This window comes from Sphaerotilus sp. FB-3 (assembly GCF_023706025.1).
Classification (GTDB): Bacteria; Pseudomonadota; Gammaproteobacteria; order Burkholderiales; family Burkholderiaceae_C; genus Sphaerotilus; species Sphaerotilus sulfidivorans.
The window spans coordinates 1-50,652 of the sequence record NZ_BQWE01000016.1 but is presented as its reverse complement, the minus strand read 5'-3'; the positions used below and the strand labels follow the sequence as shown (position 1 = coordinate 50,652).

Annotated in this window: 46 protein-coding genes and 1 pseudogene; 27 read left to right on the top strand and 20 right to left on the bottom strand. The window is 70.4% G+C overall.

All coding sequences use genetic code 11. The features are described from left to right. Window positions 1-105, bottom strand: a pseudogene (locus NFT33_RS08490) (IS5/IS1182 family transposase); the annotation flags it as partial. A gap of 94 nt (window positions 106-199) precedes the next feature. Beyond that, entirely contained in the window at window positions 200-1,261 is a 1,062-nt protein-coding gene (locus tag NFT33_RS08485) for a 6-phosphofructokinase (protein WP_251674604.1), read from the bottom strand. A gap of 125 nt (window positions 1,262-1,386) precedes the next feature. On the opposite strand from NFT33_RS08485, the gene mpl reads away from it, so the two are divergent. From mpl to fabG, 3 genes are read left to right on the top strand one after another with little or no spacing between them, the layout of a single operon-like run. Beyond that, the gene (mpl, locus tag NFT33_RS08480) at window positions 1,387-2,769 is read left to right on the top strand and encodes a UDP-N-acetylmuramate:L-alanyl-gamma-D-glutamyl-meso-diaminopimelate ligase (protein WP_251674602.1); all 1,383 of its coding nucleotides are present in this window, start codon (window positions 1,387-1,389) and stop codon (window positions 2,767-2,769) included. Between the two features lie 5 nt (window positions 2,770-2,774). After that, window positions 2,775-3,413 (top strand): YqiA/YcfP family alpha/beta fold hydrolase, encoded by a 639-nt coding sequence (locus NFT33_RS08475; RefSeq protein WP_251674600.1) that lies wholly within the window; start codon window positions 2,775-2,777, stop codon window positions 3,411-3,413. Beyond that, the gene (fabG, locus tag NFT33_RS08470) at window positions 3,404-4,144 is read left to right on the top strand and encodes a 3-oxoacyl-ACP reductase FabG (protein ID WP_251674598.1); all 741 of its coding nucleotides are present in this window, start codon (window positions 3,404-3,406) and stop codon (window positions 4,142-4,144) included. Before NFT33_RS08475 ends, fabG begins: the two co-directional genes overlap by 10 nt. Before the next feature lie 20 nt (window positions 4,145-4,164). Here fabG and NFT33_RS08465 read toward each other — a convergent pair whose 3' ends face one another. Then, window positions 4,165-6,060, bottom strand: coding sequence for a bifunctional metallophosphatase/5'-nucleotidase (locus NFT33_RS08465; RefSeq protein ID WP_251674595.1), 1,896 nt, complete (start codon window positions 6,058-6,060; stop codon window positions 4,165-4,167). Between the two features lie 159 nt (window positions 6,061-6,219). On the opposite strand from NFT33_RS08465, the gene NFT33_RS08460 reads away from it, so the two are divergent. From NFT33_RS08460 to NFT33_RS08415, 10 genes are all read left to right on the top strand, one after another. Beyond that, window positions 6,220-8,289 (top strand): RNB domain-containing ribonuclease, encoded by a 2,070-nt coding sequence (locus tag NFT33_RS08460; protein WP_251674593.1) that lies wholly within the window; start codon window positions 6,220-6,222, stop codon window positions 8,287-8,289. Window positions 8,290-8,328: 39 nt separating this feature from the next. After that, window positions 8,329-9,213 (top strand): energy transducer TonB, encoded by an 885-nt coding sequence (locus tag NFT33_RS08455; protein WP_149502334.1) that lies wholly within the window; start codon window positions 8,329-8,331, stop codon window positions 9,211-9,213. A gap of 64 nt (window positions 9,214-9,277) precedes the next feature. Further along, on the top strand, window positions 9,278-10,123 hold the full coding sequence (aroE, locus tag NFT33_RS08450; RefSeq protein WP_251674591.1) for a shikimate dehydrogenase: 846 nt from the start codon (window positions 9,278-9,280) through the stop codon (window positions 10,121-10,123). A gap of 24 nt (window positions 10,124-10,147) precedes the next feature. After that, complete coding sequence (locus NFT33_RS08445) at window positions 10,148-10,963, top strand: transglycosylase domain-containing protein (RefSeq protein ID WP_251674589.1); 816 nt, start codon at window positions 10,148-10,150, stop codon at window positions 10,961-10,963. Between the two features lie 28 nt (window positions 10,964-10,991). After that, on the top strand, window positions 10,992-11,597 hold the full coding sequence (locus NFT33_RS08440; protein ID WP_220786889.1) for a hypothetical protein: 606 nt from the start codon (window positions 10,992-10,994) through the stop codon (window positions 11,595-11,597). Further along, window positions 11,597-12,160: a TlpA family protein disulfide reductase gene (locus NFT33_RS08435; RefSeq protein ID WP_246607612.1), complete on the top strand. Its 564-nt coding sequence runs from the start codon at window positions 11,597-11,599 to the stop codon at window positions 12,158-12,160. Before NFT33_RS08440 ends, NFT33_RS08435 begins: the two co-directional genes overlap by 1 nt. A 396-nt stretch (window positions 12,161-12,556) precedes the next feature. Further along, window positions 12,557-13,021: an acetyl-CoA carboxylase biotin carboxyl carrier protein gene (accB, locus tag NFT33_RS08430; protein WP_220786891.1), complete on the top strand. Its 465-nt coding sequence runs from the start codon at window positions 12,557-12,559 to the stop codon at window positions 13,019-13,021. A gap of 13 nt (window positions 13,022-13,034) precedes the next feature. Then, on the top strand, window positions 13,035-14,390 hold the full coding sequence (accC, locus tag NFT33_RS08425) for an acetyl-CoA carboxylase biotin carboxylase subunit (protein WP_149502328.1): 1,356 nt from the start codon (window positions 13,035-13,037) through the stop codon (window positions 14,388-14,390). Beyond that, a complete protein-coding gene (prmA, locus tag NFT33_RS08420) occupies window positions 14,390-15,319 on the top strand; it encodes a 50S ribosomal protein L11 methyltransferase (RefSeq protein ID WP_037480923.1) in 930 nt (309 codons plus the stop codon). The genes accC and prmA overlap by 1 nt, the downstream gene beginning before the upstream one ends. A gap of 27 nt (window positions 15,320-15,346) precedes the next feature. Next, a complete protein-coding gene (locus NFT33_RS08415; protein ID WP_251674587.1) occupies window positions 15,347-16,888 on the top strand; it encodes a zinc-ribbon and DUF3426 domain-containing protein in 1,542 nt (513 codons plus the stop codon). A gap of 6 nt (window positions 16,889-16,894) precedes the next feature. On the opposite strand, the gene NFT33_RS08410 is transcribed toward NFT33_RS08415, so the two are convergent. From NFT33_RS08410 to rplC, 11 genes are all read right to left on the bottom strand, one after another. Continuing rightward, window positions 16,895-17,401, bottom strand: coding sequence for a peroxiredoxin (locus NFT33_RS08410; protein ID WP_220786893.1), 507 nt, complete (start codon window positions 17,399-17,401; stop codon window positions 16,895-16,897). A 124-nt stretch (window positions 17,402-17,525) separates the two neighbouring features. Then, window positions 17,526-17,798, bottom strand: coding sequence for a 30S ribosomal protein S17 (gene rpsQ, locus NFT33_RS08405; RefSeq protein WP_037480918.1), 273 nt, complete (start codon window positions 17,796-17,798; stop codon window positions 17,526-17,528). Further along, the gene (rpmC, locus tag NFT33_RS08400; protein ID WP_037480916.1) at window positions 17,795-17,995 is read right to left on the bottom strand and encodes a 50S ribosomal protein L29; all 201 of its coding nucleotides are present in this window, start codon (window positions 17,993-17,995) and stop codon (window positions 17,795-17,797) included. Before rpmC ends, rpsQ begins: the two co-directional genes overlap by 4 nt. Before the next feature lie 15 nt (window positions 17,996-18,010). Further along, window positions 18,011-18,427 (bottom strand): 50S ribosomal protein L16, encoded by a 417-nt coding sequence (gene rplP, locus NFT33_RS08395; protein WP_149502325.1) that lies wholly within the window; start codon window positions 18,425-18,427, stop codon window positions 18,011-18,013. A 12-nt stretch (window positions 18,428-18,439) separates the two neighbouring features. Continuing rightward, window positions 18,440-19,264: a 30S ribosomal protein S3 gene (rpsC, locus tag NFT33_RS08390; RefSeq protein WP_037480912.1), complete on the bottom strand. Its 825-nt coding sequence runs from the start codon at window positions 19,262-19,264 to the stop codon at window positions 18,440-18,442. A 16-nt stretch (window positions 19,265-19,280) separates the two neighbouring features. Then, window positions 19,281-19,610 carry a 50S ribosomal protein L22 gene (gene rplV / locus NFT33_RS08385; RefSeq protein ID WP_037480910.1) on the bottom strand — a complete coding sequence of 110 codons (330 nt, stop codon included), beginning with the start codon at window positions 19,608-19,610 and terminating at the stop codon, window positions 19,281-19,283. 12 nt (window positions 19,611-19,622) lie between these two features. Beyond that, entirely contained in the window at window positions 19,623-19,898 is a 276-nt protein-coding gene (rpsS, locus tag NFT33_RS08380; RefSeq protein WP_037480908.1) for a 30S ribosomal protein S19, read from the bottom strand. Between the two features lie 13 nt (window positions 19,899-19,911). After that, entirely contained in the window at window positions 19,912-20,736 is an 825-nt protein-coding gene (gene rplB / locus NFT33_RS08375) for a 50S ribosomal protein L2 (RefSeq protein WP_037480907.1), read from the bottom strand. Beyond that, window positions 20,736-21,050: a 50S ribosomal protein L23 gene (gene rplW, locus NFT33_RS08370; RefSeq protein WP_037480905.1), complete on the bottom strand. Its 315-nt coding sequence runs from the start codon at window positions 21,048-21,050 to the stop codon at window positions 20,736-20,738. Before rplW ends, rplB begins: the two co-directional genes overlap by 1 nt. After that, window positions 21,047-21,670, bottom strand: a complete 624-nt coding sequence (gene rplD / locus NFT33_RS08365; protein ID WP_037480903.1) for a 50S ribosomal protein L4 — start codon at window positions 21,668-21,670, stop codon at window positions 21,047-21,049. Before rplD ends, rplW begins: the two co-directional genes overlap by 4 nt. Further along, window positions 21,670-22,341, bottom strand: a complete 672-nt coding sequence (gene rplC / locus NFT33_RS08360; protein ID WP_149502324.1) for a 50S ribosomal protein L3 — start codon at window positions 22,339-22,341, stop codon at window positions 21,670-21,672. Before rplC ends, rplD begins: the two co-directional genes overlap by 1 nt. 200 nt (window positions 22,342-22,541) lie before the next feature. On the opposite strand from rplC, the gene speD reads away from it, so the two are divergent. Further along, window positions 22,542-22,937 carry an adenosylmethionine decarboxylase gene (gene speD / locus NFT33_RS08355; RefSeq protein ID WP_251674584.1) on the top strand — a complete coding sequence of 132 codons (396 nt, stop codon included), beginning with the start codon at window positions 22,542-22,544 and terminating at the stop codon, window positions 22,935-22,937. Here the strand turns inward: speD and NFT33_RS08350 are convergent. From NFT33_RS08350 to NFT33_RS08330, 5 genes are read right to left on the bottom strand one after another with little or no spacing between them, the layout of a single operon-like run. Then, window positions 22,882-24,489: an FAD-dependent oxidoreductase gene (locus NFT33_RS08350; protein WP_309296133.1), complete on the bottom strand. Its 1,608-nt coding sequence runs from the start codon at window positions 24,487-24,489 to the stop codon at window positions 22,882-22,884. The two genes, speD and NFT33_RS08350, sit on opposite strands and share 56 nt — an antisense overlap. Next, window positions 24,486-26,072 carry a polyamine aminopropyltransferase gene (locus NFT33_RS08345; RefSeq protein WP_376744138.1) on the bottom strand — a complete coding sequence of 529 codons (1,587 nt, stop codon included), beginning with the start codon at window positions 26,070-26,072 and terminating at the stop codon, window positions 24,486-24,488. The genes NFT33_RS08350 and NFT33_RS08345 overlap by 4 nt, the downstream gene beginning before the upstream one ends. Beyond that, window positions 26,069-26,284: a DUF350 domain-containing protein gene (locus NFT33_RS08340; protein ID WP_149502321.1), complete on the bottom strand. Its 216-nt coding sequence runs from the start codon at window positions 26,282-26,284 to the stop codon at window positions 26,069-26,071. Before NFT33_RS08340 ends, NFT33_RS08345 begins: the two co-directional genes overlap by 4 nt. Before the next feature lie 19 nt (window positions 26,285-26,303). After that, window positions 26,304-27,932: a DUF4178 domain-containing protein gene (locus NFT33_RS08335; protein ID WP_251674580.1), complete on the bottom strand. Its 1,629-nt coding sequence runs from the start codon at window positions 27,930-27,932 to the stop codon at window positions 26,304-26,306. Between the two features lies 1 nt (window position 27,933). Then, the gene (locus NFT33_RS08330) at window positions 27,934-28,980 is read right to left on the bottom strand and encodes an SPFH domain-containing protein (protein ID WP_251674578.1); all 1,047 of its coding nucleotides are present in this window, start codon (window positions 28,978-28,980) and stop codon (window positions 27,934-27,936) included. 133 nt (window positions 28,981-29,113) lie between these two features. On the opposite strand from NFT33_RS08330, the gene NFT33_RS08325 reads away from it, so the two are divergent. From NFT33_RS08325 to NFT33_RS08270, 12 genes are all read left to right on the top strand, one after another. Next, window positions 29,114-30,247 (top strand): YjgN family protein, encoded by a 1,134-nt coding sequence (locus NFT33_RS08325; protein WP_251674576.1) that lies wholly within the window; start codon window positions 29,114-29,116, stop codon window positions 30,245-30,247. Further along, window positions 30,234-31,316, top strand: a complete 1,083-nt coding sequence (locus tag NFT33_RS08320; RefSeq protein WP_251674574.1) for a M48 family metallopeptidase — start codon at window positions 30,234-30,236, stop codon at window positions 31,314-31,316. The genes NFT33_RS08325 and NFT33_RS08320 overlap by 14 nt, the downstream gene beginning before the upstream one ends. 117 nt (window positions 31,317-31,433) lie before the next feature. Then, entirely contained in the window at window positions 31,434-32,543 is a 1,110-nt protein-coding gene (locus NFT33_RS08315; protein WP_220786904.1) for a DUF898 family protein, read from the top strand. A 96-nt stretch (window positions 32,544-32,639) separates the two neighbouring features. Beyond that, a complete protein-coding gene (locus tag NFT33_RS08310) occupies window positions 32,640-33,536 on the top strand; it encodes a DUF7092 domain-containing protein (protein ID WP_251674572.1) in 897 nt (298 codons plus the stop codon). Between the two features lie 133 nt (window positions 33,537-33,669). Then, entirely contained in the window at window positions 33,670-35,046 is a 1,377-nt protein-coding gene (gene purB / locus NFT33_RS08305) for an adenylosuccinate lyase (RefSeq protein WP_251674570.1), read from the top strand. A 38-nt stretch (window positions 35,047-35,084) separates the two neighbouring features. Next, window positions 35,085-36,287, top strand: coding sequence for an AAA family ATPase (locus NFT33_RS08300; protein ID WP_251674568.1), 1,203 nt, complete (start codon window positions 35,085-35,087; stop codon window positions 36,285-36,287). Next, complete coding sequence (locus NFT33_RS08295) at window positions 36,284-36,895, top strand: DUF4276 family protein (RefSeq protein WP_251674566.1); 612 nt, start codon at window positions 36,284-36,286, stop codon at window positions 36,893-36,895. Before NFT33_RS08300 ends, NFT33_RS08295 begins: the two co-directional genes overlap by 4 nt. Window positions 36,896-36,916: 21 nt before the next feature. Beyond that, window positions 36,917-37,741 (top strand): orotidine-5'-phosphate decarboxylase, encoded by an 825-nt coding sequence (pyrF, locus tag NFT33_RS08290; RefSeq protein ID WP_251674564.1) that lies wholly within the window; start codon window positions 36,917-36,919, stop codon window positions 37,739-37,741. A 62-nt stretch (window positions 37,742-37,803) separates the two neighbouring features. Further along, on the top strand, window positions 37,804-39,618 hold the full coding sequence (locus tag NFT33_RS08285; protein ID WP_251674562.1) for an ABC transporter substrate-binding protein: 1,815 nt from the start codon (window positions 37,804-37,806) through the stop codon (window positions 39,616-39,618). Between the two features lie 94 nt (window positions 39,619-39,712). Then, on the top strand, window positions 39,713-41,788 hold the full coding sequence (locus tag NFT33_RS08280; protein WP_251674560.1) for an acetoacetate--CoA ligase: 2,076 nt from the start codon (window positions 39,713-39,715) through the stop codon (window positions 41,786-41,788). 201 nt (window positions 41,789-41,989) lie between these two features. Continuing rightward, entirely contained in the window at window positions 41,990-42,541 is a 552-nt protein-coding gene (locus NFT33_RS08275; RefSeq protein ID WP_251674558.1) for a hypothetical protein, read from the top strand. A 244-nt stretch (window positions 42,542-42,785) separates the two neighbouring features. Next, on the top strand, window positions 42,786-43,277 hold the full coding sequence (locus NFT33_RS08270; RefSeq protein ID WP_219340837.1) for a SixA phosphatase family protein: 492 nt from the start codon (window positions 42,786-42,788) through the stop codon (window positions 43,275-43,277). 21 nt (window positions 43,278-43,298) lie between these two features. On the opposite strand, the gene NFT33_RS08265 is transcribed toward NFT33_RS08270, so the two are convergent. Beyond that, a complete protein-coding gene (locus tag NFT33_RS08265; RefSeq protein WP_251674555.1) occupies window positions 43,299-45,473 on the bottom strand; it encodes a glycoside hydrolase family 9 protein in 2,175 nt (724 codons plus the stop codon). A gap of 196 nt (window positions 45,474-45,669) precedes the next feature. Between NFT33_RS08265 and uvrA the strand changes: the two genes are divergently transcribed. Beyond that, the coding region (gene uvrA, locus NFT33_RS08260; protein WP_251674553.1) for an excinuclease ABC subunit UvrA at window positions 45,670-50,652 on the top strand (4,983 nt) is incomplete at its 3' end.

The following is a 50,652-nucleotide window of genomic DNA, read 5'->3' as shown; positions in this document are numbered from 1 at the left end:
CCGGTCCAGCCACATCGTCAACGCTCCCCGCGCCTTCAGCGCCGCGTTGTAGGCCTTCCAGTTCGTCGTGCGGTACTTCGTCCGCTTCTTCTTGGCTTCGCTCACCGCGTCAGTCTACGAGCGCTCGGACGATCGCTTTGTGCAACAGAGCCACCCTGAATGCCTACCTGAGCAGTCTCTGAGGGGTCGGGCTGGCGCGTCAGCCGACCTCCCCCAGACACACCCCGATCTCCCGCGCGCACACCAGCAGCGGATGATCCAGCGGCACGCACCGGTTCTGGCCGGCGACCGCGGCCAGCGGCACGCTGGCGAGCTGACCGCCCTGGAGCGTGACCATCCGCCCGAACTGGCCGCGGCGCAGCAGGTGCGCGGCCTCGTTGCCGTACTGCGTCGCCAGCACGCGGTCAAACGGCGTCGGGCTGCCGCCGCGCTGCACATGGCCGAGCACGGTGGCGCGCACCTCGGCCTCGACCCGCGGCTGCAGCTGCTCGCGCAGCAGGTGCGCCACGCCCCCGAGGCGGATCGGATCGGGGCTGCCGGCGACCGTGCGCTCGACCGTCAGCGTGCCGCCGACCGGCCTGGCGCCCTCGGCGATGCAGATCAGCGTGGCGCGGCGGCGCGCGTGGCGCTCGCGGCAGACGGCGGCGACGCGCTCGAGGTCGAAGTCGATCTCCGGCAGCAGGATCACGTCGGCCGCGCCGGCCAGCCCCGCCTCCAGCGCGATCCAGCCGGCGTAGCGCCCCATCGTCTCGACGATCATCACGCGGCCGTGGCTCTGGCCGGTGGTCTCGACCCGCTCGAGCGCCTCGGTCACGGTCGCCACCGCGGTGTCAAAGCCGAAGCTGCGCTCGCAGCCGGCGATGTCGTTGTCGATGGTCTTGGGCACGCCCACCATCGGCACGCCGCCGACCTCGCCGAGCCGCGCGGCCATCGTCATCGTGCCGTCGCCGCCGATGGTCACCAGCGCGTCCAGCCCCAGCTCGCGCTGGTAGGCCACGACCTCGGCCGAGACGTCGCGGCCGCGCCAGGCAAACGGGCTGGCGGTGTTGCTGGTGCCCAGGATGGTGCCGCCGGTGGCGAGAATGCCGCTGACCTCGTCCCAGCCCAGCGGGCGCACCCGGCGCTCGATCAGGCCGAGAAAGCCGTCCTCGATGCCGATCACCTCGGCGCCGCACTGGCGGATCAGCGACTTGGTGACGGCGCGGATGACCGCGTTCAAGCCGGGGCAGTCGCCGCCGCCGGTGAGCATGCCGATGCGCATCAGAGGTACCTCTCGGTTTTCATTTCTGTCGAGCTGCGGCCCCGGCAGATGCGGGGCCCGGAAGGTGGCCAGTCTAGGGGGACTCCGCTCGGCGGACCTTGAGCCGGATCCTAGAATCGCTGTCCATGCACATCCACATCCTCGGCATCTGCGGCACGTTCATGGGCGGCGTCGCGGCGCTGGCCCGCGAGGCCGGTCATCGCGTCACCGGCTGTGACGCCAATGTCTACCCGCCGATGAGCGACCAGCTGCGCGCGCTCGGCATCGACCTGATCGAGGGCTTTGCGCCCGAGCAGCTCGCGCTCAAGCCCGACCTGTTCGTGGTCGGCAATGTCGTCAGCCGGGGCAACCCGCTGATGGAGGCCGTCCTCGACGCCGGCCTGCCCTACGTCAGCGGCCCGCAGTGGCTGGCCGAGAACGTGCTGGCCGGGCGCCATGTGCTGGCGGTGGCCGGCACGCACGGCAAGACGACCACCACCTCGATGCTGGCGTGGATCCTGGAGGCGGCCGGGCTGCAGCCGGGCTTCCTGGTCGGCGGCGTGCCGCAGAACTTCGGCGTGTCGGCGCGGCTGGGGCGCCTCGGGGCGGCGGGCGAGCGCACGCCCTTCGTCATCGAGGCCGACGAGTACGACACCGCCTTCTTCGACAAGCGCAGCAAGTTCGTGCACTACCGCCCGCGCACCGCGATCCTGAACAACCTCGAGCACGACCACGCCGACATCTTCCCGGACCTGGCCGCCATCGAGACGCAGTTCCACCACCTGGTGCGCACCGTGCCGTCGCAGGGCCGGCTGGTGGTCAACATCCGCGAGGAGGCGCTGAAGCGGGTGCTGGCGCGCGGCTGCTGGAGCCCGGTGCAGCATTTCGGCGCCCGCAAGGAAGAGCCCGGCGCGCTGCGCGCCCGCGGCGAGCCGCATGCCTTCGACGTGCTGCGCGGCAGCCTGAAGGTCGGTCGCGTCGAATGGAGCCTGCTGGGCGAGCACAACCAGCTCAACGCGCTGGCCGCCATCGCCGCGGCCGAGCATGTCGGGGTGACGCCGGCGGTGGCCGCCGAGGCGCTCGGCCGCTTCGAGAACGTGCGCCGGCGCATGGAGCTGCGCGGCGAGGCCGGCGGCATCAAGGTCTACGACGACTTCGCCCACCATCCGACGGCGATCCGCACCACCGTCGACGGCCTGCGCCGGCGCATCGGCGACCAGGCACGCATCCTGGCCGTCTTCGAGCCGCGCTCCAACACGATGAAGCTCGGCACGATGAAGTCGCAGCTGCCGTGGGCGCTGGAGGAGGCCGACCTGTCCTTCTGCCACAGCGGCGGCCTGGGCTGGGACGCGGCCGAGGCGCTGTCGCCGATGGGCAAGCAGGCGCGGGTCTACGGCAGCATTCCCGAGCTGGTCGACGCGGTGGTGCGGCTGTCGCGCCCCGGCGACCATGTGCTGTGCATGAGCAACGGCGGCTTCGGCGGCATCCACGCCAAGCTGCTCGACGCCCTGGCGGCGAAGAAGGCCTGACGCGCATGAGCGGCGCCGCGCCCCCCTCGACCACCCACCTGCTCTACCTGCACGGCTTCCGCTCGTCGCCGCAGTCGATGAAGGCGGCCAAGATGGCGGCCTGGGCGGCGGCGCAGCCGGGGCTCACCTGGTGGTGCCCGCAGCTGCCGCCCTCGCCGGCCGAGGCGATGGCGCTGGTGCGCGAGGGCACCCGCCACTGGCCGGCCGGCCGGCGCGCGGTGATGGGCAGCTCGCTGGGCGGCTTCTACGCCACCGCGCTGGCGGGCGACGGCGGCTGGCGCGCGGTGCTGATCAACCCGGCGGTGCATCCGGCGCGCGACCTGGCGAAGTACATCGGCGAGCAGACCGCCTGGCACGATCCGCAGACGCGCTTCTTCTTCCGCCCGGAATTCATCGCCGAGCTGGAGACGATCGACCCCGGCGCGCCGCGCGAGCCCGCCGCCGTCCAGACCTGGGTCGCGCAGGGCGACGAGGTGCTGGACTGGCGCGAGATGGCCGCGCGCCATGCGGCCACCGAGCTGCATGTGCTCGAAGGCGGCGACCACGCGCTCAGCAGCTTCGACGCGCACCGCGACGCGATGCTGCGCTTCCTGCGCCTGCCCCACGATTCCCACCCCCCTGCCGAAAGACACGCATGCGACTGAAGGACAAGGTCTCGATCATCACCGGCGCCGCCCAGGGCATCGGCCTGGCCACCGCGCTGAAGTTCGCCGCCGAGGGCGCGATCGTCATCGTCTGCGACATGAAGCCCGAGGCGGTGGACGCCGCGGTCGCGCAGTGCCGCGAGGCCGGCGCGCAGGCGACGGGATTCGCGGTCGACGTCACCGACCGCGGAGCGGTCGACGCGATGGTCGCCGCCGTCAAGGCGCAGTTCGGCCGCATCGACGTGCTGGTCAACAACGCCGGCATCACCCGCGACGCGCGGCTGCAGAAGATGACCATCGAGCAGTTCGACGCGGTGATCGACGTCAACCTGCGCGCCGTCTTCCACTGCGCGCAGGCGGTGGCCGACACGATGGTCGCGCAGGGCGCGGGCGTGATCCTGAACGCCAGCTCGGTGGTCGGCCTCTACGGCAACTTCGGCCAGACCAACTATGCCGCGGCCAAGTTCGGCGTCATCGGCTTCACCAAGACCTGGAGCCGCGAGCTCGGCCCCAAGGGCGTGCGCGTCAACGCGGTGGCACCCGGCTTCATCGAGACGCCGATCCTGTCGACCATTCCCGACAAGGTGATGGACCAGATGCGCGCCGAGGTGCCGCTGCGCCGCCTGGGCCGGCCGGAGGAGATCGCCAATGTCTACGCCTTCCTCGCCAGCGACGAGGCCAGCTATGTCAACGGCGCGGTGCTGGAGGTGGCGGGCGGGCTGACGGTCTGAGGCCCCCGCCCGCTCCGGGATCAGGGCAGCACCACGCCCGCCTTCGTCGTCACCTTCTGGTGCGAGTAGTCCGCCGCCGCCGGCCGGGCGACCGTGCCCAGCGCGGTGACATGGTCGGCGAAGGTCTGGGTGTAGAGCAGATAGGTGTTGACGAACTGGCCCGCCGCGTGGATCGGCGCGAAGGTCGCATAGCCGTCCTTGCCGCTGGCGACGAAGTCGTTGGTGACCAGCACATAGCTGCGGGCCGGATCGATCGCCGACCAGCGGCCGGTGCTGCGATTCTTCACCTCGACCCGGCTGAAGCGGCGGCCCTTGGGCTGGCTCAGGTCGAGCGCCCAGCGCAGGCCGGCCGCATACGGATGCGAGCCGTTCGACTGCGCGCTGTCGAGGTGGTTGGCCACCCCGTCCTCCAGCGCCGCGACGATCTGCGCGCCGGTGACCTCCAGCTCGACCAGCACATTGGTGAAGGGCAGCACGGTGAAGGCGGTGTTCATCGTGATCGTGCCGGCGGCGATCGCGGTGCGCACGCCCCCGGCGTTCTGCAGCGCCACGTCGGCGCGCTTGCTGGCGCGCAGGAAGGCCTCCGCCACCACCTGTGCCGCATCGCTGCCGCGTGCCAGCGTGTTGGCGCTCTCGCAGCCGGCGACGCCGCCGGAGCGGTTGGTGGTCTCGCCCGGCACCCGCACCAGGCACAACGCCTGGCTGGCCGTGCCGATGGCGCGGGCCTTCTGCGCATCGACCTGCGCGGTGTAGCCGGCCAGCACGCCGGCGGCCACCGGATCGGGCGCAGCCACCTTGATGCCGGCGTCGGCGGCCAGCCGGGCGTTCAGCGCGGTCCGGGTCGCCTCGTCGACCGTGACGAAGGTGCCGGCCTCGTTCTTGCGCTTGAAGCTGTCGCCGATGACCAGCGAGGCCTGGCCGCCGCAGCTCGCCACCGCGCCGCGGGTGTCGAACCGGACATTCATCAGACCGAAGGCCTTGCTGTACTCCCAGGCCTGGCCGATGCAGACCGTCTCGCCGCTGCGGTTCTTCTCGACCGTCGGATAGGGGCCCGAGCTGCTCAGGCCGAAGCGGCTGAAGTCGCCCAGCAGCGTGTGCGAATCGGCGCCGATGATGACGTCGACATCGCTCAATGCCGCCGCCATCCTGCGATCGGCCTCGTAGCCCTGGTGGGTCAGCAGCACGATGTGGCGCACGCCCTGGGCCTTGAGCTCGTCGATGGCCTTCTGCGCGGTGGCGGTCTCGTCGAGGAACTGCGTCGTCGCCAGCGGACGCGAGGAGTTGGTGGTCTTGCCGGCGATGTCGATGCCGATGATGCCGACCTTGACGCCGTCATAGGTCTTGATCAGGTAGGGCTTGTGCACCGGCGTGCCGGCCGGCGCCAGCGGCGAGCCGGCCGCCGGCACCACATTGGCCGAGACCACGGTGGTGTCGCAGCCGCCGCCCAGCAGCTGGTCGACGAAGGTCCTGAGCACGCCGTCGCCGTCGTCGAACTCGTGGTTGCCGTAGCCGACCGCGTCGAAGCAGACGGTGTTCATCATCTTCGCATCGGCCTCGCCCTTGAAGAAGGTGTAGTACAGCGAGCCGGTCAGCGCATCGCCCGCATGCAGCTTCAGCAGGTTCTTCGTGCCGGCCTGCTGCTGCGCCTTGAACAGCGTCGTCAGCCGGGCAAAGCCGCCCAGCTCGACCTGCGTGGCCACGCCGTCGAGCGTCAGCTCGGTGCCGGGAAAGGCCTCCAGCTGCGAGTGATGGTCGTTGATGTGGGCGATGTTGAGCTCGAGCGCGGCATAGGTGGGCGCCGGCGCCGGGCTGCTGCCGCTGTCGTCGGTGGCGCAGGCGCCCAGCACGGCGGCGGCCATCAGCGCCAGCAGGGTCGGCCGGAAACGGCGGGCAGGGGCGGGACGCAGGCAGGACATGGCGCGGCTCCAATCAGGCGGAAGGCATCGAACGTGAACAAATGTCGCTGATGCTGCGCAACAACGGTGAACCGGCGATGACATGCAGCTTCCGGGCCGGCGCAGCCGGGGCGTGCACACAGCCCGCGGGCCTTCGCCATCGGCGACAATCCGGCCCCTATGAATGCCCTCTTCGAAGACGCCGGGAAGTTCCTCGCCGGCCGCGTGTTGTCGGAAGCCGAGAGCTCGATGCAGGTCGAGCTGGACTCGGGCAAGCGCGTCAAGGTCAAGGCGGCCCATGTGCTGCTGAAGTTCGACAAGCCCGCGCCGGCCGTGCTGATCGCCGAGGGCCAGCGCCTGGCCGAGGAGATCGACCTGGATCTGGCCTGGGAATTCGCACCCGAGGGCGAGTTCGGCTTCGCCGACCTGGCGCGCGACTACTTCGATGCCGGCGCCGGCACGAGCCACCAGGCCGCGGCGCTGTTCCGCCTGTTCGGCGCGCCGCACTATTTCCGCCGCATGGGCCGCGGCCAGTTCCGCAAGGCGCCCGAGGAGATCGTGAAGGCCGCCCTGCTCGCGATCGAGAAGAAGGCGCAGCTCGCCGCGCAGATCGAGGGCTGGGCGGCCGAGCTGGTCGCCGGCCAGTGCCCGCAGCCGGTGCGCGAGCAGCTCTACAAGATCCTGTTCAAGCCGGACAAGAACGCGCCGGAATACAAGGCGGTGGTCGACGCCGCGAAGAAGGCCCAGCGCGCGCCGCTGGACCTGCTGGTGGCCGCGGGCGCCATCGACAGCCCCTACCAGTTCCACTGGCGCCGCTTCCTGTTCGAGCAGTTCCCGAAGGGCGCGGGCTTCCCGGCCTCGCTGGTGGCGCCGGAGATCCGCGACGAGCTGCCTCTGGCCGAGGGCGTGCGCGCCTTCTCGATCGACGACTCGGCCACCACCGAGATCGACGACGCGCTCTCGGTGCAGGGCCTGGGCAGCGGCACCATCGTCTTCGGCGTGCACATCGCCGCACCGGCGCTGGCGATCCAGCCGGACTCGGCCATCGACAAGGTCGCGCGCGACCGCTTCTCCACCGTCTACATGCCGGGCTGGAAGCTGACCATGCTGCCCGACGAGGTGGTGCAGAGCTACACGCTGCAGGAGGGCCGCGACTGCCCGGCCGTGTCGCTCTACGTCACGATGGACGAGGCCACGCTGGAGCTGAAGTCCACCGAGACGAAGCTCGAGCGCGTGCCCATCGTCGCCAACCTGCGCCATGACAAGCTGGATGCGGTCGTGACCGAGGCGGCGCTGAGCGGCGAGGCGCCCGCCGACTTCGACTTCGCGCCCGAGCTGGCCTTCGGCTGGCGGCTGGCCCGGCACCTGAAGGCGCAGCGCGAGGTGGTGCGCGGCAAGCCGGAGAACTTCAACCGGCCCGACTACAACTTCCGCCTGCAGGATGCCGACGGCCAGTCGCCGAGCGCGCCGCCCGACGGCCGCGAGACGGTGATCATCAGCGAGCGTCGCCGCGGTGCGCCGCTCGACACCATCGTCGCCGAGGCGATGATCCTGGCCAACAACACCTGGGGCGGCTGGCTGGCCGAGCTGGGCGTGCCGGGCATCTACCGCAGCCAGGCCAGCATGGCGCCGGGCGTGAAGGTGCGCATGTCGACCAAGGCGCTGCCGCACGCCGGCATGGGCGTGGCGCACTACACCTGGGCGACCTCGCCGCTGCGCCGCTATGTCGACCTGGTCAACCAGTGGCAGATCATCGCCTGCGCGCGCCACGGCCGCACCGCGGCGCTGGCGGCGCACTTCAAGCCCAAGGACACCGCGCTGTTCGCGATCATCTCGGGCTTCGACGCCGCCTACTCGGCCTACAACGGCTTCCAGAACGGCATCGAGCGCTACTGGACGCTGCGCTGGCTGCAGCAGAACGGCGTGACCGAACTCGACTGCGCCGCGATGAAGGACGGCCTGGTGCGCGCCGACACGCTGCCGCTGGTGCTGCGTGCGGTCGGTGCCGACGGCCTGCCGCGCGGCGCGCGGGTGCGGGTGCGCCTGGGCGAGCCGGACCTGCTGACGCTGGAGATCGGCGGCAGCGTGATCGCCCGCCTGGATGATCCGACCCGCGCGGACGACGACGCGGTGATCGAGGACGAGGCCGAGGAAGGCGCCGAGGCCGCCGCCACCGGCCTGGCGCTGGCCATCGACGTGGCCGATGCCGACACGCCGGCCGCGACCGACGGCGCCGCGCCGGCCGCCTGAGCCCGGCCCTTTCGCCTCCCCCGCCTCCACGCCCCGCCGATGCAGCGCCTCAAGCAACTCTCGAATCTCCAGATCGCCCTGCTGCTGTCGCTGGGCGTGCATGCCGCCCTGCTGACGCTGCGGGTGGTCGATCCGGAAGCCTTCGACCGCATCCTGCAGGACACCTCGCTCGAGGTGGTGCTGGTCAACGCCAGCTCCGCCGAGGCGCCGACCCAGGCGCAGGTGATCGCGCAGCGCAACCTGGCCGGCGGGGGCGATGCCGAGCAGGGCCGGGCGACCTCGCCGCTGCCGCCCGCCCCCGCCAACCAGGCCGGCGACTCGCTCGACGAGGCGCAGCGTCAGATCGAGCAGATGCAGCTGCAGCAGATGCAGCTGCTGGCGCAGATGAAGCGCGAACTCGCCCGTCTGGCCACCACCGATCAGGCCCGGCCCTCGGCGCAGGACCAGCCGGCCGCGCGTGCCGAGGAGGAGCGCCGTCGCCAGCTGCTCGACCAGCTCGCGCAGATCGAGAAGCGCATCAACGACGAGAACGCCCGCCCGCGCCGGCGCTATGTCAGCCCCTCGGCGCGCGAGGGCGTGCACGCGATCTACTACGACACGCTGCGCAGCCGCATCGAGGACATCGGCACCCGCAACTTTCCCGAGGACAAGGGCGTCAAGCTCTACGGCGAGCTGAGCATGCTGCTGGAGATCGACAGCCTGGGCCGCGTCGTCGAGGCCGAGATCATCCAGACCTCCGGCAACCGGCTGCTCGACCGCAAGGCGCAGTCGATCGTGCGCGGCGCCGGCCCCTATGGCCACTTCACGCCGCAGATGCGCGCGCAGTTCGACCGGCTGGTCTTCGTCTCGCGCTTCCGCTTCACCCGCGAGCAGGGCCTGCAGGCCACGGTCGAGGAAAACCAGAACGCGCCGCAGGGCCGCTGACGCGTCGCCCCGCGCCCGCGCCCCCCCCCTTTTCATCCAGTCACTCTCACGCCCGCCTGCTGCCATGGACCGCTATGTCGTGATCGGCCACCCGGTGGAGCACAGCCGCTCCCCCGCCATCCACGCCCGCTTCGCTGCCCTGACCGGCCAGACGCTGGTCTACGAGCGCCTGCTCGCGCCGCTGGACGGCTTCACCGGAACGGTGCGCGACTTCGCTGCGGCCGGCGGACGCGGCTGCAATGTCACCGTGCCGTTCAAGTTCGAGGCCTGGCAGCTGGCGGCGCGCCGCACGCCGCGCGCCGAGCTGGCGCAGGCCGCCAACACCCTGCGATTCGACGCCGAGGCCGACGGCGGCTGGTGGTGCGACAACACCGACGGCGCCGGCCTGGTGCGCGACATCACGGTGAACGCCGGTGTCGCGCTGGCCGGCCGGCGCGTGCTGCTGATCGGTGCCGGCGGCGCGGCCGCAGGCGTGCTGGGACCGCTGATCGAGGCGCGACCGGCCGGCATCGTCATCGCCAACCGCACCGCGCAGAAGGCCGAGGCGCTGGCGCTGCACCATGCCGCGCTGGCGCGCGAGCACGGCGTGGCGCTGCAGATCGCGCCGCTGGAGGCGCCGGGCGAAGCCTTCGACGTGGTCATCAACGGCACCGCCTCCAGCCTGTCGGGCGCCGGCGTGCCGGTGCAGGCCGAGGTGCTGCGCCCGGGCGCGCTGGCGCTGGACATGATGTACGGCGCCGGCGCACGCGGCTTCCTGGCCTGGGCTGCCGAGCACGGCGCCACCGGCCGCGACGGCCTGGGCATGCTGGTCGAGCAGGCGGCGGAAGCCTTCCTGGCCTGGCGCGGCGTGCGGCCCGACACCGCGCCGGTGCTGGCCGAGCTGCGCGCGCTGGTCGACGCGCCGCGCTGAACATCCCGCCCGGAGAGACGCGCGATGTCGGACACCCCTGTCGCGACGCTGTCCTGGCCGGCCCGGCTGGGCCGGCTGCTGGTGCTGGTGCTGCTCGCCGGCGTGGCGCTGCAGCTGTATTTCCTGCTGCGCATCGCGCTGATGACGGTGATCGATCCGGCCTCGACCACCTTCCAGCGCAGCGAGATCTGGCGCCTGGCCACCACGCAGGGCCGCGTCGACTGGGCGCAGGAATGGCGCGACTACGAGGAGCTGGGCCAGCCGATCGCGCGTGCGGTCATCGCCAGCGAGGATGCCGGCTTCGTCGAGCACAGCGGCGTCGAGTGGGACGCGATCGAGAAGGCCTGGGAACGCAACCAGCGCGCCGAGGCGGTGGCCGAGCGCCGCAACGAGCAGCTCGAGCGGCGCCAGCAGCAGGCGCTGGCGCGCGGCCGTGCGCCGGCCGAGCCGCCGCCGCGGGTCGAGCCCAAGGTGGTCGGCGGCTCGACCATCACCCAGCAGCTGGCCAAGAACCTCTTCCTGTCGGGCGAGCGCACCGCGGCGCGCAAGGCGCAGGAATTCGTCATCACCTTCATGCTCGAGGCGCTGCTGAGCAAGCGGCGCATCCTCGAGATCTACCTGAACCATGTCGAGTGGGGCGAAGGCCTGTTCGGCGCGCAGGCCGCCGCACGCCACTACTTCCGCACCGACGCGCGCCGGCTCGGTGCGATGCAGGCCGCGCGGCTGGCGGTGATGCTGCCCGCACCCAAGCGCTTCGAGCGCCGGCCCGGCTCGGGCTATCTGACCGGCCGCGCCGGCACCATCGCCGCGCGCATGGGCGCGGTGCAGCCGCCGCGCTGAATTGCCAACCCCTGCGAGGATCGCCAGGATGTCCACGCCACTGACTGCGGAGATCGCCGCCGCCGCCGCCCGCCTCGTCGTCGAGGAGGGGCTGGAGTACGGACCGGCCAAGCGCCGCGCCGCCCGCGACCTGGGCCGCGGCGCGCGCCAGGTCGAGCTGCCCGGCAACGACGAGGTCGAGGACGCGGTGCGCGAGTACCTCGACATCTTCTGCGCCGACACCCAGCCGGACGAGCTGCGCGCGCTGCGCGAGCTGGCCGCGGTCTGGATGGAGCGCCTGGCCGTCTTCCGACCGCACCTGACCGGCGCGGTCTGGCGCGGCACCGCCACCCGGCTGTCGGCGCTGCACCTGGAGCTCTACTGCGACGACGGCAAGTCGGCCGAGATCGCGCTGCTCGACCGCGGCGTCGACTTCGACATCGCCAGCACCCGCGGCCCGCAGGGGCGCGACATCGACGTGCTGTCGCTGGCCTCGCGCTGTCCCGCCTTGGGCGAGACGGTGACGGTGTTCCTGTCGGTGCTCGATCATGACGACCTGCGCGGCGCGCTGAAGGCGGACGCACGCGGCATGACCCAGCGCGGCGACCTGGCGGCGCTGCGTCGACTTCTGGACGAGCAGGCGGAGGACGCATGATGCAACGCAGGACCTGGATGCTGCTGGCGGGCGGCACCGCGCTGGCCAGCGCGGGCGCCGGACTCTGGTGGCGATCGACCCGGCAGCCCGCGCCCGGCGCAGCCGCTCCCCCGGAGGACGGCGCCGGCACGCTGTGGTCGATGCAGTTCGACCGGCCCGAAGGCGGCAGCCTGGCGCTGGCCGCGCTGCGCGGTCGCCCGCTGCTGATCAACTTCTGGGCCACCTGGTGCCCGCCCTGCATCAAGGAAATGCCCGAGCTCGACGCCTTCGCCCAGGAGCAGGCCGCGCTGGGGCCGGCCGGCTGGCAGGTGATCGGCCTGGCAGTGGACGGACCGACCCCGGTGCGCGAGTTCCTGGCCCGCACGCCGGTGAGCTTTCCGGTCGGGCTGGCCGGCTTCGGCGGCACCGAACTGGCGCGCAGCCTGGGCAACGGCGGCGGCGGCCTGCCCTTCACCGTGGTGCTCGACGCCCGCGGCGAGGTGATCCATCGCAAGCTGGGCGCCACCGATCTGAAGGAAATGAAAGACTGGCGTCGTCAGGACGCATCGTCCCCCCGGTCCTGAGCCGGGAGATGGACCCGACGGGTTTCCGGGCACTCGCACCTCGTGGCATCATCGCGCCCCCCCGCGCCATCCGGCCGGTTCCTGCCCGATCGCAAATTCGTTGCATCGCTGATCGACTTGAAACGAAAAGCGCGTAAAGTCGGGGCTTCCTCCAGAAACTCGCGGTATCCATGCATATCGGCAGCCTCCAGAGCTTCCCGTCGGTCCGTTCCGCGCATTCCCGCGGGATGCGGCCCGACCTCAGCGATACCGCGCCGACCCGGGCCGGCCGACGGCCTTTCCACACGGACACGACCTGAACCGGCGCCTGCGCGCGCAGCAGGCCGACCGCCCTGGCGCGGCGCCTGCACGGTCTCCCGTCGTCCACCGCAACCCAAGAATCCCGGAGCCTCCTCCATGGACCTTCGCAAGCTGAAGACCCTGATCGACCTGGTGTCGGAATCCAACGTCTCCGAACTCGAGATCACCGAAGCCGACGGCAAGGTGCGCATCGTCAAGCAGAGCCCGACCCAGGTCGTGGCGATGCCGGCGCCGGTCTATGCCAGCGCGCCCGTGCCGGCGCCAGTCGCCGGCGCGCCCGCTGCAGCACCTGCAGCCGCAGCGCCGGCCGCAGCCGCCGAGATCAGCGGCAAGGTGGTCAAGTCGCCGATGGTGGGCACCTTCTACCGCGCCTCCAACCCCGGCGCCAAGCCGTTGGCCGATGTCGGCGCCGCGGTCAAGAAGGGCCAGGCGCTGTGCATCATCGAGGCGATGAAGATCATGAACGAGATCGAGTCCGAGTTCGACGGCACGATCACGAAGGTGCTGGCCGAGAACGGCCAGGCCGTCGAGTACGGACAGCCGCTGTTCATCATCGAATAACAGGGCCTGCGCCATGTTCAAGAAGATCCTGATCGCCAATCGCGGCGAGATCGCGCTGCGGATCCAGCGCGCCTGCCGCGAGATGGGCATCCAGGCGGTGATCGTCTATTCCGAGGCCGACCGCGACGCCAAGTACGTCAAGCTCGCCGACGAGGCGGTCTGCATCGGACCGCCCCCGTCGCAGAAGAGCTATCTGCACATGCCGGCCATCATCTCGGCGGCGGAAGTGACCGACGCCGAGGCCATCCACCCCGGCTACGGCTTCCTGTCCGAGAACGCCGACTTCGCCGAGCGCGTCGAGAAGAGCGGCTTCGCCTTCATCGGTCCGCGCCCCGAATCGATCCGGCTGATGGGCGACAAGGTCTCGGCCAAGGACGCGATGATCAAGGCCGGCGTGCCCACCGTGCCCGGTTCGGCCAGCGCCCTGCCCGATGATCCGAAGGAGATCATCCGCATGGCGCGCGAGGTCGGCTATCCGGTCATCATCAAGGCCGCGGGCGGCGGCGGCGGTCGTGGCATGCGGGTGGTGCACAGCGAATCGGCGCTGATCCACTCGGTCGAGACGACACGCGCCGAGGCCGGCTCGGCCTTCAACAACCCGGCCGTCTACATGGAGAAGTTCCTCGAGAACCCGCGCCATGTGGAGATCCAGGTGCTGGCCGACCAGCACGGCAATGCCGTCTGGCTGGGCGAGCGCGACTGCTCGATGCAGCGCCGCCACCAGAAGATCATCGAGGAGGCGCCGGCGCCGGGCATCCCGCGCAAGACGATCGAGAAGATCGGCGAGCGCTGCGCCGCCGCCTGCCGCAAGATCGGCTACCGCGGCGCGGGCACCTTCGAGTTCCTGTACGAGAACGGCGAGTTCTACTTCATCGAGATGAACACCCGCGTGCAGGTGGAGCATCCGGTGACCGAGCTGATCACCGGCATCGACATCGTGCAGCAGCAGATCCGCATCGCCGCCGGCGAGCCGCTGCCCTTCACGCAGAAGCAGATCGGCCTGCGCGGTCATGCGATCGAGTGCCGCATCAATGCCGAGGATCCGTACAAGTTCATCCCGTCGCCGGGTCGCATCTCGGTCTGGCACCCGCCGGGCGGTCCGGGCGTGCGCGTCGACTCGCATGCCTACAGCAACTACATGGTGCCGTCGAACTACGACTCGATGATCGGCAAGATCATCGTGCACGGCGACACCCGGGAGCAGGCGATGGCGCGCATGCGCAGCGCGCTCAGCGAGATGCTGGTCGAGGGCATCAACACCAACATCCCGCTGCACCGCCAGCTGATGGCTGACGCCGCCTTCATCGCCGGCGGCACCAACATCCACTACCTCGAAGGCTGGCTGGCCGCACGAAAGGCGGCGCTGTGATGATCGAGCTGGTGCTGCTGGCCCGCGCCGACCAGGTCGACGCGCTGAGCGACGCGCTGACCGACGAACTCGACGCGCTGGCCGTCACCGTCGAGGACGCCGATGCCGACACGCCCGACGAGGCGCCGATCTTCGGCGAGCCGGGCATGCCGGCGACGCTGTCGTCGCAGATCGGCGGCTGGCAGCGCTCGATCGTCAAGGCGCTGTTCACCGACGAGGATGCCGCCACCGAGGCCGCCACGCTGCTGCTGGCGCAGGACGACGACAGCGGCGCGACGCTGTTCGACGATCTGCACATCCACGGCCTGCAGCCGGTGGCCGACCAGGACTGGGTGCGGCTGACGCAGTCGCAGTTCGAGCCGGTGCTGATCACCTCGGACTTCTGGATCGTGCCGTCCTGGCACAAGGCGCCGGAAGGCGCCACCCGCGTGATGCGGCTCGATCCCGGCCTGGCCTTCGGCACCGGCACGCATCCGACCACGCGCATGTGCCTGCGCTGGATCGCGCGCCATGCCGACCTGTCGGCGCCATGGCCGCGGGTGCTGGACTACGGCTGCGGCTCGGGCATCCTGGCCATCGGCGCCGGGCTGCACGGTGCGACCGGCATCGACGCGGTCGACATCGATCCGGCGGCGGTCGAGTCCAGCCGCGCCAATGCGGCAGCGAACGGCGTGAGCCTGAACCGGGTCGGCCTGCCTGACCAGGCCGAGGGTCTCTATCCGGTCGTGCTGGCCAACATCCTGGCCGCGCCGCTGAAGCTGCTGGCTCCGCTGCTGAGCCAGCATGTCGCGCCGGGCGGCTCGCTGGTGATGGCCGGCCTGCTCGAGCGCCAGATCGAGGATCTGCAGGCGGCCTACGCCCCCTGGCTCGCGCTGGAAGTGGCAGATCGTGAAGAAGGCTGGGTCCTGCTGAGCGGCCGACGCCCCTGATCCGGGGGCGGATGGCATGATCCGGTCATGAGCCTGGCTACCTCCTGTCCCTCCTGTGGCACCGTCTTCCGCGTCCAGCAGGATCAGCTGAAGACCTCCGAAGGCTGGGTCCGCTGCGGCCAGTGCCAGGAGGTCTTCAACGCGCTCGAAGGCCTGTTCGACCTGGACCGGCGCGAGACCTCGGGCAGCAGCAGCCGCCAGGCGCCCCCGGATCTGGCCCGCCCGACCGCCATGCCCGACCCGAACGATCCGGCCTGGGCCGAAACCCGGCCGGCGATGTTCTCGGGCCGTGACAGGACGCCCCCCTCCGCACCGCCACCGCCCGTGCCGCCTCGGCCGGCTCCGGCGCCGCCGCAGGTGCGCATCAGCACCCGGCAGATGGGCACCTGGGATCCGACTGCGCAGGACTCCGGCCTGTCGATGGCACCGACCCAGCCCGACACCGGTTCCTGGCGGCTGCTGCGCGATCCCGATGATCCGGCCCGACCGCTCTCAGAGGCCGACGACAGCCTGCTGATGCCCGCCCCTGCGGAGCCCGAGCTTCGGGAGTCCCGGGAAGATTCCGGCTATCCGGCCACCACGCTGGAATTCCGCTCCGAAGCCTTCAGCGCCTTCGCCAGTGCCCGGCTGGATCAGCACCAGGGACGGCCGGATGTGGATCTGTCGCTGCCGATCAGTGCGGCACCCGCCGAACCGATCCAGCCCGTCGAAGCGGCCACACCCGCTGCGCCTGTTGCGCCTGTTGCGCCCCTTGTGTCCATCGAACCGGCGGAGCCGATGCCGGCCGCACCGCCGCCTGACGACAAGCCCGCGGCCACGCCGGATCCGGAAGCTGCGCCGCAGCCGGCCCCGGAGACGGCCCCGAGCCCTCAGCCTTCGCCGGACCCGTTCGAGAAGACGCTCGACCTGAGCGGGGAAGCGATGCCGCCTGCGCTGTCACGGCAGGGCGAGCAGGAAGAGGCAGAAGCCGCCAGCAGCACCAACACCAGCGCAGGCGCAACCGCAGCGGCAACGACCGCGGCCGTGCAGCCGCCATCACCGCCTGCGGTGCAGGTCGATCCGGAGCCGACGCTGGACTTCATCCGCAAGGCCAACAGCCAGGCTCGCTGGCAGCGCCCGTGGGTGCGTGGCGCTCTGGGCGCCTCGGCGCTGCTGCTGGGGCTGGGACTGCTGGCGCAGATGGGCACGCACTGGCGTGATCTGGCCGGGGCACGCTGGCCCGCGCTGAGCCCGGTGCTCGAGGCGCTGTGCCAGTGCCGGCTGCAGGCGCCGCGGCAGCTCGAGGCGCTGGTGGTGGACAACACCACGCTGAAGCGCCCTCAGGAGAGCGCCGGCTTCCAGCTCGGCGTGACCCTGCGCAACAAGGCGACGCACCGCATCGCCGCGCCGCACATCGAGCTGAGCCTGACCGACACCCGCGGCCAGGTGGTGCTGCGCCGGGTGCTGTCACCGCAGGAATTCAGGCAGCCTGACATCCTGCAGGCACAGGCCGATGCGACCTGGCTGCTGGACTTCAGCAGCACAGACAGCCGCATCACCGGCTACACGCTCGCGGCGTTCTATCCCTGAGCAGGATCAGGCGCGTGCCTGGGCCAGCAGCGTCGCTGCATCGCTGACCTCGAACTTGCCCGGGCCCTCGATGTTCAGCGTGCGCACCACGCCGTTGTCGACCAGCATCGAGTAGCGCTGCGAGCGCACGCCCAGGCCCTTGGCGGTCAGGTCCAGCACCAGGTCGACCGCACGGGTGAAGTCGGCCGAGCCGTCGGCCATCATGCGCACCTTGCCGCCAGCGGCGTTCTCGCGGCCCCAGGCGCCCATCACGAAGGCGTCGTTGACCGACAGGCACCAGATCTCGTCGACACCGGCGGCCTTGAACTCCTCGGCAGCCTGCACATAGCCGGGCAGATGCTGGGCCGAGCAGGTCGGGGTGTAGGCACCGGGCAGCGCGAAGATCGCGATCTTCTTGCCGGCGCAGGCCTTGGCCACGTCGAAGGCGTTCGGTCCGAGCGAGCAGCCGTTGCCCTCGACCTCGATGTATTCGTAGACGGTCGCGGACGGCAGGGTGTCACCGATCTTCAGCATGATGGTCATCTCCAATGAAAAAAACCGACCGCCAGTATCCCAGCGTGCCGGTTCTTGTGTTGACCGGGATCAAAAGACCCCGGAAAACATGCGATAACGATGGATCGCTGCTGATCGCGAAAGATCAGACCAGACGAGCCTTCTCGACCAGGCGGGTCACGACCCAGCTCTTGGTCTTGGAGATCGGACGGCCTTCGGCGATCTCGACCAGGTCACCCATCTTGTAGTCGCCGTTTTCGTCGTGCGCATGGTACTTGCGCGAACGGGCGACGATCTTGCCGTACAGCTCGTGCTTGGCGCGACGCTCGACCAGGACGGTGACCGTCTTGGCGCGCTTGTCGCTGACCACGCGACCGACCAGGGTGCGCGTGTTCTTGGTGGCTTGGGCTTCGCTCATTGCGCGGCCTCCTTCTTCTTCTCGGCCAGGATGGTCCGGGCGCGAGCGATGTCGCGGCGGGTCTTGCCGAGCAGGGTGTTGTTGGCCAGTTGCTGAGTGGCCTTCTGCATGCGCAGGCTGAAATGGGCCTTCAGCAGATCGCTGATTTCCTTTTCGAGCGCAGCGACATCCTTGGCGCGGAGTTCAGATGCTTTCATTCAATCTCTCCCGGCTCAGGAACCGAACTGGCGGGTCACGAAGGTGGTGCTCAGCGGCAGCTTGGCAGCAGCCAGCGTGAACGCCTCGCGAGCCAGCTGCTCGGGCACACCGTTGATCTCGTACAGCACCTTGCCCGGCTGGATCTCGGCGACGTAGTACTCGGGGTTGCCCTTGCCGTTACCCATACGCACTTCGGCCGGCTTCTGCGAAATCGGCTTGTCCGGGAAGATGCGGATGAAGATGCGGCCACCGCGCTTGATGTGGCGGCTGATGGCACGACGGGCGGCTTCGATCTGGCGAGCGGTGATGCGGCCACGCTCGGTGGCCTTCAGTCCGAACTCGCCGAACGACACCTGGGCGCCACGGGTGGCGACGCCGGTGTTGCGGCCCTTTTGTTCCTTGCGGAACTTGCGACGCGAAGGTTGCAACATTCCTTGTTCTCCTTAAGCGGCCGGCGTGCGGACCACGCGCTTGACAGCGCCATCGGCACCGCCCGCGTTCGCACCACCGCCACGGCGGTCACCACGGTCACCATTGCCACGCGGACCACGGCGCTCGCCCGGACGGTCGTTGCGCGGGCCACGGCGGCGGCGGTCGTCTTCCGGACGCTCTTCGCGTGCGGCAGCCGGCAGCTCGCCATTGGCCAGGCGGTCACCCTTGTAGACCCAGACCTTGACGCCGATGACGCCGTAGGTGGTCTTGGCTTCGGCGAAGCCGTAGTCGATGTCGGCGCGCAGCGTGTGCAGCGGCACGCGACCTTCGCGATACCACTCGGTACGCGCGATTTCGATGCCGTTCAGGCGACCGCCCGACATGATCTTGATGCCCTGGGCACCCAGACGCATGGCGTTCTGCATCGCGCGCTTCATCGCGCGGCGGAACATGATGCGCTTCTCGAGCTGCTGGGTGATCGACTCGGCGATCAGCTGGGCATCGGTTTCCGGCTTGCGCACTTCCTCGATGTTGACGGCCACCGGCACGCCCATCATCTTGGCAAGTTGCACCTTCAGGTTCTCGATGTCCTCGCCCTTCTTGCCGATCACGACGCCCGGACGCGCCGAGAAGATCGTGATGCGGGCGTTCTTGGCGGGGCGCTCGATCAGGATGCGCGAGACAGCGGCGTTCTTGAGCTTCTTCTTCAGGAACTCGCGAACTTCGATGTCTTCGGCCAGCATCACGGCGAACTGGCGGTTGCCAGCGTACCAGCGCGACGACCAGTTGCGGGTGACCGGCAGGCGGAAACCGATCGGATGGATTTTCTGTCCCATGGTTCTCTTTCCTGCCTCAGTTGCCGACGGTCACGTAGATGTGAGCGGTGGGCTTGCTGATGCGGTTGCCGCGGCCCTTGGCACGGGCGGTGAAGCGCTTCAGCGTGGCACCCTGCTCGACATAGATCGAGGTGACGCGCAGCTCGTCGATGTCCGCGCCATCGTTGTGCTCGGCGTTGGCGATCGCGCTTTCCAGCGCCTTCTTGATGATGCCGGCGGCCTTCTTCTGCGTGAACGTCAGGATGTTCAGCGCTTGGTCGACCTTCTTGCCACGGATCATGTCGGCCACCAGGCGACCCTTGTCGCAAGAGAGGCGCACGCCGCGGACGACTGCTTTCGTTTCCATCGTCAGGACTCCTTAGCGCTTGGCCTTCTTGTCCGCGGGGTGACCCTTGAACGTGCGGGTCAGTGCGAACTCGCCGAGCTTGTGGCCGACCATCTGGTCGGTCACGTACACCGGCACATGCTGGCGACCGTTGTGAACGGCGATCGTGATGCCGATGAACTCGGGCAGGATCGTCGAACGACGCGACCAGGTCTTGACGGGCTTCTTGTCCTTCGTGGCAACCGCCTTCTCGACCTTGGCGAGCAGGTGATGGTCGACGAACGGACCCTTCTTCAGCGAACGAGACATGTCGTGCTACCCCTTATTTCTTGCGACGCGACACGATCATGTTCTGCGTGCGCTTGTTGTTGCGGGTACGGTAGCCCTTCGTCAGGGTGTTCCACGGCGAGACAGGTGCCTGGCCTTCGCCGGTGCGACCTTCACCACCACCGTGCGGGTGATCGACCGGGTTCATGGCGGTGCCGCGAACGGTCGGACGGATGCCCTTCCAGCGGATCGCGCCGGCCTTGCCGTACTGACGCAGGTTGTGTTCTTCGTTCGACACGGCGCCGATGGTGGCGCGGCAGTCGATGTGGATCTTGCGGACTTCACCCGAGCGCAGGCGGACCTGGGCGTAGGTGCCTTCGCGAGCCATCAGCGTGACGCTGGCACCGGCCGAACGCGCGATCTGCGCGCCCTTGCCCGGCAGCATCTCGACGCAGTGGATGGTCGAGCCCACGGGGATGTTGCGGATCGGCAGCGTGTTGCCGGCCTTGATCGGCGACTCGGCGCCGCTGATCACGGTCTGGCCCACTTCCAGGCCACGCGGCGCGATGATGTACGAGCGCGCGCCGTCGGCGTAGCACACCAGAGCGATGTGAGCCGTGCGGTTCGGGTCGTACTCGATGCGCTCGACCTTCGCGGGGATGCCGTCCTTGTTGCGGACGAAATCGACCACGCGGTAGTGGTGCTTGTGACCACCGCCCTTGTGACGGGTGGTGATGTGGCCGTTGTTGTTGCGGCCGGCATTCTGCTTCTGCGGCTCCAGCAGCGAAGCTTCCGGCTTGCCCTTGTGGAGGTGCTTGTGCACCACCTTCACCACGGCACGGCGGCCAGGCGAAGTCGGTTTGACCTTGACGACAGCCATTACGCGGCCTCCCCGGAGAAGTTGAGTTCCTGGCCTTCCTTCAGGGACACATAGGCCTTGCGCACGTTGTTGCGACGACCCGGACGGCCGCCGAAGCGCTTGGTCTTGCCCTTCTGGTTCAGCACCTGCACCGACGCGACCTGCACGCCGAACATCTGCTCGACAGCGGCCTTGATCTCGGGCTTGGTGGCGTCCTGGAGGACCTTGAACATCACCTGGTTGTGCTTCTCGGCGACGCTGGTGGCCTTTTCCGAGATGATCGGCGCGACGAGCACCTGGGCCAGACGGCCTTCTTCGAACTTCAGTGCGCTCATGCGAACATCTCCTGCAGCTTGTCGATCGCGCCCTTGGTGACGACGACCTTCTTGTAGAAGACCAGCGACAGCGGATCAGCGTAACGCGGCTCGACGACCAGCACGTTGGCCAGGTTGCGGGCGGCCAGGAACAGGTTCTCGTCGACCTGGTCGGCGATGACCATGACGTGTTCCAGGTTCATCGCCTTCAGCTTGGCGGCCAGCAGCTTGGTCTTCGGGGCCTCGACCGACAGCGAGTCGATCACGACCAGACGGCCTTCGCGGGCCAGCTGCGAGAAGATGGCGGCCATGCCGGCGCGGTACATCTTCTTGTTGATCTTGTGCGAGAAGTTCTCGTCCGGGCTGTTCGGGAAGATGCGACCGCCCCCGCGCCACAGCGGCGACGAGGTCATGCCGGCGCGAGCGCGGCCGGTGCCCTTCTGGCGGAACGGCTTCTTGGTCGAGTGGTGAACCTGCTCGCGGTCCTTCTGGGCGCGGGTGCCCTGGCGGGCATTGGCCTGGTAGGCGACGACGATCTGGTGGATCAGCGACTCGTTGTAGTCACGTGCGAACACGGCGTCGGCGGCCTCGACCTTCGACGCGGCCTGACCCTGCTCGTTCAGGAGTTCCAGCTGTGCCATCAGTTGGCTCCCTTCTTGACCTTGACCTTCACGGCCGGGCGCACGGTGACGAAGCCACCCTTGGCACCCGGAACAGCGCCCTTGACCAGCAGCAGCTGGCGAGCCTCGTCGACGCGGACGACGTCGAGGTTCTGGGTGGTGACGGTCTCGTCGCCCATGTGGCCGGTCATCTTCTTGCCCGGGAACACGCGACCCGGATCCTGCGCCATCGAGATGGAGCCCGGGACATTGTGCGAACGGCTGTTGCCGTGCGAGGCGCGCTGCGAACCGAAGTTGTGGCGCTTGATCGTGCCGGCGAAGCCCTTGCCGATCGAGGTGCCCTGCACGTCGACCAGCTGGCCGGCGGCGAACAGCGTGGCCGACAGCGAGGCGCCCGGCTTGTACTCAGCGGCGACTTCCGGCGCGACGCGGAACTCTTCCAGCAGCTCGGCGCCTTCGACACCGGCCTTGGCCAGGTGACCGGCTTCCGGCTTGTTGACGCGCGAAGCCTTGCGGGTACCAAACGCCACTTGCAGGGCGGTGTAGCCGTCGGTTTCCACGGTTTTGACCTGGGCAACGCGGTTGTTGGACACGTCCAGCACGGTCACGGGCACGGTGTCACCGTCGTCCGTGAAGATGCGCATCATGCCCACCTTGCGGCCCAGCAACCCGAGGCGATTGCTAAGACTCATGGTTCTTCTCCAATAACCCGACAGCGATTGGCCGGGCTGACCTGTCTGGCTGCACGCTCAAGTCCCGCCAAAGGCAGGCCTGCTCGCGCAACGGCGAAATGGGGCGCAGGAATCCCAACGCCCGAAAAGCTCGCGAGTATCGCACAGACACCCCTGACCCGCAAGGCATGTGTATGCTAGCCGCATGACGGACCCGCGACATGGACGGACTTCACCTCTGCGCCGAGTGGCATGACTGCGCCGCGACGGCGCTGCTGCGCGATCGCGACACGCTGCGCGAGGCCGGCGTGCGCGCCGCACGCGAGGCGGGCCTGAGCGTCGTCGGCGAGGTCTTCCACGCCTTTCCCGAGCCCGGCGGCGTGACCGGCGTGGTGCTGCTGGCCGAGTCGCACCTGGCGCTGCACACCTGGCCGGAGCTGGCAGCGGTGACGCTCGATGTCTATGTCTGCAACCGCTCGGGCGATCACTCCCGGCAGGCGCGGCAGGTGCTGGCCACGCTGCGGGCGATGCTGAGCCCGGCCCGCGTCGAGGAGCGCGAGATCATGCGCGGCGCGCTCGGTCGGCCACCCGCTGGCCCGCCAGCGAGCCCAGCGTGAAGGCCTCCTCGAAGACCGAGTAGCCCGCCAGATCGCCATGTGCCAGCGCGACCCGGCCCGACAGCCGGGCCAGTGCCTGGTGCGCTGGCGCCGAGCGCGTGCCGGGCAGCGGAATGCGCATCGCATGACCGTGGCGAGCCAGCTCGATGCGGCGCAGCCGGTCGGGCAGGTCAGGGTGCAGCGGCAGCAGGTCGGCCAGCACCCGCTGCGCCCACGGGCGCCAGTCCGCACCCCGCAGCGCCGGCCGCTCGGCCGGGGACAGCGGCAGGTAGGCGGTCAGCACGGTCGGGCCGGCATGCGAGCGCATCGACTGGTGCATCGCGTCGACATAGCCGAGCGAGGCGGTGCCGAAGGCGACGCTGTCCCAGGCGGGCGGCGCGCCGACGCGCTGCAGCAGCGGCGCGTCGAGATGCAGGTTCGCCACCAGCCACGGCGCGTGGCGGGCCTGCGCCGCCGTCTGGCGCAGCGCCTCGGGCGCCTCAGGCCACAGCCGCGCCGCGACATGCAGCGGCAGCGCCAGCACCACCCGATCGGCCTGCCAGGCTTCGAGGCGATCGGCCAGCGCATCCCAGACCTGCAGCTGCACGCCCTCGCGCTCCTCGTCCAGCCGCAGCGCGACCCGGCCGGTGTGCAGCCGCCCGGCCGCGAAGGGCGCCGCCAGCCGCCGCGCCAGCCAAGCATTGCCCTCGGGCCAGGTGAGCACGGGCTCACGCTCGGCATCCGCATCGCCCGGCGCATGGAAACCGTGGCGGCTGGCGAAATAGTGCAGCCCGGCCCAGGCCGAGACGGTCGCGGCATCGGCGCCGTAGTCGTCGCGGCAGCTGTAGTCGAGGTACCAGCGCAGGGCGGGCTCGTCGAGTCCGTGCGCATCCAGCCAGGCGGCGAAGGTCTGCGACTCCAGCGCGGCCTGCGCGGGCGTCCACGGCGTGCGCAGCGCCGGCATCGAGAAGCCGACCTGCCGCTGCGCCTCGGCGACCCGACGGGCAAAGCTACGGTACTGCGCCAGCAGGCGACTGCCGGGCTCGGCCGGCGGCAGCAGGCCCTCATGCCATTCGCCGTCGATGAAGAGCCGCTCCTGCGGCGCGTGGCACAGGTGGCGCTCGTCCCAGTGCCAGCGGCCGTGCGCCACCTGCGCCAGGCCGAAGTCCTGCAGCAGCTCGCGCACCTCGGCCGCCGCCGCGCCCGGCACCGGCAGGTAATGCGCGCCAAGCGGACAGTCGAAGCCCGCCAGCCGATGGCCGCGCGAATGGCCGCCCGCCTCGTCCTCCAGCTCGATCAGGTGCACGTCGTCGATGCCGGCGCGCTCGATCGCACGCGCCGCCGCCAGCCCGGCGATGCCCGCGCCCACCACCAGCACGGCGGCCCGCCGCGTGAGGGCGGGCGCCGGCAGTGCACCGGACCTGGCGCCGCCGATCTCGCGCAGCCGGTGGCCGCGCGCGGCCGGGTCCGCACCAATCCAGCCGCCGTCCAGCGCCGGCAGCGCGGCGTCGCAGCCGGCCAGACCGGACCCGGCCACCGCAGCCAGCCCGGCCAGCAGCTCGCGGCGCCTCAATGCGGCGCCCCCCATTCCTGCTCGAAGAGCCGCACCAGGCGCTGGTCGGACAGGCGGTTCGGCATCTCTTCGGTGCGCGCCATGTCGGGCGGGAAATGGCGAAGCGTGGCCATCCCCTCGGGCGTCAGGAAACGCAGCCCCGCCGGCAGCGCCGTCGGGGCCCGCCACGGCCGCCGGCTGGCGACGATGAAGCCCCACTCGCCGAAGCTCGGCACCAGCGCGTGGTAGGGCATCGTCTTCAGCCCGACCGCCTCCAGCGTCGCCGCCACCGTCCAGAAGCTGCGCCGCGCCACCAGCGGCGAGGTGGTCTGCACCACCATGAAGCCGTCGGCGGCCAGATGCTGGTCGACGATCTGATAGAAGCTCGTCGAGTAGAGCTTGCCGAGCGAGAAGTTGCTCGGATCGGGAAAGTCGATCACCACCACATCCCAGACCGCCCCGGCATCGCGCTGCGACTCCAGCCAGGTGAAGGCGTCGGCATGGACCACCGTGACCTTCGGCGAGCGCAGCGCGGCGGCATTGAGTTCGACCAGCCGCGGCTCGGTCGAGAACAGCCGCGTCATCTGCGGATCCAGCTCGACCAGCGTGACCTGCTCGACCGAGGGATATTTCAGCACCTCGCGCACCGCCAGCCCGTCGCCGCCGCCCAGCACCAGCACCCGGCGCGGCGCGGCGTGCGCGGCCATCGCCGGATGCACCAGCGCCTCGTGGTAGCGGTACTCGTCGCGGGCGTGGAACTGCAGGTTGCCGTTGAGGAAGAGCCGGATGCCCGCGCGCCCGCCGGTCACGACGATGCGCTGGTAGTCGCTCGACGAGGCGTGCAGGATGCGGTCGCCGTAGAAGCGGTCCTCGGCCCAGGCGGTCAGCCGCTCCGAGCCGGCCAGCGCCAGCAGCAGCAGCCCGATCACGCCGGCACAGGCCAGCGCCAGCAGCCGCACGCGGCGCAGCTCGCCCCGGAACAGCCACAGCGCCCACACCGCCACGCCCGCGTTCATCAGCCCGAACACCAGCCCGGTGCGGATCAGCCCCAGATGCGGCACCAGCAGCAGCGGAAACGCCAGCGCCACCGCCAGCGCGCCCAGGTAGTCGAAGGTCAGCACCTGCGACACCAGATCCTTCAGCGCATAGCGCTGGCTGAACTGGCGCTTGAGGATGCGCATCACCAGCGGGATCTCCAGCCCGACCAGCGCGCCCACCAGCAGGACCAGCCCGTACAGCAGCGTGCGAAAGGCGGTGTCGGCGCCGCTCGGCAGCAGGTTGTGCGCGACGAACAGCCCGGCCGGCATCAGCCCGCCGACCAGCCCGACCAGCAGCTCGATGCCGAGGAACTGCGCCACCAGCTGGCGCTCGACGAAGCGGCTCAGCCACGAGCCGATGCCCATCGCGAACAGGTAGGCGCCGATGACGGTCGAGAACTGCAGCACCGAATCGCCGAGCAGATAGCTCGCCAGCGCCCCTGCCGCCAGCTCGTAGACCAGCCCGCAGGCGGCGATCAGGAAGACCGAGGCCAGCAGCGTGACCTCGGCGGGCGAGATGCGCGCGTCGGCGCCAGCCGCGGCGCGGGCGTCGGCCGGCACGCTCACCCGTGAATGGCCGCCGCCACGATCTGCCCGATCGCGATGAACATCGCGCCGACGACGATGGCCAGCGCCAGGTTCTTGTGCTCGACGATCTCCTCCCAGAGCTTGTAGGGCGTGAGCTTGTCGATGACGATGAAGCTGATCCACAGCACCGCCACGCCGATGAGGGCGTAGAGGATGGAGCCGAGGATCACGGCGGGCTTGAGCATCTCCATGGGGACTCTCCGGTTGAGCTTACTTGTGGCCGCCGCCCCCGCCACCGCCGCTGCCCCACGATCCGCCGTAGGCGCCGCTGCCGGACGAGGTGCGCTGGCGTGCCAGGCATTGCTGGTATTCGGCGCTGGCCGGGCCGAAGGTGCTGCGGATCTCGTCGCAGCGATCCTCGCTGCAGCGTGCGATCAGCAGCACGACGAACAGGATCAGCAGGATCAGGATGATGACACCGGCGCAGCCCAGGCCGCTGCCCTTGGCGCCGGCCGCCACCGGCGCGGCATCGCGCCGCAGCGCCGCGCCGGCCTGCGCGTCCAGCCCGAAGGCGCTGGCCACCGCCCGCGCCTCCAGCGTCTCGCCGGCCGACCAGGTGATCTCGCCGCCGCCGGGGCCGGTGGTCTGCTCGCGGCTCAGGCGCCTGCGGCGGTTCGGGCCCTCGCCTTCGTAGTCGGTGACCTCGACCGGCTCGTCGCGGCGGATGCGCCAGTAGAACTCGCCGATCACATGGACCGTCTTCGCGCGGTAGTGCCAGCGCCTGGCATGGCGGGCGCCGGCCCAGGTCGCGCGGTCGCCCTGCACCACCGGCACGCCGGTCAGCGGTCGCACCCAGCTCCAGCCCTCCTCGGTGTCGACCAGGAAGACGAAGCCCTCGGTCGGGTGGTAGAGCAGGTATTCGCGCCAGAAGGTCTGCTCGTCGTCGCTGCCCGGCGCGGGCAGGTCGCAGCGCTCCAGGTAGCCGACCACCTGCCAGGGCAGCGGCTGCGGCGCGCCCAGCGCCAGCGTGCCGACCGTGCCCAGCGGGATCTGCGGCTCGGTGACCGCGTTCTGCGCGAAGTGCGCCAGATCGGCACCGACGCCCTGCGACACGTCGACCACCGCGCGGCACTGGCCGCAGGTGACCGACTGGGTGCTGTCCAGCCGGATCTCCAGCGAGGCGCCGCAGCTCGGGCAGTCGATGCTGCGGCCGGCCAGCGTCTTCTCGCTGCCCAGGCCGCGCAGGCCGGCGAGCTGCAGCTCCGCCAGCCGCACCGCGCGGCCGACCGACCAGTGCGGCCGCGCCGGCTCGGCATAGTCGAGCGTGCCGACCTCGTCCTGGGCATTGCGCAGGTCGGCGATCACGAAGGCGTGATCCGGCCCGGCGGGCTGCGGCGGGCGCGGCAGCTCGCCTTCGGCGGCATGCACATGGGCCTGCACCACCGAGGCGACCTCCCAGGCGCGTCCGTCGATCAGCGCCTTCTGGCCGGGAAACAGCGTGCCGGCCTGCGGCACGCGGTCGTTCAGGGGCCGGTCCAGCGCCAGCACGTAGGCGCCGTTGTCCTCCGACAGCCAGGCGCTGCGCAGCCCCTGGCCGAGGTCGCTGGCATCGAACAGCGCATGCCACTCGGTCCAGCGTCCGTCGGCATAGGCGTACTGGAGGCGCCCGACCAGCGTGAAGGCCAGGCCCTGCCAGCGCCCGGTGACACCGAGCTGCAGCGGCGAGTGGTCGTCGAACAGCTCGGCGCTCTCGCCGATGCGGCGCAGCGCCTCGCCCTCGCGCACCAGCGTCGAGCGGCAGTAGCCGCACACCGCGCTGGCCGAGGCCGCCGAGCGGAACTCGACCGGCGCGCCGCAGTTCGGGCAGGCCGCGCGGTAGGCGCGGTAGGTCTCGGCCACCTCAGACCAGCTTCTTCAGCAGCTCGGTCTTCTTGGCGGTGAACTCCTCGTCGGTGAGGATGCCCTTGGCCTTCAGGTCGGCGAGCTTCTCCAGCGTGGCCATGATCTCGTCGGGCTGGAGCGCGACGACCGGCGCGGCCGCGGGCACTGGTGGTGCCGCGGCGGCGGGCGGCTGCAGCCCTTGCTGCATCGCCTGCGCCATCGTCTGCCCCAGCGCCATGCCGGCCCCGAGACCCATCGCGTCGCCGGCGATGCCGCTGCCCTGGCCGGCGTTCTCGGCGAACTTCGGGAGGGCCTGCGCGGCCTGGTACTGCATGAACTGACCCATGTTCTGGCCGATCATGCCCATACCGATCTTCTGGTCGAGAATCTTCTGCAGCTCCTCCGGCAGCGAGATGTTCTGCAGCGTCACCGTCTCCAGGCTCAGGCCCAGGCGGGCGAACTCGGGCGCCGTGACCTCCTTGAGCCGCGCGGCGAACTCGACCTGGTTGGCCGCCAGGTCCAGGAAGGGAATGCCGGACTGCGCCACCGCATCCGACAGGTGCTGCAGCAGGAAGCCGCGCAGCTGGCCGTCGATCTCGGCGGCGGTGTAGCGCTCACGCGTGCCGGACACCTCCTTCATGAAGGCACGCGGATCGACGAGCCGCCAGGCGAAGTTGCCGAAGGCGCGCAGCCGCACCGCGCCGAAGTCACGGTCGCGGATCGTCACCGGCTGCTGCGTGCCCCAGCGCTGATCGACCTGCTGGCGGGTGCTGAAGAAATGGAGATCGCTCTTGAAGGGCGAGGCAAAGAGCTTGTCCCAGTTCTTCAGGTTGGTCAGCAGCGGCAGCGTCTGCGTCGTCAGCCGGTGCAGGCCGGGGCCGAAGACATCGGCCACCTGGCCCTCGTTGACGAAGACCGCCATCTGCGACTCGCGCACCGTGAGCGACGCGCCGTTCTGGATCTCGTTGTCGGCCATCGGGAAGCGCCAGGCCAGCGTGCCGTCGCCGGTCTCGGTCCACTCCAGGACATCGATGAACTGCTTGCGGATGAAATCGAACAGCGACATGGCGCACTCCGGACGGACAGGGGGAGAGGTTCTGATCAGGATCATACGCAGCCGACAGGAAATTCATCGTTCGCGGCCGGTGCGCGCGCTATAAAGCGAAAAACCTGAGCCTGCATCAGGGAGGGAGCGATCCATGACGGAACCGGACATCGGCCAGTCTTCGCGCGTGCTGCCGCTGCGCTTCACCGCCTCGGGCAGCGAGTACTTCCGCATCTGGGTGGTCAACCTGCTGCTGACCGTGGTGACGCTGGGGCTCTATCTGCCCTTCGCGCGAGCCCGGCAGCTGCGCTACTTCCACGAGAACACGCTGATCGACGGCGCGCCGCTGGCCTTTCACGGCGACCCGTGGAAGATGCTGCGCGGCTATCTGATCGTCGGCGCGGCCCTGCTGATCTATCTGGTGGGCAGCCAGTTCGCGCCGCTGCTGGCGGCCGGCGCCGCGCTGCTGGGCACGCTGGCCTGGCCCTGGCTGCTGCGCTCGGCGCTGCGCTTCCGGCTCGGCCAGACCAGCTGGCGCGGGCTGCGCTTCGGCTTCGTCGGCACGGTCGCCGAGGCCTACCGGGTCTTCCTGCCGCTGATCGTGCTGCTGGGCACGGTGCTGGCGCTGAGCCCGATCCTGGCGCCGGACGCCCCGGCGGAGGGCGAGCTGGCCGCCCCGCCGGTCTGGCTGATCGGCCTCTTCCTGACGGCGATGCTCGGCCTCTATGCCTGCGGCCCCTGGATCCTGCTGCGGCTGATGCGCTACCGCCTCGACCACTGCACCTTCGCCGGCGAGCAGAGCCGGCTGGAGGGCGTGCGGGTGCGCGACCTCTGGAAGCTCGGCGCCAAGTCGATGCTGCTGATGATCGCCGCCGGCCTGGGCATCGGGCTGCTCAGCATGGCGGCTTCGATGGTGCTGCCGCCGGCGATGTTCGTGCTCGGGCCGCTGGCCTATCTGGCGCTGGTCACGCTGATGATGGCCTATTCCGGCGCCCGGATGCAGAACCTGCTCTGGAACCATGTGCGCAGCCGGCATCTGAGCTTCGCCAGCCAGCTCTCGTTCAGCGCGCTGTGGGGCCTGCTGCTGAAGAACGCGGTGCTGACCGGCCTGACGCTGGGCCTGTACTGGCCGTTCGCCGCGGTGGCGGCCGCGCGCATGAAGCTCGAGGCGATGTCGATCACCACCGACTGCCCGGTCGAGCATTTCCTCGGCACGCCGGCGACCCGCGAGCCCGGCGCCATCGGCGAGGCCGCCGATGACCTGCTGGGGATCGATGTCGCCTTCTGAGCGCCCACTGGCCGCGCCGGTCGCGCATTTCGACGGCCGCAGCGCGGCCGCCCGGTCGGTCAGCCTGGTGCTGGTCCAGGCCCCGGACGGCCTGCGCCTGCGCATTCTCGACAGCAGCAGCGGCCAGCTCATCGGCGAGCATGCGGCCGACCGCCTGGACTGGCCCGAGCACCAGCGCCACGGCCCTCGGCTGCTGCACCTGCCCGATGGCGGCCAGCTGCACTGCCACCAGGGCGCCGCCTGGGACCGGTGGGCGCTGCAGCGCCCGGGCGGTCGGCCATGGATCGAGCGGCTGCAGCAGAGCTGGCGCGCCACCGCCCTGGCGCTGCTGGCCTGCGTGCTGGCGCTCGGGCTGATGCATGCGCTGGGCCTGCCGCTGCTGGCGCGCGGCGTGCTGGTGCTGCTGCCGGAATCGGTCGATGCCTCGATCGGCCAGGCGACGCTGGCCGAGATCGACCAGCACTGGTGCGAGCCCAGCCGCCTGCCGGACACCACTGCGCAGCGGCTCGGCGAGGCGCTGGCCCGGGCGCAGCAGCAGCGCGCCGATCAGGGCGGGCCTGCGCCGGTGCCGGTGCAGGTGCGGCTGTGCCGCAGCCGCGAGCAGGCCGAGCTCGGCCCGAACGCGCTGGCCCTGCCCGGAGGCACGATCCTGGTGACCGATGCGCTGGTCGAGCTGCTGCACGACCGCGAGGATGTGCTGCTGGGCGTGCTCGCGCACGAGACGGGCCATGTGCGCCACCGCCACGGCATGCGGCTGCTGGTGCAGGCCGCGCTGCTGGGCGCGGCCAGCAGCGTGCTCTTCGGCGACTTCGGCAGCCTGGCGGGCCAGATTCCGCTGCTGCTGGGCCAGCTGGCCTACTCGCGCGAGGCCGAGCGCGAGGCCGACGACGAGGCCATCGTGCTGCTGCGCGCCGCCGGTCTGTCGCCGGCCGTCATGGTCACGCTGTTCGAGCGCCTGGCCGGCCCGGACGGCACGGGCCGCGACAACGCGCCGCCGATCGCGCTGGCCAGCCATCCGGCCGATGCCGAGCGCATCGCCCGCTTCCAGCAGGCCGCGGACGCGCGCTGATGCGCGCTGCAGTGCAGCCGGCGAACGCTTTTCGACGCTCCGGCCTCCAGGTTCCCGCCAGACCCGCTGCGGATTTGTTTATAAAGCGGCCCGGCACCGCCGGGGGGGCCTGCGCACATGACCAACACATCCGATCCAGACCAGCATCACACGGGCACCGGGCAGACGCTGCCGATCCGCTTCACCGCCTCCGGGCGGGACTATGCCCGGCTGTGGCTGCGCAACCTGGGCCTGACGCTGATCACGCTCGGGCTCTACCTGCCTTTTGCGCGGGCGCACCGGCTGCGCTTCTTTCGCCAGCACACGCAGGTCGATGGCGAGGCGCTCGACTTCGACGGCGACGGCCGCGAGATGCTGCGCCCTCACCTGCTGCTGTGCGCGGTGCTGCTGCTCTACATCCTGATCGCCCATGAGATGCCGCTGGGCGCGGCGCTGCTGCTGCTGGCCGCGCTGCCGTTCTGGCCGACGCTGATGATGCGCTCGCTGCGCTGGCGGCTGGAGCACACCCGCTGGCGCGGCCGGCGCCTGGCCTTTCACGGCGATGCGGCCGGCGCGCGGGCGGTCTTCCTGCCCGCGGCCGCGCCACTGGCGGTGCTGCTGGTCGGCCAGGCCCTGCTGGCCGGACCGCAGGCCGAGTTCGATGACGGCGGCGGCTGGCTGGTGCCGGCGCTGGTCAGCCTGGCGCTGCTGGCGCTGCTGGCGCTGCTGCCGTGGCTGCATGCCCGGCACAGCCGCTATCGCCATGCGAATTTCGGCCTGAGCGCAGACGCGGGCGCAGGGGCAGACGCGGGCACCGGCCCGGCAGCGCAGGCCGAGCGCACCCGGCTTGACGCCAGCGTCGAGCCCCGCCACTTCTACCGCCTGCACGGCGGGGTGCTGGCCGGGCTGGCCGGAGCGCTGCTGGTCAACCTGCTGTTCGCGACCTGGATCGACACCCTGCTGGCCGCCGCGCCGATGCTCACCGGCCTGCTGCTGGACATGATGCTGCTGCTGGCGCTGCGCGCCTGGCTGGTCGCCGGCACCCAGACGCTGCTGTGGAACCACACCCTCAGCCCGCACTACCGCTTCGCCTGCCATCTGCCGCTGTCGCGCCTGCTGCTGCTGTCGCTGAAGAACCTGCTGCTGTGCGTGCTGACGCTGGGACTGTACTGGCCGCATGCGGTGGTCGCCACCACCCGGCTGCGCCTGGAGTCGATCACCCTGAGCCGTCTGCCCGGGACGAATTGAAACAATCCATCCACCCTCCTGGGGACTGCCAGCGCGCCCTGCGGCGGCTAGAGTGATGTCGATGATGGCGGGTCTTCCATCGACAGGGAGAACAGGATGGGCGTGACACATGCGGGCACCGGAGCCTTCCGGGCCGCAGGCCGGCAACATCAGGACGGCGGCCGGCAGGACAGCAGCGACTGGCGCCTGCAGGGCGACTACTTCGGCAGCGCCACCCGCGCGCCGCAGCCGGTCACGCTGAGCCTGGAGGGCGGTGCACTGCAGATCGCCGGCCAGGGCTTTTCCGAGCGCCCGGCCGCCGCGCAGGTCCGGATCGGCCACCGCAGCAGCTCCGGCCGGATGCTGCTGACGCTGCCTGACGGCGCGATGCTCGACTGTCCCACCGATGCGCGGCTCGAACAGTGGCTCGCCCTGCCCCAGATCGTCGAGCGTCCCAGAGGGCGGCGCCGCCGCCAGGCCGCGCTGGCGCTGATCGCGATGCTGATGGCCTGGCTGGCCCTCCCCGCCACCGCCGAGCGCCTGGTCGACCGGGTGCCGGCGCAGATCGACCGCCACATCGGCCGCGAAATGCTCAGCCGGCTCGACCAGGGCTGGCTGCAGCCCAGCCAGCTGCCAGCGACGCAGCAGCAAGACCTGCGCAGGCGGCTGGAAAAGCAGGCTGCCGGCCACTGCCCCGCGGCGGCGTCCTCGCCGTGGGAGGCGCAGTTCCGCGCCCGCGGCCAGCTCGGCGCGCCCAGCGCCTTCGGCCTGCCCGGCGGCACCATCGTCATCACCGACGACCGGCTCGGCCCGGCGGGCGAGGCTGCGCCGGCGCTGCTCGACACCCTGTGCCGCGAACTCCAGCAGGTGCAACGCCGCCAGGGCCTGCGCACGCTGGCCCGCCAGGAGCCGGCCTCGCTGCTGCTCGGACTGGTCTTCGAGGATTTCAGCGCCACCGTCGCCGTGGCCTGGCCGGTGCTGTCGCGCTGGCTGCCGCTCGAGCGCTCGCGCTGAACACAGGGCGGTGGCGCGGACGCCGCCGTAAAATCCCGCCTTTGCCTTCGCGCCGGATCGCCTCGCGACCCCCGGTTCCGCGCGTGCCGCGCCTGATCGCGCCCGCACCTGACCAGCCCGCCCGAGTCCCACCATGCCCTTCTCCCAGCTCACCGCCCTCAACGCCCTGTCGCCGCTCGACGGCCGCTATGCGGGCAAGCTCACCGCGCTGCGCCCGCTGCTGAGCGAGTACGGCCTGATGCACCGCCGCGTGCAGGTCGAGATCGAGTGGTTCATCGCGCTGTCGGACGCCGGCTTCAAGGAATTCCCGGCGCTGTCGGAGGCCAGCCGCGGCCTGCTGCGCTCGCTGGTCATCCACTTCAAGGAAGAGGACGCCCAGGCGATCAAGGACATCGAGAAGACCACCAACCACGACGTCAAGGCGGTCGAGTACTGGATCAAGCGCCGCATCGCGGGCCACGCCGAACTCGAGCGCATGCAGGAGTTCGTGCACTTCGCCTGCACCAGCGAGGACATCAACAACACCAGCCACGCGCTGATGCTCAAGAGCGCGCGCGACGAGGTGATGCTGCCGATGCTCGACCGCATCATCGCCAAGATGACCGCGATGTCGCACGCCTTCGCCGCGGTGCCGATGCTCAGCCGCACCCACGGCCAGACCGCCAGCCCGACCACCGTCGGCAAGGAAGTCGCCAACGTCGTCGCGCGCCTGAAGAACGCCCGCGAGCGCATCGCCGGCGTCAGGCTGCTGGCCAAGATGAACGGCGCGGTCGGCAACTACAACGCCCACCTCTCGGCCTACCCCGAGCACGACTGGGAGGCCTTCAGCCGCCAGGTGGTCGAGGGCGCGCTGGGCCTGAGCTTCAACCCCTACACCATCCAGATCGAGCCGCACGACTACATGGCCGAGCTGTTCGACGCCTTCACCCGCGTCGACACCATCCTGATCGACTGGGCGCGCGATGTCTGGGGCTACATCAGCCTGGGCTACTTCAAGCAGAAGACCAAGGCGGGCGAGGTCGGCTCCTCGACCATGCCGCACAAGGTCAACCCGATCGACTTCGAGAACGCGGAAGGCAATTTCGGCATCGCCAGCGCGCTGCTGACGCACCTGGCGCAGAAGCTGCCGGTCAGCCGCTGGCAGCGTGACCTGACCGACTCGACCGTGCTGCGCAACATGGGCGTGGCGCTGGGCTATGTGCTGCTGGGCTGCGACAGCCTGATGCGCGGCCTGGACAAGCTGGAGCTCAACGAGGCCGCACTGGCCGCCGACCTCGACAGCGCCTGGGAAGTGCTGGCCGAGCCGATCCAGACCGTCATGCGCCGCTACGGCCTGCCCGAGCCGTACGAGCAGCTCAAGGCCTTCACCCGCGGCCAGCCGATGACCGCCGAGCTGATGCGCGGCTTCGTCGCCGCGCTCGACCTGCCGCAGGCCGAGAAGGACCGCCTGCTGGCGATGACGCCGGGCAGCTACACCGGCCTGGCCACCGCGCTGGCGCAGCGCGTCTGATCGTGCGCCAACGCACCGAGCCACGCACAATTCACAGCATGACTTCGCCGATCTTTCTGACTCGTGTCGTCCTGCGCAACTACCGGAGCATCGGGCAATGCGATGTGCGTCTCGGTGCCCTGACCTACCTGGTCGGGGCCAACGGCTCGGGCAAGAGCAACTTCATGGATGCGTTGCATCTGGTCCGGGATGCGCTGACCGGCTCGCTGGACATTGCCCTGAATGAGCGGGGAGGACTGTCCGAGGTGCGACGGCGATCCAGCGGTCACCCGACGAACTTCGGCATCCGGCTGGAGTTTCGGCTGCGAGATGGTCAGACCGGGCATTACGCCTTCAATGTCGGAGCACTGGCCGACCGTGGCTACGAAGTCCAGAACGAGGAGTGTTCGGTCGGTGGCAAGGGCCACGGCCCCCATTTCGAAATCGAACGTGGTCGCATCAAGACCAGCAGCGAGGATTTCTTTCCCGCCATCACATCGGACCGGCTCGCGCTGGTGTCGCTGTCCGGCCTGAAAGCCTTCCGCCCGGTATTCGACGCCCTGACAGGCATGGGCTTCTACAACCTCAACCCCAAGGTGATGCGCGACCCGCAGAAGCCTCAGGACGGACGCCTGCTCAAACCCGTCGGGGAAAACATCGCCAGCGTGATCGGCCATCTGGAGCGCACTTCGCCGGACTCATTGGCCCTGATCCAGGAATACCTGCAGATCGTCGTGCCGATGATCGAAGGCGTCGAACGCAAGCAGATTGGCCCGATGGAAACGCTGGAGTTCCGCCAGAGCATGGCGGGTGCGAAACATCCCTGGCGCTTCACGGCACAGAACATGTCGGACGGTACGCTCCGGGCGCTGGGCGTGCTGACTGCGCTGTTCCAGGGTAACCCGGACCATGCACCGACGCTGATCGGTATCGAAGAGCCGGAAACCGCCCTGCACCCTGCCGCCAGCCGGGCCTTGCGTGATGCCCTGAACCGCGCATCCCTACGCACCCAGATCATCGTCACCAGCCACAGCCCGGACCTGATGGACGACCCGGATCTGGACGCAGACACTGTGCGGGCCGTCGTCTCGGAAGGCAGCGAAACCCGCATCGCGCCGCTGGACACAAGCTCCAAAGACGCGATGAAGCAGCACCTGTTCTCGGCGGGTGAACTTCTGCGCCTGAACCAGTTGGCGCCTGACCCGGAAAGCCTGCTGGCCCAGCAGCGCCAGGTCTCGCTGTTCGGCGAGATCGCACCGTGACAGTCAAGGTCAGCGCCATCGTCGAAGGCGATGGTGAGGTACACGCGCTGCCAATCCTGCTGCGACGCATCGCGCAGTGGTTGACCCCGGAATGCCCTGTGCAAATCCTGATGCCAAGCCGCGTGCCCCGCATGAGTCTGGTGAACAGGCCGCAGGAGTTCAGCCGCCACCTGCAACTGGCGGCCAGCAAATGCGGCGACTCCGGCTGGGTTCTCGTGTTGCTGGATGCGGATGACGACTGCCCAAAGGCGCTCGGCGAGCAATTGCGCGAGCGCGCACAGCAGATCGTGCCCCACCGAACCGTGGCCGTGGTGCTGGCAAACCGCGAATACGAAGCTTGGTTCATCGCGGCGGCGGCATCACTGGATGGTCACCGCAACCTGCGCATCTCTGGCGATGATGCCGAAGCAGATGCTGAACAGCCCCGCAATGCCAAAGGCTGGCTGGCCGTGCGCAAGACAGACCGCGGCGGCTACCACCCTGTCACCGATCAGCCAGCGCTCTCCGCTCGCATGGATCTGCAAATGGCATTCGATCGCAGTCGATCCTTCCGCAAACTCTGCAGCGACTGGGTAGCCAAGACACGCCTCTTCTGCCCGGCTGACTGACTCGCACACCACATTCGTAGCATGACCTTCACCGACCAGCTCGCCCGCGCCACACGCCAGAACCAGTCCCTGCTGTGCGTCGGCCTCGATCCGGAGCCGTCGAAGTTTCCCGGCGCCTGGGCCGGCGACGCCTCGAGGATCTTCGACTTCTGCGCGGCGATCGTCGACGCGACGAAGGATCTGGTCTGCGCCTTCAAGCCGCAGATCGCCTACTTCGCCGCGCACCGCGCCGAGGACCAGCTCGAGCGGCTGATGGCGCACATGAAGGCGGTCGCGCCCGACGTGCCGGTCATCCTGGACGCCAAGCGCGGCGACATCGGCTCGACCGCCGAGCAGTACGCCCGCGAGGCCTTCGTGCGCTACCAGGCCGACGCGGTGACGCTGTCGCCCTTCATGGGCCGCGACACGATCGATCCCTTCCTGGCCTACCCGGACAAGGGCGTGATCCTGCTGTGCCGCACCTCCAACCCCGGCGGCAACGACTGGCAGATGCAGCGCCTGGCCGACGCTCCCGGCCAGCCGCGGCTGTTCGAGCACCTGGCGCATCTGGCGCAGACCGAGTGGAACACCACCGGCCAGATCGGCCTGGTGGTGGGTGCCACCTTCCCCGCCGAGATCGCGCGGGTGCGCGAGATCGCGCCGACGCTGCCGCTGCTGATTCCGGGCGTGGGCGCGCAGGGCGGCGATGCCGAGGCCACCGTGCGCGCGGGCCTGACCGCGCAGGGCACCATCGTCGTCAACAGCTCGCGCGCGGTCCTCTATGCCAGCCGTGGCGAGGACTTCGCCGAAGCGGCACGCCGCGTGGCGATGGCCACCCGCGACCAGCTCGACGCCGCGCGGGCCTGAACCGGAGCACGGCGCCCGGGGTGACGATAATCGGCGGCGATGCCTTTGCTGGAGCCGCTGCCGTGACCCTGACGCGACGTGATCTGCTGGCCGGTGCCGCCGCCGGCGCCGGACTGACCGGCACCCCGGACTGGCTGCACGCCGCCCCGGCCCGACCCGACGGCGGCGGCGGCAGCGCGCCGAAGGTGCTGCGCTACGCCTTCCCGGCCGCCGAGACCGGCTTCGATCCGGTCCAGCTCAGCGATGTCTACTCGCTGACCATCACCGCGCATGTCTTCGAGTCCCCGCTGGACTACGACCCGCTGGCCCGGCCCTTCCTGATCCGGCCCGGCACCGCGCTGGCGCTGCCCGAGATCGCCGACGATCACCGCAGCTTCACGCTGAAGCTGCGCCCGGGCATCCTGTTCCACGACGATCCGGCCTTCAAGGGCCGCGCCCGCGAGCTGGTCGCCGAGGACTACATCTACACGATCAAGCGCTTCTACGACCCGGCGACCAAGAGCCCCGGCCACAGCTCGCTGGAGGAGCAGGGCATCATCGGCCTGAGCGAGCTGCGCGAGGCCGCGCTGAAGTCGAAGCAGCCCTTCGACTACGACCGGCCGGTCGAGGGCCTGACCGCGATCGACCGCCACACGCTGCGCATCCGCCTGCGCGAGCCGCGCCCGCGCTTCCTCTACACCCTCACCGGCCTGCCGGCGATGGCGCGCGAGGTGGTCGAGGCCTACGGCGACCGCATCATGGAGCACCCGATCGGCACCGGCCCGTTCCGGCTGGCCGAGTGGCGGCGCAGCTCGCGCATCGTGATGGAGCGCTTCACCGGCTACCGCGACCTGCGCTACGACGCGCAGCCCAACCCCGACGACGCCGAGGGCCAGGCGCTGCTGGCGCGCTTCAAGGGCCGGCGCCTGCCGATGATCGACCGGGTCGAGATCGCCATCATCGAGGAGGCGCAGCCGCGCTGGCTGGCCTTCCTCAACGGCGAGCAGGACCTGCTCGAGCGGGTGCCGGCCGACTACATCCCGCAGGCGCTGGTCAAGGGCGAACTCGCGCCCCATCTGGCCAAGAAGGGCATCCGCCACAGCCGGGTCGCCGCCAGCGATGTCACGCTGACCGTCTTCAACATGGAAGACCCGGTGGTCGGCGGCCTGACGCCCGAGCAGGTGGCGCTGCGCCGCGCGATCTGCCTGGGACTGGACATCCCGCGCGAGATCCGCCTGGGCCGGCGCGGCGAGGCCATTCCCGCGCAGGCCGGGATCACGCCGGGCACCTACGGCTTCGACCCGCTGCTGCGCACCGAGCAGGGCCGCTTCGATCCGGCGCGCGCCCGGGCGCTGCTCGACACCTGGGGCTGGCGCGACCGCGACGGCGACGGCTGGCGCGAACGCCCCGACGGCACGAAGCTCACGCTGGTGATGCTGTCGCAGTCCGACCAGACCAGTCGCCAGCTCGACGAGATCTACAAGAAGAACATGGACGCGCTGGGCCTGCGGGTCGAGCTGAAGGTCGGCCAGTGGAGCGAGAACCTCAAGTCCACCCGCTCGGGCAAGTTCATGATGTGGCGGGTGGGCTCGTCGGCAGGCTCGCCCGACGGCCAGGGCGCGCTCGAGCGCGGCTACAGCGCCTCGGTCGGCAAGGGCAATCTCGCCCGCTTCGTGCTGCCGGCCTTCGACCGGGTCTACGACCGCCTGACCGCGCTGCCCGACGGCCCCGAGCGGCTCGAGGCCTTCCGCGAGGCCAACCGGCTGATGCTGGCCTACGCGCCCTACCGCTACCATGTGCACCGCATGGTCACCGACCTGATGCACCGCCAGGTGGTCGGCTACCGGCGCCCGCCCTTCTGGCTGAACTGGTGGAGCACGGTGGACATCGAAGCCTGACAGCCCACCGACACCCCCGCGCAAAACCGGGCCGTTCCGGGCATTTCTGATAAAAAGTTGGCAAATTCAACCCACATCAGGACAGGACCCGACCATGGCGCACCCCGAGGCACGGATCACCGCGTTTCTCCACTGGCTGGCGCTGGAGCGCAGGCGGCATTTCGACGACTACGACGATCTCTGGCAATGGTCGGTCGATGACCCGGAAGGCTTCTGGGGCGCCTTGTGGGACTGGTTCGACATCGAGTCGCCGGTCGAGCCGGTGGTGGCGCTGGCCGATGGCCGGGTGCCCGGCGCGGTCTGGTTTCCGGGCACGCAGCTCAACTACGCCCGCCAGGTCTTCCGCCATGCCGACGAGGCGCATGGCGCCGACCTGCCCGCCATCCTGTTCCGCAACGAGATGCTGCAGGCGGCCGGGCGCACGCTGCGGGTGAGCTGGCCGGAGCTGCGCCGCGAGGTGGCCTCGCTGGCGGTGGCGCTGCGCGGCATGGGCGTCGGCCGCAATGACCGGGTCGCCGCCTACCTGCCCAGCACGCCGCAGACGGTGGTGGCCTTCCTGGCCTGCGCCAGCCTTGGCGCGATCTGGTCGATCTGCTCGCCCGACATGGGTGTCGGCGCGGTGCTCGACCGCTTCCGCCAGATCGGGCCGAAGGTGCTGATCGGCTGCGACGGCAGCACCTGGGGCGGGCGCGACCATGACCGCCGCCCGCTGCTGCACACGCTGCTCGACGGCCTGCCCACGGTCGAGCACATGATCCTGTGGCCCTGCCTGGACCGCGACGCCGAGCCCGACGAGTTCGCCGCGCCGGGCCGGCGCGCCTGGGACCTGCGCCCGCTGCTGGCCGGCAACCCGTGGAACTTCGAGCCGGAGTGGCTGCCCTTCGACCATCCGCTGTGGATCGTCTACTCCAGCGGCACCAGCGGCCTGCCCAAGCCGATCGTGCACGGCCACGGCGGCGTGATGCTCGAGCACCTCAAGCTCAATGTGCTGCACAACAACCTCGGGGCCAGCGTCGACACCGGCGATGTCTTCCACTGGGCCACCTCCAGCGGCTGGGTGATGTGGAACCTGCAGGTCGGCGCGCTGCTGGGCGGCACCACCATCGCGCTGCATGACGGCCACCCGGCCGGCCGCAGCGACGCGCCCGACTGGAGCCTGCCGTGGCGCTTCGCCGCCGAGACCGGCGTGACCCACTTCGGCGCCGGCGCCTCGGTGCTGACCGCGATGTCGCGCTCCGGGCTGGAGCCGGCCCGGGTGGCCGACCTGTCGGCGCTGCGCGCGATCGGCTCGACCGGCTCGCCGCTGCCGGCCGAGGTCCATGCCTGGCTGCAGCAGCAGCTGCCGGCGGTCGACGGCCGGCCGATCTGGGTCAGCTCGATCGCCGGCGGCACCGACTTCGCCGGGGCCTTCGTCGCCGGTCTGCCGACGCTGGACAACCCGCCCGGCGAGATCCAGTGCCGCTGCCTGGGCGCCGCGGTCGAGGCCTGGGGCCCGCCGCGCGAGGACGGCCGCGGCGACAGCCTGATCGGCGAGGTCGGCGAGCTGGTCTGCACCCGGCCGATGCCCTCGATGCCGCTCTACTTCTGGAAGGACGAGGGCGACCGCCGGCTGATCGAGAGCTACTTCAGCACCTATCCCGGCCGCGACGGCATCGGCGCGGTCTGGCGCCATGGCGACTGGATCCGGCTGGTGCCGCATCCGCAGGAGGGCCGCACCGGCGCGGTCATTCTCGGCCGCAGCGATGCCACCCTGAACCGCCGCGGCGTGCGCCTGGGCAGCACCGAGATCTACCGGGTGGTCGAGGCGCTGCCCGGCGTGGCCGACAGCCTGGTCGTCGACCTGCATCGCGAGGGCGACCCCGACGGCGAGATCGTGCTGCTGGTGGTGCCGATGCCCGGCGTGATGCTCGACGAGCCGCTGAAGGAACGCATCCGCACGCAGATCGCCACCCAGGTCTCGCCGCACCATCTGCCCGACCGCATCCTGGCCGCGCCGGCGGTGCCACGCACCCTCTCCGGCAAGAAGATGGAGCTGCCGGTGCGCCGCATGCTGCAGGGCGAGCCGGCCTCGGCGGTGATGAACCGCGATGCGGTCGAGCCGCAGGGCATCGTCGAATGGCTCGAGGGTCTGGCGGCGCAGTCGCCCGCGGCCGATCCTGTATCCATCTGAGGCAATCCAGTTACCAGACGCATCGAAACCGCCGGTAGATGAAACAATCACCGCGCTGGCGAAATCCCGGTTCTGATGGGCATATGTCACGCTTTCATCCGAAAGAGGGTGAAAAAGCGCAGGAATGACCGGGTCTGGCAAAACCGACCCTGTCCAGATCTGGTTACGCCCGCGCGGACGGCCCATGCGCCAATCACGGCCATGCCCAGCCGCAGCCCCCGTCATGTCCTGCACCGCACCGCCAGCCGCATGCGCCGCGCGGTGCGTCTGGTGCGCCGACGGCCGGGATCGGTGGCCACGATGCTGATGCTGATGGGCGGCTCGCTGCTGAGCGGCGAGGCGCTGGCCCAGCCCAAGGGCGCGAACGCCCAGGGCAGCAGCGGCGTCACCGGCGAGACCCGTCTGGGCCGCCAGGTGCGGGTTCGCTACACCGAGCCGGTGCAGCCGCGCAGCGGCTGGAACGGCCAGATCGCCAGCTTCGGCGCGCCGCAGGCGGCCTCGGGCCGTACGCCGGCCCGGCTGCGCGGCAGCACCATCGCCGAGCTGCCGATCACCGCGCGTACCCGCGCCTACGGCCGCATCGAGACCGAAATGAAGACCCGCCGCGACGAGCCGGGCCGTGCGCTGCAGGTCGGCGCCGGTGCCGGCCTGAGCTGGCAGGTCTCGAACCAGACCCAGCTGCAGGTCGAGGTCGGCACCGCGCCCGGCCAGAACCGCACCCAGGTGAGCGTCATGCTGCAGTTGCAGCTCTGAGACGCCGATAAGGAACCCGTGCGGCCTGCCCCCCGGCGGGCAGGTCGCACCGGGGATGGCGCTGTTGGAATCTGTCGAGATTCCTTCGCCATGGGGCCGAGGTGCAGAGAGCGCCAGAATCGGACCCCCGGTCGATCCGGATCCGGAGACGGATTCCAACAGCCTCCTCGTCACACCGCCGTCACGCCGGCATCACCCCGGGACCGCATACTCTGCGGTCCCTTGTCGTTTCCAGACCGGCCCCGTGACCCAGCAGATCTTCTTCCTTCGCCATGCCACTGCCGAAGACCGGCTGCTGGCCCCCGTCGACGCCGACCGCACGCTCATCGACAAGGGCCATCGCCAGACCCGCGCGGTGGCGCGCTTCTGCCAGCGCCAGACGCTGCTGCCGGCGCGGCTGCTGTGCAGCCCGCTGGTGCGCGCGCTGGAGACCGCGGTGCAGTTCTGCGACGAGCTGCCCGACTGCCCGCGCCCGCAGGTGGTCGACTGGCTGAAGATCGACACCCCGACCGCGCAGGCGCTGGCCGGCCTGCGCGAGCAGGCCGCGCAGACCGACGGCCCGCTGTGGCTGGTCGGCCATGAGCCGGACCTGTCGCTGCTGATCAGCCGGCTGCTGGGCAGCGAGCTGCCGATCGTGCGCATCAAGAAGGCCTCGCTCACCTGCCTGGAGATCGAGCCGGACCGCAGCACGCCGGGGCGACTGCTGTGGTCGATTCCCTGCGCGCTGATGGGCTGAGGCGAGGGGCTCGGATGCCGCTCAGGAACAGGCCGCGGTCTTCAGCGTCAGCGCCGTGCTGGCGGCCGAGACCTGGCCGGCCAGGTCGCGGGCGCGCAGCGTCAGCGTGTAGCTGGTGTTGCAGCTGAGGCCGGTGAGCGTGCGGGTGCTGCCAAGCAGGCCGCCGGCCAGCAGCGTCGAGCCGCTGTAGAGGTCGTGGCCGACCACGCCGACATTGTCCCGGCCGGCGCTCCAGCTCAAGGTCGCGCTGTTGCGGGTGATCGCGGAGGCGGTGAGCCGGGTCGGTGCGGTGGGCGCCTGGGTGTCGGCGGTGCCCATCAGCCGCGCCAGCAGCTGCACATAGGCGGCCTGGTAGTAGATCGCCGGCTCGGTGACTTCCCAGGAATTTTCCGGCCAGCCGGTGTTCCAGTCCTTGTAGGCCTTCTGCGGCGGCTGGCTGGCCAGGCCGGCGACGCTGCCGGTGTAGGTGGTGTTCGGCCCACCCGCCAGATAGCCGGGCGCCGGGCCGCGCGCCGAGGTCCTGGTGCTGTCCCAGACGGTGCCGTTGGCGAACCAGGTGTGATAGATCTCGCTGAGCGAGGACTCGGCACCGGCCGAAGCCATGTTCGACAGCATCACCAGCCCCATCGGGTTGGCGCCGTGCAGCCAGTGCAGATGCTGCTCGGCGATGCGGCGGTAGAACGCAGCACTGGTGCTGTTGATGCCGAAGGCCTCGAAGTCGAGGTTGATCAGGCCGGCGTTCGAGCGGGTCATGTCGTGACCCCAGTTGAACTCGGCGTCGGCCAGATGGGCGCGGTAGAGATCGGTGCCGTTGGTGCCGCCGTTGAAGTCGGTCAGCGAGATGACGCCGCTCTGCCAGGACTTCTGGCTGCGCAGGTTGGACGCGACGCTGGCCGACACGCCCGGCTGGCCGGCATGGCGCAGCAGCGCCACCTGCATCGGCGCCCAGTACGGACCCCACCACCAGAGGCTGTACGGGCGCACCCGGGCGTAGTTCGCCTCGACATGGGCGCGGTACTCGGCCTTGCCGGTGGCCTCGTGCAGCGCGATGGCCGCCAGCACCGAGGACTCGAGCTGGCCCTGCGCGTCGACATCGGCGTCGCCGGCCTTGATGTCGCCGTCGTCGCAGGCGGTCTGGAAGACGGTGAAGCCGCTGGTGGTGAGCTTCGCGCGGGCCCAGGCGGCCTCGGCGCGCGCCAGCAGATCGGCCGCGCCCGCCGCCTGCGAGGCAAAGCCGCGATAGACGACATGGGCCGCGCCGAACATCGCCGCGCCGGCCAGTGTCGCCGAGGTGCATTCGGGCAGGTAGTAGCGCGGGCGCGCATCGGCGCTCGGCGGCGAGATGTCGGTGTAGTTGTCGACGCCGACCTTCAGGAACAGGCCATGCGTGCCGCTGGCGTCCTGCATGCGGCGCAGGAAGTCCAGCTCCCACTTCAGCTCGTCGAGCAGGTCGGGCAGGCCGTTGCCGGACTCGGGAATGCCGAAGTCGTCGAGGAACACCGCCGGGCTCATGCGGTAGGCGTCGAGCAGCTGCAGCACCGCCGACTGCGCGAAGGTCACGTACTTGTTGGTGTCGCCGGCATCCATCCAGCCGCCGGAGAGATCGCGCGCGGTCGCGGCCTGGCCCTTGGCCCAGCGGCTGGTGGCCGAGCGGTCCTGGCCCGGGCGCTCGTAGGCGGCGGCGTCCGCCCAGCGTGCGTCCACGTAGGGTGCGACCTTCGCGTGGTTCAGGCGCTGGTGATAGAACATGCGCACCGCATGGCGCAGCACCGGCGCATAGACCGCGCTGCCGATCTCGAAGCGGCCCGAGCCGACCTGGCGCGCGCTGTCCCAGATGTAGTAGGCGCCGGCGGCGGTCAGCGCCGAGAAGTCGTAGTGCCAGCCGCGGTCGCCGGACTGCGCGTGCGTGGCGCCGCTCTTCCAGGGCTGCAGCGTGCCGGTGTGCACGACCACATCGTCGGCCCAGCGGCGGATCTGGTACTGGCCGCTGCCGGTGCCCGGTGCAAAGGCCTCGGCAGCGTTGAAGCCGGCCTGAGGATCGACGACGACCGCCACCTTCTGCATCGCCGGCTGGTAGCCGAACTGGTCGACCTTGATCCACGGCACGGTGGCCGACGGCACGGCCGGCGCCGCCCCGGCGCCCAGCAGCAGCAACAGGCCGACGCATGCGCGCGGCCGCAGGAACATGGTGTTCATGAGATCCCCCGAAGATGGCCCGTGCACCCGTTCACGGCAGCCGGGCCGCATTGTGCGACAGATTGCATTTTTTCCACTTGCGGATGATCAGCATCAAGCCAATTCGTCCTGTCCGACCCGCAGAGACCCGGACCCGCCCTGCGGTACGGGCCATCCCTAGAATGTTCCGTTTCGCCCGTCAGAGAGACCTCCCGCGATGTCCGGCCTGATCCGTATCCGTGGTGCGCGCCAGCACAACCTGAAGAACCTCGACCTCGACATCCGCACGGGTGAGCTGACGGTGGTGACCGGCCCGAGCGGCTCGGGCAAGTCCTCTCTGGTCTTCGACACGCTGTACGCCGAAGGACAGCGCCGTTACGTCGAGACCTTCAGCGCCTACGCGCGCCAGTTCCTCGACCGCATGGACCGCCCGGCGGTGGACGCGGTCGAAGGCGTGCCGCCGGCCATCGCGATCGACCAGACCAACCCGGTGCGCACCAGCCGCTCCACGGTCGGCACGATGACGGAGCTCAACGACCACCTGAAGCTGCTGTTCGCGCGCGCCGCGCGCCTGTTCGACCAGGACAGCGCGCGGCCGGTGCGCGAGGACGACCCGCAGAGCATCTGGGCCGACCTGAAGGCACGCAGCGAGGCCGCGGGCGATCCGCGCCTGGTCGTGACCTTCCCCGTGGAACTGCCCGGCAGCGTCACGCCCGAGGAGATCGCGCAGTGGCTGGCCGCCAGCGGCTACACCCGGGTGCAGGCCGAGCGCGAGGTCGCCACGCCGACCGGGCCGCGCAAGGTGCTCGACGTGGTGGCCGACCGCTTCCGCTTCTCGAACGCCGAGAAAGGCCGCGTGGTCGAGGCGCTGGAGGCGGCGCTGAAACGCGGCGGCGGCCGCTGCAATGTCTACGCCGGCGCGGACGAGGCGCAGGAGATCTGGCGCTACAGCCAGGGCCTGCACTGCCCCGAGTCCGACCGCCGCTACGGCCATCCGCAGCCGGCGATGTTCTCGTTCAACTCGGCCTACGGCGCCTGCGAGGCCTGCCGCGGCTTCGGGCGGGTGATCGGCGTGGACTTCGGGCTGGTGATTCCGGACGGGCGCAAGACGCTGCGCGGCGGCGCGGTCAAGCCGCTGCAGACGCCGGCCTGGGCCGAGTGCCAGGCCGACCTGATGCGCTGCGCCGGCGATGCCGGCATCCCGCGCGACACCGCCTGGAACCAGATGAGCCCGGCGCAGCAGGCCTGGGTCATCGACGGCGCGCCGGACTGGAACGGCGACTGGAAAACGCACTGGTACGGCATCCGCCGCTTCTTCGAGTACCTCGAGAGCAAGACCTACAAGATGCACATCCGCGTGCTCTTGTCGAAGTACCGCAGCTACACGCCCTGCGGCACCTGCGGCGGCGCGCGGCTCAAGCTGGAATCGCTGCTGTGGCGCCTGGGCGAAAAGGCCGAGGCCGACGTGGTGCTGGCGCCCGCGAAGCGCTTCCTGCCGGTCGGCGTGGCCTGGTCGCGCGAGCAGCTGGAAAGCCTGCCCGGCCTGAGCCTGCACGACCTGATGCTGATGCCGATCGCGCGCATGCGGCAGTTCTTCGACACGCTCGCCCTGCCCTCGCAGCTGCTCGACGACGCGCTGGAGCTGCTGCAGGACGAGATCCGCCACCGGCTGAAATACCTCTGCGACGTCGGCCTGGGCTATCTGACGCTGGACCGCCAGAGCCGCACGCTCTCCGGCGGCGAGGTGCAGCGCATCAACCTGACCACCGCCCTCGGCACCTCGCTGGTGAACACGCTCTTCGTGCTGGACGAGCCCTCCATCGGCCTGCACCCGCGCGACATGGACCGCATCAACCAGGCGATGGCGCGGCTGCGCGACGCCGGCAACACGCTGGTGGTGGTCGAGCACGACCCGGCGGTGATGCTGGCGGCCGACCGCATCATCGACCTCGGCCCCGGCCCCGGCACCCAGGGCGGGCGCATCGTCTTCGACGGCACGCCCGACCAGCTGAAAGGCGCCGAGACGCTGACCGGCGCCTACCTCGGCGCGCGGCGCACCATCGGCCTGGGCCTGGCGCGGCCGGTGCTCGACAGCACGCCGCGGCTGATCCTGGAGGGCGCGCGCCAGCACAACCTGAAGAACGTCACGGTCGAGTTCCCGCTGCAGCGGCTGGTCTGCGTCACCGGCGTGAGCGGCTCGGGCAAGTCGACGCTGATCCAGGACGTTTTGGCGCCGGCGCTGGCACGCCATTTCGGCCAAGCGACCGAATCGCCCGGCGAGCACGACCGCCTGCTCGGCGCCGAGCAGCTCACCGACGCGGTCTTCGTCGACCAGAGCCCGATCGGCAAGACCGCGCGCTCCAACCCGGCCAGCTATGTCGGCGCCTTCGACGCGGTGCGCGAGCTGTTCGCGGCGCTGCCCGAGGCGCAGCAGCGCGGCTACGGCGCCGGCATGTTCAGCTTCAACGCCGGCGACGGCCGCTGCCCGACCTGCGGCGGTTCGGGCTTCGAGCATGTGGAGATGCAGTTCCTCTCGGACGTCTACCTGCGCTGCCCGGACTGCGACGGCACCCGCTACCGCGCCGAGATCCGCGAGGTGCAGCTGACGCGCCTGGGCAAGGCGATGTCGATCGCCGACGTGCTGGAGCTGACGGTGAGTGATGCCGTGCGCCTGTTCGCCGACGACCGTGAAGTGGTACGCGCGCTGCAGCCGCTGGCCGATGTCGGGCTGGACTATGTCAAGCTCGGCCAGCCGGTGCCCACGCTCTCTGGCGGCGAGGCGCAGCGCCTGAAGCTGGCCGGCTTCCTGGCCGAGGCCGCGAAGAACGCCACCGCGAGCCGGCAGAAGGTAGCGAAGAAGGGCACGCTCTTCCTGTTCGACGAGCCGACCACCGGCCTGCACTTCGACGACATCGCCAAGCTGATGCGGGCCTTCCGCAAGCTGCTCGAGGCCGGCCACAGCCTGCTGGTGATCGAGCACAACCTGGATGTCGTGCGCGCCAGCGACTGGATCGTCGACCTCGGCCCCGACGGCGGCGACGCCGGCGGCGAGCTGGTCGCCGAAGGCACGCCGGCCGACCTGCGCGCGCACCCCACCAGCCACACCGGCCGGGCGCTGCGCGAGTACGAGAGCCAGCTCGGCCCGGCCACCGCCGCCACCGAGCCCGCCCCGTCCTACTCCCTCCCCCAGCGGGGGAGGGCTGGGGAGGGGGTCCCCCTTCAATCGCTGGTTCGTCGTCGGGGCACCCTCCCCCCCAACCCCCTCCCGCTGGGAGGGGGAGTCAGTCAAGGCAATGCCATCCAGATCGTCAACGCCCGCGAGCACAACCTCAAGGGCCTGTCGGTCGACATTCCGCGCGGCAAGTTCAGCGTCATCACCGGGGTGTCGGGCTCGGGCAAGTCGACGCTGGCCTTCGACATCCTGTTCAACGAGGGCCAGCGCCGCTATCTGGAGAGCCTGAACGCCTACGCGCGCTCGATCGTGCAGCCCGCCGGGCGGCCGGAGGTGGACGCGGTGTGGGGCATTCCGCCCACCGTCGCCATCGAGCAGCGCCTGTCGCGCGGCGGCCGCAAGAGCACGGTGGCCACCACCACCGAGGTCTGGCATTTCCTGCGCCTGCTCTATGTGAAGCTGGGGGTGCAGTACTGCCCGGCCTGCAGCGACTTCCATGCGCCGCCCGACACCTGGGTCGCGGTGCGGCCGCAGACGCCGGAATCCATCGCCTCGCAGCTGCTGAAGGAGTACCGCGGCCAGCACATCGGGCTGCTGGCGCCGCTGGTCATCGGCCGCAAGGGCCTCTACACCGACCTGGCGAAATGGGCCAAGGGCAAGGGCTACACGCAGCTGCGCGTCGACGGCGAGTTCCTGCCGACCGACAAGTGGCCCAAGCTCGACCGCTACAAGGAGCACACGCTGGAGCTGCCGGTGGCCAGCCTGCTGGTCGACGTGGACCACGAGGCCGAGCTGCGCCGCGCGCTGGCCGAGGCGCTGGAGCACGGCAAGGGCGTGCTGCATCTGCTGACGCCGCTGAAGTCCGCCGGCACCAGCGCCAAGGCGCTGGCCGCGTCGCTGGAGGCCGGCTTCCAGTCGAGCGCCTTCCGCAGCAAGGCCAAGGTCTTCTCGACCCGGCGCGCCTGCCCGCAGTGCGCCACCAGCTATCCCGAGCTGGACCCGCGCATGTTCAGCTACAACAGCAAGCACGGCTGGTGCCCGGACTGCGTCGGCACCGGTCTGGCGCTGACCCGCGAGCAGCGCAAGGCGCTGGACGACAGCCAGACCGACGACGACAAGGGCCGCGAGAAGACCTTTGCCGAACCCGAGGTCGAGGGCCTGGAGGACCAGCCCTGCGGCACCTGCGGCGGCGCGCGGCTCAATCCGGTGTCGCAGGCGGTGCGCTTCCGCGACGCCTCGATCGCCGAGGTGGCGGCGAAGTCGGTCGACGACGCCCGGCGCTGGCTCGACGGCCACAAGCTCGACGGCCGCGAGGCCGCGATCGCGCGCGACGTGGCGGTCGAGATCCGCAGCCGGCTGGCCTTTCTCGGCCAGGTCGGGCTGGGCTATCTGACGCTGGACCGCGCCGCGCCCACGCTCAGCGGCGGCGAGGCGCAGCGCATCCGGCTGGCGGCGCAGCTGGGCAGCAATCTGCAGGGCGTGTGCTATGTGCTCGACGAGCCGACCATCGGCCTGCACCCGCGCGACAACCGCATCCTGCTCGACGCGCTGCACAAGCTGGGCGCCAGCGGCAACACGCTGGTGGTGGTCGAGCATGACGAGGACACCATCCGCCGCGCCGACCACATCATCGACATCGGCCCGGGCGCGGGCAAGCGCGGCGGCCGCGTGATCGCGCAGGGCACCGCGGACGAGCTGAAGGCCAATGCCGATTCGCTGACCGGCCGCTTCCTGAACGCGCCGCTGAAGCACCCGACCCGGCCGCGCCGCCCGGTGGACGCCGAGACGCCCGCGCTCTCGCTGCGCGGCGCGACGCTGCACAACCTGCAGGGCGTGGACGTGGCGGTGCCGCTGGCGCGGCTGGTGGCGGTGACCGGCGTGTCGGGCTCGGGCAAGTCGACGCTGGCGCGCGACGTGCTGCTGCGCAACGTGCAGGCGGTGGTGACGCACAAGGCCGCCGGCAAGAAGGCCGGCGAGCGCCCGGCCTGGGTCGGCTGCGCCGGGCTGGACGGCTGGAGCAATGTCGAC

Excerpts from the sequence above, each read along its gene's own strand:
- NFT33_RS08485 (WP_251674604.1), bottom strand. The coding sequence starts at position 1,261 with ATGCGCATCGGCATGCTCACCGGCGGCGGCGACTGCCCCGGCTTGAAC.
- mpl (WP_251674602.1), top strand. The coding sequence starts at position 1,387 with ATGCACATCCACATCCTCGGCATCTGCGGCACGTTCATGGGCGGCGTC.
- NFT33_RS08475 (WP_251674600.1), top strand. The coding sequence starts at position 2,775 with ATGAGCGGCGCCGCGCCCCCCTCGACCACCCACCTGCTCTACCTGCAC.
- fabG (WP_251674598.1), top strand. The coding sequence starts at position 3,404 with ATGCGACTGAAGGACAAGGTCTCGATCATCACCGGCGCCGCCCAGGGC.
- NFT33_RS08465 (WP_251674595.1), bottom strand. The coding sequence starts at position 6,060 with ATGTCCTGCCTGCGTCCCGCCCCTGCCCGCCGTTTCCGGCCGACCCTG.
- NFT33_RS08460 (WP_251674593.1), top strand. The coding sequence starts at position 6,220 with ATGAATGCCCTCTTCGAAGACGCCGGGAAGTTCCTCGCCGGCCGCGTG.
- NFT33_RS08455 (WP_149502334.1), top strand. The coding sequence starts at position 8,329 with ATGCAGCGCCTCAAGCAACTCTCGAATCTCCAGATCGCCCTGCTGCTG.
- aroE (WP_251674591.1), top strand. The coding sequence starts at position 9,278 with ATGGACCGCTATGTCGTGATCGGCCACCCGGTGGAGCACAGCCGCTCC.
- NFT33_RS08445 (WP_251674589.1), top strand. The coding sequence starts at position 10,148 with ATGTCGGACACCCCTGTCGCGACGCTGTCCTGGCCGGCCCGGCTGGGC.
- NFT33_RS08440 (WP_220786889.1), top strand. The coding sequence starts at position 10,992 with ATGTCCACGCCACTGACTGCGGAGATCGCCGCCGCCGCCGCCCGCCTC.
- NFT33_RS08435 (WP_246607612.1), top strand. The coding sequence starts at position 11,597 with ATGCAACGCAGGACCTGGATGCTGCTGGCGGGCGGCACCGCGCTGGCC.
- accB (WP_220786891.1), top strand. The coding sequence starts at position 12,557 with ATGGACCTTCGCAAGCTGAAGACCCTGATCGACCTGGTGTCGGAATCC.
- accC (WP_149502328.1), top strand. The coding sequence starts at position 13,035 with ATGTTCAAGAAGATCCTGATCGCCAATCGCGGCGAGATCGCGCTGCGG.
- prmA (WP_037480923.1), top strand. The coding sequence starts at position 14,390 with ATGATCGAGCTGGTGCTGCTGGCCCGCGCCGACCAGGTCGACGCGCTG.
- NFT33_RS08415 (WP_251674587.1), top strand. The coding sequence starts at position 15,347 with ATGAGCCTGGCTACCTCCTGTCCCTCCTGTGGCACCGTCTTCCGCGTC.
- NFT33_RS08410 (WP_220786893.1), bottom strand. The coding sequence starts at position 17,401 with ATGCTGAAGATCGGTGACACCCTGCCGTCCGCGACCGTCTACGAATAC.
- rpsQ (WP_037480918.1), bottom strand. The coding sequence starts at position 17,798 with ATGAGCGAAGCCCAAGCCACCAAGAACACGCGCACCCTGGTCGGTCGC.
- rpmC (WP_037480916.1), bottom strand. The coding sequence starts at position 17,995 with ATGAAAGCATCTGAACTCCGCGCCAAGGATGTCGCTGCGCTCGAAAAG.
- rplP (WP_149502325.1), bottom strand. The coding sequence starts at position 18,427 with ATGTTGCAACCTTCGCGTCGCAAGTTCCGCAAGGAACAAAAGGGCCGC.
- rpsC (WP_037480912.1), bottom strand. The coding sequence starts at position 19,264 with ATGGGACAGAAAATCCATCCGATCGGTTTCCGCCTGCCGGTCACCCGC.
- rplV (WP_037480910.1), bottom strand. The coding sequence starts at position 19,610 with ATGGAAACGAAAGCAGTCGTCCGCGGCGTGCGCCTCTCTTGCGACAAG.
- rpsS (WP_037480908.1), bottom strand. The coding sequence starts at position 19,898 with ATGTCTCGTTCGCTGAAGAAGGGTCCGTTCGTCGACCATCACCTGCTC.
- rplB (WP_037480907.1), bottom strand. The coding sequence starts at position 20,736 with ATGGCTGTCGTCAAGGTCAAACCGACTTCGCCTGGCCGCCGTGCCGTG.
- rplW (WP_037480905.1), bottom strand. The coding sequence starts at position 21,050 with ATGAGCGCACTGAAGTTCGAAGAAGGCCGTCTGGCCCAGGTGCTCGTC.
- rplD (WP_037480903.1), bottom strand. The coding sequence starts at position 21,670 with ATGGCACAGCTGGAACTCCTGAACGAGCAGGGTCAGGCCGCGTCGAAG.
- rplC (WP_149502324.1), bottom strand. The coding sequence starts at position 22,341 with ATGAGTCTTAGCAATCGCCTCGGGTTGCTGGGCCGCAAGGTGGGCATG.
- speD (WP_251674584.1), top strand. The coding sequence starts at position 22,542 with ATGGACGGACTTCACCTCTGCGCCGAGTGGCATGACTGCGCCGCGACG.
- NFT33_RS08340 (WP_149502321.1), bottom strand. The coding sequence starts at position 26,284 with ATGGAGATGCTCAAGCCCGCCGTGATCCTCGGCTCCATCCTCTACGCC.
- NFT33_RS08330 (WP_251674578.1), bottom strand. The coding sequence starts at position 28,980 with ATGTCGCTGTTCGATTTCATCCGCAAGCAGTTCATCGATGTCCTGGAG.
- NFT33_RS08325 (WP_251674576.1), top strand. The coding sequence starts at position 29,114 with ATGACGGAACCGGACATCGGCCAGTCTTCGCGCGTGCTGCCGCTGCGC.
- NFT33_RS08320 (WP_251674574.1), top strand. The coding sequence starts at position 30,234 with ATGTCGCCTTCTGAGCGCCCACTGGCCGCGCCGGTCGCGCATTTCGAC.
- NFT33_RS08315 (WP_220786904.1), top strand. The coding sequence starts at position 31,434 with ATGACCAACACATCCGATCCAGACCAGCATCACACGGGCACCGGGCAG.
- NFT33_RS08310 (WP_251674572.1), top strand. The coding sequence starts at position 32,640 with ATGGGCGTGACACATGCGGGCACCGGAGCCTTCCGGGCCGCAGGCCGG.
- purB (WP_251674570.1), top strand. The coding sequence starts at position 33,670 with ATGCCCTTCTCCCAGCTCACCGCCCTCAACGCCCTGTCGCCGCTCGAC.
- NFT33_RS08300 (WP_251674568.1), top strand. The coding sequence starts at position 35,085 with ATGACTTCGCCGATCTTTCTGACTCGTGTCGTCCTGCGCAACTACCGG.
- pyrF (WP_251674564.1), top strand. The coding sequence starts at position 36,917 with ATGACCTTCACCGACCAGCTCGCCCGCGCCACACGCCAGAACCAGTCC.
- NFT33_RS08280 (WP_251674560.1), top strand. The coding sequence starts at position 39,713 with ATGGCGCACCCCGAGGCACGGATCACCGCGTTTCTCCACTGGCTGGCG.
- NFT33_RS08275 (WP_251674558.1), top strand. The coding sequence starts at position 41,990 with ATGCCCAGCCGCAGCCCCCGTCATGTCCTGCACCGCACCGCCAGCCGC.
- NFT33_RS08265 (WP_251674555.1), bottom strand. The coding sequence starts at position 45,473 with ATGAACACCATGTTCCTGCGGCCGCGCGCATGCGTCGGCCTGTTGCTG.